Source organism: Arthrobacter sp. TmT3-37 (assembly GCF_054510835.1).
The window spans coordinates 284323-338474 of sequence record NZ_JBTNDU010000001.1; the positions used below are offsets into that span (position 1 = coordinate 284323).

At 67.8% G+C, this 54152-nt stretch carries 64 protein-coding genes (2 of these 64 only partly in view); 21 read left to right on the top strand and 43 right to left on the bottom strand.

Annotated features, from left to right (window positions below; all coding sequences use genetic code 11):
• The 5 genes from treY to glmS all read right to left on the bottom strand — a co-directional run.
• Nucleotides 1–1128: the 5' end (the start) of a malto-oligosyltrehalose synthase gene (gene treY, locus ACX80U_RS01255; RefSeq protein ID WP_208739002.1), read on the bottom strand. The gene continues 1188 nt to the left of window position 1, outside the view; 1128 of the gene's 2316 nt are visible here — the first part of the coding sequence; it begins with the start codon at nucleotides 1126–1128; its stop codon lies beyond the left edge, outside the window.
• Nucleotides 1129–1175: 47 nt separating this feature from the next.
• Nucleotides 1176–3362 (bottom strand): glycogen debranching protein GlgX, encoded by a 2187-nt coding sequence (gene glgX / locus ACX80U_RS01260; RefSeq protein ID WP_133082449.1) that lies wholly within the window; start codon nucleotides 3360–3362, stop codon nucleotides 1176–1178.
• A 137-nt stretch (nucleotides 3363–3499) separates the two neighbouring features.
• Entirely contained in the window at nucleotides 3500–5053 is a 1554-nt protein-coding gene (locus ACX80U_RS01265) for a bifunctional ADP-dependent NAD(P)H-hydrate dehydratase/NAD(P)H-hydrate epimerase (protein WP_459267150.1), read from the bottom strand.
• Between the two features lie 44 nt (nucleotides 5054–5097).
• Nucleotides 5098–5469, bottom strand: a complete 372-nt coding sequence (locus ACX80U_RS01270; RefSeq protein ID WP_133082447.1) for a holo-ACP synthase — start codon at nucleotides 5467–5469, stop codon at nucleotides 5098–5100.
• A gap of 54 nt (nucleotides 5470–5523) precedes the next feature.
• Nucleotides 5524–7464: a glutamine--fructose-6-phosphate transaminase (isomerizing) gene (gene glmS / locus ACX80U_RS01275; RefSeq protein WP_133082446.1), complete on the bottom strand. Its 1941-nt coding sequence runs from the start codon at nucleotides 7462–7464 to the stop codon at nucleotides 5524–5526.
• 61 nt (nucleotides 7465–7525) lie between these two features.
• Between glmS and coaA the strand changes: the two genes are divergently transcribed.
• Both coaA and ACX80U_RS01285 read left to right on the top strand, forming a co-directional pair.
• Entirely contained in the window at nucleotides 7526–8503 is a 978-nt protein-coding gene (gene coaA / locus ACX80U_RS01280) for a type I pantothenate kinase (RefSeq protein ID WP_459267151.1), read from the top strand.
• A 2-nt stretch (nucleotides 8504–8505) separates the two neighbouring features.
• The gene (locus tag ACX80U_RS01285) at nucleotides 8506–9348 is read left to right on the top strand and encodes a M15 family metallopeptidase (RefSeq protein ID WP_459267152.1); all 843 of its coding nucleotides are present in this window, start codon (nucleotides 8506–8508) and stop codon (nucleotides 9346–9348) included.
• Between the two features lie 31 nt (nucleotides 9349–9379).
• On the opposite strand, the gene ACX80U_RS01290 is transcribed toward ACX80U_RS01285, so the two are convergent.
• Nucleotides 9380–10111, bottom strand: a complete 732-nt coding sequence (locus tag ACX80U_RS01290) for an SDR family NAD(P)-dependent oxidoreductase (RefSeq protein ID WP_459267153.1) — start codon at nucleotides 10109–10111, stop codon at nucleotides 9380–9382.
• A gap of 179 nt (nucleotides 10112–10290) precedes the next feature.
• Here ACX80U_RS01290 and ACX80U_RS01295 point away from each other — a divergent pair, with 179 nt between their 5' ends.
• From ACX80U_RS01295 to ACX80U_RS01315, 5 genes are all read left to right on the top strand, one after another.
• Nucleotides 10291–10551, top strand: coding sequence for a hypothetical protein (locus ACX80U_RS01295; protein WP_459267154.1), 261 nt, complete (start codon nucleotides 10291–10293; stop codon nucleotides 10549–10551).
• 30 nt (nucleotides 10552–10581) lie between these two features.
• Nucleotides 10582–10920, top strand: coding sequence for a hypothetical protein (locus ACX80U_RS01300; RefSeq protein ID WP_459267155.1), 339 nt, complete (start codon nucleotides 10582–10584; stop codon nucleotides 10918–10920).
• Nucleotides 10921–11019: 99 nt separating this feature from the next.
• Nucleotides 11020–12420, top strand: coding sequence for an MFS transporter (locus tag ACX80U_RS01305; protein ID WP_459267341.1), 1401 nt, complete (start codon nucleotides 11020–11022; stop codon nucleotides 12418–12420).
• A gap of 3 nt (nucleotides 12421–12423) precedes the next feature.
• Entirely contained in the window at nucleotides 12424–14586 is a 2163-nt protein-coding gene (locus ACX80U_RS01310; RefSeq protein WP_459267156.1) for a molybdopterin oxidoreductase family protein, read from the top strand.
• Complete coding sequence (locus ACX80U_RS01315; RefSeq protein ID WP_459267157.1) at nucleotides 14583–16127, top strand: FAD-dependent oxidoreductase; 1545 nt, start codon at nucleotides 14583–14585, stop codon at nucleotides 16125–16127. Before ACX80U_RS01310 ends, ACX80U_RS01315 begins: the two co-directional genes overlap by 4 nt.
• Nucleotides 16128–16189: 62 nt before the next feature.
• On the opposite strand, the gene ACX80U_RS01320 is transcribed toward ACX80U_RS01315, so the two are convergent.
• Genes ACX80U_RS01320 through nirB form a run of 3 tightly spaced genes read right to left on the bottom strand, consistent with a single transcriptional unit; the run spans nucleotide 16190 to nucleotide 21009 of the window.
• On the bottom strand, nucleotides 16190–17311 hold the full coding sequence (locus ACX80U_RS01320) for a uroporphyrinogen-III synthase (protein WP_459267158.1): 1122 nt from the start codon (nucleotides 17309–17311) through the stop codon (nucleotides 16190–16192).
• Complete coding sequence (gene cobA / locus ACX80U_RS01325; RefSeq protein ID WP_459267159.1) at nucleotides 17308–18342, bottom strand: uroporphyrinogen-III C-methyltransferase; 1035 nt, start codon at nucleotides 18340–18342, stop codon at nucleotides 17308–17310. The genes ACX80U_RS01320 and cobA overlap by 4 nt, the downstream gene beginning before the upstream one ends.
• Nucleotides 18343–18345: 3 nt before the next feature.
• Nucleotides 18346–21009, bottom strand: coding sequence for a nitrite reductase large subunit NirB (gene nirB / locus ACX80U_RS01330; protein WP_459267160.1), 2664 nt, complete (start codon nucleotides 21007–21009; stop codon nucleotides 18346–18348).
• 224 nt (nucleotides 21010–21233) lie between these two features.
• Here nirB and nirD point away from each other — a divergent pair, with 224 nt between their 5' ends.
• Both nirD and ACX80U_RS01340 read left to right on the top strand, forming a co-directional pair.
• Complete coding sequence (gene nirD / locus ACX80U_RS01335) at nucleotides 21234–21596, top strand: nitrite reductase small subunit NirD (RefSeq protein WP_133082435.1); 363 nt, start codon at nucleotides 21234–21236, stop codon at nucleotides 21594–21596.
• 27 nt (nucleotides 21597–21623) lie between these two features.
• Nucleotides 21624–22424 (top strand): sirohydrochlorin chelatase, encoded by an 801-nt coding sequence (locus tag ACX80U_RS01340; RefSeq protein WP_459267161.1) that lies wholly within the window; start codon nucleotides 21624–21626, stop codon nucleotides 22422–22424.
• Between the two features lie 10 nt (nucleotides 22425–22434).
• On the opposite strand, the gene glmM is transcribed toward ACX80U_RS01340, so the two are convergent.
• From glmM to rplM, 3 genes are all read right to left on the bottom strand, one after another.
• Nucleotides 22435–23793 (bottom strand): phosphoglucosamine mutase, encoded by a 1359-nt coding sequence (gene glmM / locus ACX80U_RS01345; protein WP_133082433.1) that lies wholly within the window; start codon nucleotides 23791–23793, stop codon nucleotides 22435–22437.
• Between the two features lie 110 nt (nucleotides 23794–23903).
• Entirely contained in the window at nucleotides 23904–24401 is a 498-nt protein-coding gene (gene rpsI, locus ACX80U_RS01350) for a 30S ribosomal protein S9 (RefSeq protein WP_133082432.1), read from the bottom strand.
• A gap of 40 nt (nucleotides 24402–24441) precedes the next feature.
• Nucleotides 24442–24885: a 50S ribosomal protein L13 gene (rplM, locus tag ACX80U_RS01355; protein WP_133082581.1), complete on the bottom strand. Its 444-nt coding sequence runs from the start codon at nucleotides 24883–24885 to the stop codon at nucleotides 24442–24444.
• A gap of 520 nt (nucleotides 24886–25405) precedes the next feature.
• Between rplM and ACX80U_RS01360 the strand changes: the two genes are divergently transcribed.
• The 10 genes from ACX80U_RS01360 to ACX80U_RS01405 all read left to right on the top strand — a co-directional run bounded on the left by ACX80U_RS01360 (nucleotide 25406) and on the right by ACX80U_RS01405 (nucleotide 33383).
• A complete protein-coding gene (locus ACX80U_RS01360; protein ID WP_459267162.1) occupies nucleotides 25406–25600 on the top strand; it encodes a Flp family type IVb pilin in 195 nt (64 codons plus the stop codon).
• A 167-nt stretch (nucleotides 25601–25767) separates the two neighbouring features.
• Nucleotides 25768–25965 carry a Flp family type IVb pilin gene (locus ACX80U_RS01365; RefSeq protein ID WP_459267163.1) on the top strand — a complete coding sequence of 66 codons (198 nt, stop codon included), beginning with the start codon at nucleotides 25768–25770 and terminating at the stop codon, nucleotides 25963–25965.
• Nucleotides 25966–26041: 76 nt separating this feature from the next.
• Complete coding sequence (locus ACX80U_RS01370; protein WP_459267164.1) at nucleotides 26042–26431, top strand: TadE/TadG family type IV pilus assembly protein; 390 nt, start codon at nucleotides 26042–26044, stop codon at nucleotides 26429–26431.
• The gene (locus ACX80U_RS01375; protein ID WP_459267165.1) at nucleotides 26428–27447 is read left to right on the top strand and encodes a pilus assembly protein TadG-related protein; all 1020 of its coding nucleotides are present in this window, start codon (nucleotides 26428–26430) and stop codon (nucleotides 27445–27447) included. The genes ACX80U_RS01370 and ACX80U_RS01375 overlap by 4 nt, the downstream gene beginning before the upstream one ends.
• A gap of 54 nt (nucleotides 27448–27501) precedes the next feature.
• Nucleotides 27502–28272, top strand: a complete 771-nt coding sequence (cpaB, locus tag ACX80U_RS01380; RefSeq protein ID WP_459267166.1) for a Flp pilus assembly protein CpaB — start codon at nucleotides 27502–27504, stop codon at nucleotides 28270–28272.
• Entirely contained in the window at nucleotides 28269–29468 is a 1200-nt protein-coding gene (locus tag ACX80U_RS01385; RefSeq protein ID WP_459267167.1) for an AAA family ATPase, read from the top strand. Before cpaB ends, ACX80U_RS01385 begins: the two co-directional genes overlap by 4 nt.
• Nucleotides 29465–31000, top strand: a complete 1536-nt coding sequence (locus ACX80U_RS01390) for a CpaF family protein (protein WP_459267168.1) — start codon at nucleotides 29465–29467, stop codon at nucleotides 30998–31000. The genes ACX80U_RS01385 and ACX80U_RS01390 overlap by 4 nt, the downstream gene beginning before the upstream one ends.
• Before the next feature lie 11 nt (nucleotides 31001–31011).
• The gene (locus ACX80U_RS01395) at nucleotides 31012–31941 is read left to right on the top strand and encodes a type II secretion system F family protein (RefSeq protein WP_459267169.1); all 930 of its coding nucleotides are present in this window, start codon (nucleotides 31012–31014) and stop codon (nucleotides 31939–31941) included.
• Between the two features lie 10 nt (nucleotides 31942–31951).
• On the top strand, nucleotides 31952–32836 hold the full coding sequence (locus ACX80U_RS01400; RefSeq protein WP_459267170.1) for a type II secretion system F family protein: 885 nt from the start codon (nucleotides 31952–31954) through the stop codon (nucleotides 32834–32836).
• Between the two features lie 169 nt (nucleotides 32837–33005).
• Nucleotides 33006–33383 (top strand): Hpt domain-containing protein, encoded by a 378-nt coding sequence (locus ACX80U_RS01405; protein ID WP_459267171.1) that lies wholly within the window; start codon nucleotides 33006–33008, stop codon nucleotides 33381–33383.
• Nucleotides 33384–33444: 61 nt separating this feature from the next.
• Here the strand turns inward: ACX80U_RS01405 and ACX80U_RS01410 are convergent, their stop codons facing one another.
• The gene (locus tag ACX80U_RS01410) at nucleotides 33445–34245 is read right to left on the bottom strand and encodes a response regulator transcription factor (RefSeq protein ID WP_208739013.1); all 801 of its coding nucleotides are present in this window, start codon (nucleotides 34243–34245) and stop codon (nucleotides 33445–33447) included.
• Nucleotides 34246–34441: 196 nt separating this feature from the next.
• Between ACX80U_RS01410 and ACX80U_RS01415 the strand changes: the two genes are divergently transcribed.
• Both ACX80U_RS01415 and ACX80U_RS01420 read left to right on the top strand, forming a co-directional pair.
• A complete protein-coding gene (locus tag ACX80U_RS01415; RefSeq protein WP_459267172.1) occupies nucleotides 34442–36133 on the top strand; it encodes a sensor histidine kinase in 1692 nt (563 codons plus the stop codon).
• Nucleotide 36134: 1 nt separating this feature from the next.
• Nucleotides 36135–36767: a prepilin peptidase gene (locus ACX80U_RS01420; RefSeq protein WP_459267173.1), complete on the top strand. Its 633-nt coding sequence runs from the start codon at nucleotides 36135–36137 to the stop codon at nucleotides 36765–36767.
• Nucleotides 36768–36833: 66 nt separating this feature from the next.
• Here ACX80U_RS01420 and ACX80U_RS01425 read toward each other — a convergent pair whose 3' ends face one another.
• The 30 genes from ACX80U_RS01425 to rpsJ all read right to left on the bottom strand — a co-directional run.
• Nucleotides 36834–37796 (bottom strand): tRNA pseudouridine(38-40) synthase TruA, encoded by a 963-nt coding sequence (locus ACX80U_RS01425; RefSeq protein WP_133082421.1) that lies wholly within the window; start codon nucleotides 37794–37796, stop codon nucleotides 36834–36836.
• A 22-nt stretch (nucleotides 37797–37818) separates the two neighbouring features.
• The gene (gene rplQ / locus ACX80U_RS01430; RefSeq protein WP_133082420.1) at nucleotides 37819–38421 is read right to left on the bottom strand and encodes a 50S ribosomal protein L17; all 603 of its coding nucleotides are present in this window, start codon (nucleotides 38419–38421) and stop codon (nucleotides 37819–37821) included.
• A gap of 64 nt (nucleotides 38422–38485) precedes the next feature.
• Nucleotides 38486–39496, bottom strand: a complete 1011-nt coding sequence (locus tag ACX80U_RS01435) for a DNA-directed RNA polymerase subunit alpha (RefSeq protein ID WP_055769255.1) — start codon at nucleotides 39494–39496, stop codon at nucleotides 38486–38488.
• 151 nt (nucleotides 39497–39647) lie between these two features.
• On the bottom strand, nucleotides 39648–40049 hold the full coding sequence (gene rpsK, locus ACX80U_RS01440) for a 30S ribosomal protein S11 (protein WP_026531448.1): 402 nt from the start codon (nucleotides 40047–40049) through the stop codon (nucleotides 39648–39650).
• A 137-nt stretch (nucleotides 40050–40186) separates the two neighbouring features.
• On the bottom strand, nucleotides 40187–40564 hold the full coding sequence (gene rpsM / locus ACX80U_RS01445; protein ID WP_049829161.1) for a 30S ribosomal protein S13: 378 nt from the start codon (nucleotides 40562–40564) through the stop codon (nucleotides 40187–40189).
• Nucleotides 40565–40727: 163 nt separating this feature from the next.
• Nucleotides 40728–40841 carry a 50S ribosomal protein L36 gene (gene rpmJ, locus ACX80U_RS01450; RefSeq protein ID WP_043440658.1) on the bottom strand — a complete coding sequence of 38 codons (114 nt, stop codon included), beginning with the start codon at nucleotides 40839–40841 and terminating at the stop codon, nucleotides 40728–40730.
• 21 nt (nucleotides 40842–40862) lie between these two features.
• The gene (gene infA, locus ACX80U_RS01455) at nucleotides 40863–41084 is read right to left on the bottom strand and encodes a translation initiation factor IF-1 (protein ID WP_019481515.1); all 222 of its coding nucleotides are present in this window, start codon (nucleotides 41082–41084) and stop codon (nucleotides 40863–40865) included.
• Nucleotides 41085–41363: 279 nt separating this feature from the next.
• Nucleotides 41364–42191 carry a type I methionyl aminopeptidase gene (gene map, locus ACX80U_RS01460; protein ID WP_459267174.1) on the bottom strand — a complete coding sequence of 276 codons (828 nt, stop codon included), beginning with the start codon at nucleotides 42189–42191 and terminating at the stop codon, nucleotides 41364–41366.
• Nucleotides 42192–42197: 6 nt separating this feature from the next.
• A complete protein-coding gene (locus ACX80U_RS01465; RefSeq protein WP_133082578.1) occupies nucleotides 42198–42761 on the bottom strand; it encodes an adenylate kinase in 564 nt (187 codons plus the stop codon).
• Nucleotides 42762–42766: 5 nt separating this feature from the next.
• On the bottom strand, nucleotides 42767–44077 hold the full coding sequence (gene secY / locus ACX80U_RS01470) for a preprotein translocase subunit SecY (RefSeq protein WP_133082418.1): 1311 nt from the start codon (nucleotides 44075–44077) through the stop codon (nucleotides 42767–42769).
• A gap of 224 nt (nucleotides 44078–44301) precedes the next feature.
• Nucleotides 44302–44799 carry a 50S ribosomal protein L15 gene (gene rplO, locus ACX80U_RS01475; RefSeq protein ID WP_133082417.1) on the bottom strand — a complete coding sequence of 166 codons (498 nt, stop codon included), beginning with the start codon at nucleotides 44797–44799 and terminating at the stop codon, nucleotides 44302–44304.
• Nucleotides 44799–45017: a 50S ribosomal protein L30 gene (rpmD, locus tag ACX80U_RS01480; RefSeq protein ID WP_133082577.1), complete on the bottom strand. Its 219-nt coding sequence runs from the start codon at nucleotides 45015–45017 to the stop codon at nucleotides 44799–44801. Before rpmD ends, rplO begins: the two co-directional genes overlap by 1 nt.
• The gene (rpsE, locus tag ACX80U_RS01485; protein ID WP_459267175.1) at nucleotides 45017–45724 is read right to left on the bottom strand and encodes a 30S ribosomal protein S5; all 708 of its coding nucleotides are present in this window, start codon (nucleotides 45722–45724) and stop codon (nucleotides 45017–45019) included. Before rpsE ends, rpmD begins: the two co-directional genes overlap by 1 nt.
• A gap of 29 nt (nucleotides 45725–45753) precedes the next feature.
• Complete coding sequence (gene rplR, locus ACX80U_RS01490) at nucleotides 45754–46137, bottom strand: 50S ribosomal protein L18 (RefSeq protein ID WP_087076881.1); 384 nt, start codon at nucleotides 46135–46137, stop codon at nucleotides 45754–45756.
• Nucleotides 46138–46139: 2 nt separating this feature from the next.
• Nucleotides 46140–46676: a 50S ribosomal protein L6 gene (gene rplF / locus ACX80U_RS01495; protein WP_133082415.1), complete on the bottom strand. Its 537-nt coding sequence runs from the start codon at nucleotides 46674–46676 to the stop codon at nucleotides 46140–46142.
• 18 nt (nucleotides 46677–46694) lie between these two features.
• Entirely contained in the window at nucleotides 46695–47093 is a 399-nt protein-coding gene (rpsH, locus tag ACX80U_RS01500) for a 30S ribosomal protein S8 (RefSeq protein WP_043440638.1), read from the bottom strand.
• 87 nt (nucleotides 47094–47180) lie between these two features.
• A complete protein-coding gene (gene rplE / locus ACX80U_RS01505) occupies nucleotides 47181–47756 on the bottom strand; it encodes a 50S ribosomal protein L5 (RefSeq protein ID WP_133082414.1) in 576 nt (191 codons plus the stop codon).
• Nucleotides 47756–48130, bottom strand: a complete 375-nt coding sequence (rplX, locus tag ACX80U_RS01510) for a 50S ribosomal protein L24 (RefSeq protein WP_133082413.1) — start codon at nucleotides 48128–48130, stop codon at nucleotides 47756–47758. The genes rplE and rplX overlap by 1 nt, the downstream gene beginning before the upstream one ends.
• 3 nt (nucleotides 48131–48133) lie before the next feature.
• Nucleotides 48134–48502, bottom strand: coding sequence for a 50S ribosomal protein L14 (rplN, locus tag ACX80U_RS01515; protein WP_049829173.1), 369 nt, complete (start codon nucleotides 48500–48502; stop codon nucleotides 48134–48136).
• Between the two features lie 374 nt (nucleotides 48503–48876).
• Nucleotides 48877–49188: a 30S ribosomal protein S17 gene (gene rpsQ / locus ACX80U_RS01520; protein WP_133082412.1), complete on the bottom strand. Its 312-nt coding sequence runs from the start codon at nucleotides 49186–49188 to the stop codon at nucleotides 48877–48879.
• Nucleotides 49185–49529 carry a 50S ribosomal protein L29 gene (gene rpmC / locus ACX80U_RS01525; RefSeq protein ID WP_133082411.1) on the bottom strand — a complete coding sequence of 115 codons (345 nt, stop codon included), beginning with the start codon at nucleotides 49527–49529 and terminating at the stop codon, nucleotides 49185–49187. Before rpmC ends, rpsQ begins: the two co-directional genes overlap by 4 nt.
• 2 nt (nucleotides 49530–49531) lie before the next feature.
• Nucleotides 49532–49948, bottom strand: coding sequence for a 50S ribosomal protein L16 (gene rplP, locus ACX80U_RS01530; protein WP_049829176.1), 417 nt, complete (start codon nucleotides 49946–49948; stop codon nucleotides 49532–49534).
• The gene (rpsC, locus tag ACX80U_RS01535; RefSeq protein WP_133082410.1) at nucleotides 49949–50794 is read right to left on the bottom strand and encodes a 30S ribosomal protein S3; all 846 of its coding nucleotides are present in this window, start codon (nucleotides 50792–50794) and stop codon (nucleotides 49949–49951) included.
• Nucleotides 50795–51160 (bottom strand): 50S ribosomal protein L22, encoded by a 366-nt coding sequence (gene rplV, locus ACX80U_RS01540; protein ID WP_055768073.1) that lies wholly within the window; start codon nucleotides 51158–51160, stop codon nucleotides 50795–50797.
• A gap of 37 nt (nucleotides 51161–51197) precedes the next feature.
• On the bottom strand, nucleotides 51198–51479 hold the full coding sequence (gene rpsS / locus ACX80U_RS01545) for a 30S ribosomal protein S19 (RefSeq protein ID WP_026549122.1): 282 nt from the start codon (nucleotides 51477–51479) through the stop codon (nucleotides 51198–51200).
• Nucleotides 51480–51491: 12 nt separating this feature from the next.
• On the bottom strand, nucleotides 51492–52331 hold the full coding sequence (rplB, locus tag ACX80U_RS01550) for a 50S ribosomal protein L2 (RefSeq protein ID WP_104050959.1): 840 nt from the start codon (nucleotides 52329–52331) through the stop codon (nucleotides 51492–51494).
• A gap of 31 nt (nucleotides 52332–52362) precedes the next feature.
• Nucleotides 52363–52668, bottom strand: coding sequence for a 50S ribosomal protein L23 (gene rplW, locus ACX80U_RS01555; protein WP_026531955.1), 306 nt, complete (start codon nucleotides 52666–52668; stop codon nucleotides 52363–52365).
• The gene (gene rplD / locus ACX80U_RS01560) at nucleotides 52665–53288 is read right to left on the bottom strand and encodes a 50S ribosomal protein L4 (protein ID WP_133082409.1); all 624 of its coding nucleotides are present in this window, start codon (nucleotides 53286–53288) and stop codon (nucleotides 52665–52667) included. Before rplD ends, rplW begins: the two co-directional genes overlap by 4 nt.
• A 4-nt stretch (nucleotides 53289–53292) precedes the next feature.
• Nucleotides 53293–53949, bottom strand: a complete 657-nt coding sequence (gene rplC / locus ACX80U_RS01565) for a 50S ribosomal protein L3 (protein ID WP_133082408.1) — start codon at nucleotides 53947–53949, stop codon at nucleotides 53293–53295.
• Nucleotides 53950–53965: 16 nt separating this feature from the next.
• Nucleotides 53966–54152 carry the 3' portion of a 30S ribosomal protein S10 gene (gene rpsJ, locus ACX80U_RS01570; RefSeq protein ID WP_026531952.1) on the bottom strand. It continues 122 nt past the right edge of the window, so 187 of the gene's 309 nt are visible here — the last part of the coding sequence; its start codon lies off the right edge, out of view; the stop codon is at nucleotides 53966–53968.

Here is a 54152-nt window from a genome sequence, read left to right on the forward strand (position 1 = left end):
GTACTCCGAGCCACCCGGGAGGTAGCTGCGGTAGACCGGGAAGCAGGTCAGCAGTTCGGCGATCGCGTCCGCCGCGGCCTCCGGATCGAGGCCCGCGTCCGCCGGGACGAGCCGCGTGAGCCGCAGCACCTCGGAGCGGAGGATGCCGTCGGCGATGCCGCGCTTGGTGCCGTGGATCATCTCGTGGAACGGATCCACGGGCACGGACGCCGTGAGGGCGTGCTCGCCCGCCGGGTCCGTGAAGAGCCGGTCGATGTCGGCGAGGGCGTCGTAGCCGGTGGTTCCCTCCGTGGCCCAGTCCTCCGGCATCTTCTCCCCGGGCTCGAGGATCTTCTCCACGAGCACGTACGCGCCGCCGGTCAGGGTACGGAGATCGTCCAGGTAGCCCTTGGGATCCGCGAGTCCGTCCGGGTGGTCGATGCGCAGGCCGTCCACGAGGCCCTCGTCGAACCACCGCTTCACCTCGCTGTGGCTCTCCTCGAACACCCACGGCACCTCGACGCGCAGGCCCGCGAGCGTGTTCACGCCGAAGAAGCGCCGGTAGTTCAGCTCGCTGTCGGCGCGGCGCCAGTTCACGAGCTCGTAGTGCTGGCGCTCGTGGACCTCGGCTCCGGTGTCACCCGGATGCGCTGTCCCTTCGGCGATCGGGTACCGGTTGTCGTAGTAGTGCAGTTCGCCGTCGACGACGGTGAGCTGGTCCAGCTCGCCGTCGCCGTCGCCGAGCACCGGTACCCGGATCCGTCCGTGGTTGGCGTCCCAGTCGACGTCGAACGCCTCCGCCATGCGGGAGGAGGGTCCCTCCTTCAGCAGCTGCCACCACCAGGCGTTGTCGGCGGGCGTCTCGATGCCCATGTGGTTGGGGACGATGTCGACGAGCACGCCCATCCCCGCGGCCCGGGCGGCCTCGCTGAGTGCCGCAAGGCCGCCGGGACCGCCCCGGTCGGGGTCGACGGCGGTGGGATCGGTCACGTCGTAGCCGTGGCCCGATCCCTTCTCCGCCGTGAGGATCGGCGACAGGTACACCCAGTCCACCCCGAGGTCGTGCAGGTACGGCACCAGGGCCGCGGCCCGATGCAGGTCGAACCCGCTCCGGATCTGCAGCCGGTAGGTCGATTTCGGTGTCAACACGTGGAAGTCCTCCTGGGACGGGGGTGGGTGTACCTGTCGGGGTGGTGCTAGGGGGTGCCGGTCTTGGCGGTGACCTCGTTGGCGAGGATCGCCAGGGACGCCGCGACGGAATGGTCAGCGTCCTCGACCTCCGTGTGCGCCCGCAGGACCACCATGGACTTCGCCTCGATCGAGATCGTGGCGCCGGCCGGGATGGCCTCGCTGTCCGCGTACTTGCCGGCGGTGTCGATCACTTCGTCCCAGGAGGTCCCGTACTCGTCGGAGGGGATCGTGAAGTCCACGGCCTCGTCATGGGCGTTGAAGTACAGCAGGAAGTTGGCGTCGACGATCCGCTGTCCGCGCGCGTCACGGCCCTGGATGCCCTGGCCGTTGAGGAAGACCCCGATCGAGCGGCCGAAGCCGCTGTTCCAGTCCTCGGGCGCCATCAGCTCGCCGGACGTGTCGAGCCACACGATGTCCGGCAGCGCCTCGCCCTCGCCGCGGCGCACGGGGCGCCCGTCGAAGAACCGGCGACGGCGGAACGTGGGGTGCTCGGACCGCAGGCGGTTGACGGCCGCGGTGAATTCGAGCAACGGCTGGTCCATCTTGTCCCAGTGCACCCAGCTCAGTTCGGAGTCCTGGCAGTAGGTGTTGTTGTTGCCCTCCTGCGTCCGGCCCAGTTCGTCGCCGTGGAGCAGCATCGGGACGCCCTGCGAGAGCAGGAGGGTCGCGATGAAGTTGCGCTGCTGCCGCACGCGGATGGCGAGCACCTCGGGATCGTCCGTCGGTCCCTCGACGCCGCCGTTCCAGGAACGGTTGTGCGACTCGCCGTCGTTGTTGTCCTCGCCGTTGGCCTCGTTGTGCTTCTCGTTGTAGGACACGAGGTCGCGCAGCGTGAAGCCGTCATGGGCCGTGACGAAGTTGATGGACGCGACGGGGCGGCGCATCGAGTGCTCGTAGAGATCCGCCGAACCGGTGAGGCGCGAGGCGAACTCGCCGATGCTCGAGGGCTCTCCGCGCCAGAAGTCGCGGACCGTGTCGCGGTACTTGCCGTTCCACTCCGTCCACTGCGGCGGGAAGTTGCCCACCTGGTAGCCGCCGGGACCGACGTCCCAGGGCTCGGCGATGAGCTTGACCTGCGAGACGATCGGATCCTGCTGCACGAGTTCGAAGAAGGCCGAGAGGCGGTCCACCTCGTAGAACTCGCGGGCGAGGGCCGAGGCGAGGTCGAAGCGGAAGCCGTCGACGTGCATCTCCGTGACCCAGTAGCGCAGCGAGTCCATGAGCAGCTGCAGGGAGTGCGGGTTGCCGACATTGAGTGAGTTGCCCGTGCCGGTGGTGTCCATGTAGTACTGCTTGTCGTCCTCGACCAGGCGGTAGTAGGACGCGTTGTCGATGCCGCGCATCGAGATCGTGGGACCCATATGGTTGCCCTCGGCCGTGTGGTTGTAGACCACGTCGAGGATGACCTCGATACCGGCGAGGTGGAGTTCGCGCACCATGGCCTTGAACTCCTGGACCTGCTCGCCCTGGTCACCGGTGGAGGTGTACTTGTTGTGCGGGGCGAAGAAGCCGATGGTGTTGTAGCCCCAGTAGTTCGAGAGGCCCTTCTCCTGCAGCGTGCTGTCGTTGACGAACTGGTGCACGGGCATCAGCTCGATCGCCGTGACCCCGAGCTTCTGCAGGTGCGCGATCACGGAGGGGTGCGCGATGCCCGCGTAGGTGCCGCGCTGCTCCTCCGGGACATCCGGGTGCAGCTGCGTGAGTCCCTTGACGTGGGCCTCGTAGATGACGGACTGGTGGTACGGCGTGCGCGGCATGCGGTCGCCGTCCCAGTTGAAGAACGGGTTCACGACGACGCCGAGCATCATGTGCGCCGCGGAGTCCTCGTCGTTGACGGAGTGCTCGTCACCGAAGTTGTAGCCGAACAGGGCCTGGTCCCAGTCGAGGTCGCCGGCGATCGCCTTGGCGTAGGGGTCCAGGAGGAGTTTGTTCGGGTTGCAGCGGTGACCCTCGGCCGGGTTGTTGGGGCCGTGGACCCGGTAGCCGTACTTCTGTCCGGGAGTCACCTGGGGGAGGTAGCCGTGCCAGACGTAGCCGTCCACCTCCTTGAGCTCGATGCGGGTTTCCGTGCCGTCGTCGTCGAAGAGACAGAGGACCACCAGGTCCGCCACCTCGCTGTACAGCGCGAAGTTCGTTCCCGTGCCGTCATAGGTCGCGCCGAGGGGATACGCGTCGCCGGGCCATAGTTCCATGAGTTCTCCTTGATGTCTTCTGCCGTGGGCGCCTCGGGGGCGGCCACGGCGATACTCGCGGTCGTCGGGGTCCTCGGACCCCGATCTCCTGCTTCATGCATAGCGCATTCGTCTGTCGTACTGGTTAACCGTGTCGCTCACATCGCTAGGCGACGCTCCTCGAGGAGGTCCGCGACGACCGCTCCGATGTCGCCGGGAAGATCCGAGACCACCACCGGCCCACGGCGTGCCGCCCGACGGCCGGCGCGGCCGTGGATCAGCGCGCCGGCTGCGGCGACGGCGGCCCACAGGTCCACCGGGTCCACGCCGATGCGTTCCGCCGCGCCGTCGTCCTCCGCGAGCGTCGCGGCGAGTGCCCCGACGATCCCGGAGAGCGTGTCCCCGGAACCCGCCGTGGCGAGCCAGGGGGTGGCGTCCGCCTGCACGAACAGCGCACCGGAGGGGGCCGCGACGATCGTCGTGAACCCCTTGAGCAGGACGGTGGCGCCCGTGGCCTCGGCGGCCCTCAGCGCGAAGTGTGCGGGTTCGGCCTCGATCGCGGGTCGTTCCGCCTCGACGCCGCGCGCGGCGAGCACCTCGCGCAGCTCTCCCGCGTGGGGCGTCAGGATGACCTGGGGTCCCACGCGCTCCGGTACCTCGGTGAGCGCACCGGCGTCGACGACGACCGGCAGTCCCGAGGTGATCGCGTCGCGGGCGCGTGTGCGCTGGTCGTCGTCGTCGACGGCTCCGGGACCCACCAGCCAGGCCTGGGAGCGGGCCTCCGCGACGGAGCCGGTGGAGGACACCGCCTCAGGGTTCCGCTGGTGGATCAGAGCCGCGACGGCGGGCGGTCCGAGGTAGCGCACCATGCCGACGCCGGTGGCGAGGGCCGCGCCCACCGCGAGTGCGGCTGCCCCCGGGTAGCGGATGGACCCGGCGGCGACACCGAGGACGCCGCGCGAGTACTTGTGGTCCCGGACACCCGGGAGGCGGAGCAGCGCGGCGGCGTCGGCGTCGAGCAGGGTGCATGCCGCAGGCGGGAACGGGGCGAGGTCGAGGCCGATGTCGACGACGTGCAGTTGACCGGCCGCCACGGCGCCGTCGCCGATGAGGAGCCCGGGCTTCGCGGCCCCGAAGGTGACGGTCGCGTCGGCGGGGAGGACCGGACCCTGGACGAGTCCCGTGTCGACCCCGATCCCGCTGGGCAGGTCGCAGGCGACGACGAGCGCGGAGCGGGCCGCGCGGGGCCCGGCCGCCGCGTCGATCGCCCGGACGAGGTCCGCGGCCGTGCCCCGGAGCCCTCCGCTCGCACCGGTGCCGAGGATGCCGTCGATGACGACGTCGGCCGCTGCGGCGTGCGCTGCGAGGTCGGAGACGTCGGCGCCGTCGAGGCGGACGGTGGTACCGCCGGCCCGGACGAAGGCGTCGAGGGCGTCGGCGTGCACGCGCTCGGAGGTGAGGACCGCGGTCGCACCGACCCCCCGGCGCAGGAGCCGCTCCCCCGCGTACAGGGCGTCCGCTCCGTTGTTGCCACTGCCGGCGAGCACGACGGCTGTGGCTCCGTAGATGCCGCGGCCGGCGTCGCGCAGCAGCCCCAGCACCACGCCGAACAGGCCGTGGGCAGCCCGCTGCATGAGGGTGTCCCCCTGGCCGGCGTCGATGAGGGGTGCCTCCGCAGCGCGGACGTCACCCCCGGAAAAGGCGTTGAGCATATGATCGAGCTTAGCGGTAAGCCGACAGATAATCAGTACGGTTACTATTCGCCGGCCGAGGTGGCGCGGCCCTCCGCCACCACCATGGCCGTCGCGAGGCCGCCGTCGTGGCTGATCGACAGGTGCCATGTCTCGACGCCCCGGGCACGCGCCGCGGCCGCGACCGTCGCCTCGACGACGACGGAGGGGGCACCGGCGTCATCGACCGCGATGGTGCAGTGCTGCCAGTTCATGCCCACGGGTGCACCGAGAGCCTTGGCGATGGCCTCCTTGGCGGCGAAGCGCGCCGCGAGCGAACGGGTGTTGAGCCCGCGCTCGGCCGGGACGAAGAGCCGCTCCACCAGGGCGGGGGTCCGCTCGAGCTGCTGACGGAAGCGTTCGATGTCGACGACGTCGACCCCGATGCCGACGATCACGCCGCACGCCCGACGGGTGCCGCCACGGGAGTCAGCGGCGGCACCGGGAGGGCACTACTCAACCGTGACCGACTTCGCCAGGTTGCGCGGCTGGTCGACGTCGTAGCCCTTGGCGCTGGCGAGGGCGAGCGCGAAGATCTGCAGCGGGACCGTGGTGAGCAGCGGTGCGAGGAGCGTCGGCGACGCGGGCACGTAGAAGACGTGCTCCGAGTAGGCCTCCACGGAGGTGTCACCCTCCTCGGCGATGACGATCGTCACGGCACCGCGCGCTCGGATCTCCTGGACGTTGGAGACCACCTTGGCATGCAGCGAGTCGCGGGCGGTCGACGACGGCATGACCACGACGACGGGCTGGCCCTCCTCGATCAGCGCGATCGGTCCGTGCTTGAGCTCGCCGGCGGCGAACCCCTCGGCGTGGATGTACGCGAGCTCCTTGAGCTTGAGCGCGCCCTCCATGGCCACGGGGAAGCCCACGTGGCGGCCCAGGAACAGCACGGACTTCGCGTTGGACATGTCCGCGCCGAGCTGCTTGATCTTGTCGGCATCGTCGAGGATGGACTGGATCTTGGCGGGGATGGTCGAGAGGTCCGCGAGGACGTCGGCGATCTCGTCGCGGTACTTGTTGCCGCGCAGCTGCGCGAGGTAGAGGCCGAGCAGGTACGCCGCGGTGATCTGGGCGAGGAACGCCTTGGTGGAGGCGACGGCGATCTCCGGGCCGGCGTGCGTGTACAGCACGGCGTCCGATTCGCGCGGGATCGTGGAGCCGTTGGTGTTGCAGATCGCCACGACCTTGGCGCCCTGCTCCCGGGCGTATCGCACGGCCATGAGGGTGTCCATGGTCTCGCCGGACTGCGAGATGGCGACCACGAGGGTCTTCTCGTTCACGATCGGGTCGCGGTAGCGGAATTCGTGGGAGAGCTCGACCTCGGTCGGGATCCGGCACCAGTGCTCGATCGCGTACTTGGCGACCTGACCGGCATAGGCCGAGGTACCGCACGCCAGCACCACGATCTTGTCGACGGAGCGCAGGATGGACTCGTCGATGCGCAGCTCGTCGAGCACGAGGTTGCCGGAGACGTCCGACCGGCCGAGGAGCGTCTGTCCGACGGCGTCGGGCTGGTCGTGGATCTCCTTCTCCATGAAGGACTCGAAGCCGCCCTTCTCCGCCGCCGCGGCGTCCCAGCTGACGTGGAACTCGGTGCCCTCGGCGGGCGCGCCGAAGAAGTCGGTGATCGCGACGTCGTCGGGCGTGATGGTGACGATCTGGTCCTGGCCGAGCTCGACGGCGCGGCGCGTGAAGTCGATGAAGCCCGAGACGTCGGAGCCGAGGAAGTTCTCGCCGTCGCCCAGTCCGACGACGAGCGGGGAGTTGCGGCGGCCGGCGACGACGGTGCCGGGCTGGTCCTGGTGGATGGCGAGCAGGGTGAAGGCACCCTCGAGGCGCTGGCAGGCCTGCTGCAGGGCCAGGGTGAGGAGGTCGCCCTGGGCGCCGCTGTCGACGAGCCTGCGGTACAGGAGGCCCACGAGCCCTGCCGCGACCTCGGTGTCCGTGTCGGAGAGGAAGGTGAGGCCCTCACCGGTCAGTTCCGCCTTCAGCTCGGCGTAGTTCTCGATGATGCCGTTGTGGATCAGGGCCAGCCGGCCGCCGTCGGCCAGGTGCGGGTGCGCGTTCTGGTCGGTGGGTCCGCCGTGGGTCGCCCACCGCGTGTGGCCGATGCCGGTCAGCGAGCGCGGCAGCGGGTCGGCGGCCAGTTCGTCGATGAGGTTGGTGAGCTTGCCGGCCTTCTTGCGCGACTCGATGCCGGCCGGGGTGATCACGGCGACGCCCGCGGAGTCGTACCCGCGGTACTCGAGCCGCCGCAGCCCCTCCATGACGACGTCGAGCGCGCCGTGCTGCGCTTCGGATGATTCCTGCCCGAACGCCGGGGCGACTGAGTCAAGCGCCGACGATCCCTGGCCGTGGTCCCGGCCTACATACCCCACAATTCCACACATGCCTCCAATCGTACCGGTGGCAGGATTGGTTAATGCGCAGGCCACCGGGCAGAATCGTCGGGTGAGTGACAGAAGCACGGGTACGCAGCAGGCCACCAGTGCCGAATCCTTCACACCGTTCGTCGAGCTGGACCGGCCCATGTGGTCACGTCTGTCCCATGAGATCGAGAGTCCGCTCAACATGGAGGACGTGCAGCGCCTGCGCGGACTCGGGGACGCACTGAACCTCGACGAGGTGCGCGAGGTCTACCTCCCGCTCTCCCGCCTGCTCAACCTCTACATCGCCGCGGCGGGTCAACTGCACGCGGCCACGAACACGTTCCTCGGCGAGACGACCACCAGGACCCCGTTCGTGATCGGCGTCGCCGGTTCCGTGGCGGTGGGCAAGTCGACGACGGCGAGGGTGCTCCGCGAGCTCCTGCGGCGCTGGCCGGACACCCCCGACGTGGAGCTCATCACCACGGACGGTTTCCTCTACCCCAACGCCGAACTCGAACGGCGCGGCCTGATGCAGCGCAAGGGCTTCCCCGAGTCCTACGACCGCCGCCGGCTGCTCCGCTTCGTCAGCGAGGTCAAGAGCGGCGCGGCCGAGGTGACCGCACCCTGGTACTCCCACCTCACCTACGACATCGTCCCGGGCCGGGAAGTGGTGGTGCGGCGGCCGGACGTCCTGATCGTGGAGGGACTCAACGTCCTCGCCCCGGCACGGCCGCGACCCGACGGCATCACGGGCCTGGCGCTCAGCGACTTCTTCGACTTCTCGATCTACGTGGATGCGAAGACCGCCCATATCGAGCAGTGGTACATCGACCGCTTCCAGTCGCTGCGGTCCGGGGCGTTCGCCGACCCCGAGTCCTACTTCCACCGGTACGCGAACCTGACGGACGAGGAGGCGCGGCAGACCGCCAAGGGCATCTGGGAGCGGATCAACGAGCCCAACCTGCTGGCCAACGTGCTGCCGACACGCGGACGGGCGCAACTCGTCCTCACGAAGGACGCCGACCACTCGATCCGCCGCATGCTCCTGCGGAAGACCTGACCGTGCGCCTCGTGCCGGGCGCGGCGACGGTGCTCCTGCTGGCACTCTCCGCATGCTCGGCCCCCGCTCCGGAGCCGGCGGCGGCGATCCCCACGTCGATCGCCACGCCGATCCCCAGGTCGATCACGGCGCCGCCGCCACCGAACGCTGCCGCCGAGATCCCCTCCCCCGGCGACCTACCGGCCCCGGCCCAGCGTGAGCCAGCACCCGCTGCATCGGATGCGGCGCCGGGCCCGACCCCGGCGGCTGCTGCCCGGCACGCCGATCCCGGCGCCGTCGACCTGGTGGTGAACAAGCGGCGTCCCCTGGTGCCGCTGGACTACGTCCCCGCCGACCTGCGCCTGCCCGAGGTGGCGACCGCCACCGACAGGGCGCTCCTGCGTCCCGACACGGCCACGGCGGTGGAGGGGATGTTCGCGGCAGCCGCGGCCGAGGGCGTCGGGCTGGTCCTGGTCAGCGGCTACCGCTCGTTCGCCGACCAGGAATCGACGTACACGTACTGGGTGGGTGAGTACGGTGATCCTGCAGCGGCGGACACGGTGTCGGCCCGCCCCGGTTATTCGGAGCACCAGACGGGTCTCGCGTTCGACATCGGCCAGGCGGACGGGGCGTGCACGCTCGTGCTGTGCTTCCGCGACACGCCGGCCGCGCAGTGGGCTGCGGAGCATGCCGCGGACTTCGGGCTGATCCTCCGCTATCCGCTGGGGTTCCACGAGATCACCGGCTTCTCGGCGGAGTCCTGGCACTTCCGCTACGTCGGCAGGGACGTGGCCCTGGCGATGAAGGCCGCCGGGACGCAGACCCTCGAGGAGCACTACGGGCTGCCGGCGGCGCCGTCCTACTGACGTCCCTCCGATCGGCAGGACGGCATCCCGCTCAGGGCATGGCCGGTAGCCGCACGCCGGTCTCCGCTGCCAGCGCCGCCATCAGACGGTCCTGGAAGGCCGTGTCGTGGACAGCCTCGTGCGGCCGCCGCTGCTGCCGGTGGAACCAGTAGCCGCCGCTCGTGAGTGCGTCGGGGTGGTCGCTCGTCGCGAGCCACACCTGCGTCCGGTGGCCGAGCTCGAGATCGTCCGGCGCATCGGGGCCGCCCATGCGGGTGGGGACCCATCCCGGGTCGACCGCGTGGGCGACCAGGTCGGGCCGCAGCCGGGCCAGCGCGGCGACGAACGTCGTGAGGAAGAGCTTGCTGTCCCCGTACGAGCCCGGCGTGTGTCCCCGCCAGTCCACCCCGGCGAGGGAGGCACGACCACTGTAGTGCGAGCCGCTGCTGAGGTAGACGTGGCGCTGCGGACCCTCGAGCAGTGCGGTGAGGAGGTACGGGGCTATCACGTTGACGGGCATCACGGCGTGCCCGCTCCAGACACCCGCATTGTGGATCACGGCGTCCAGCGGCACCGCCGGCCGTAGTTCGTCGGCGATGCGCACCACGGCGTCGCGGTCCTCGAGGTCCCCGACGACGACCTGCGCCCCGCGATCGCGCCGCACGAGACCGGCCGCGCGTTCGGGGGTGCGGGCGTGGGCGACGACGTCGTGCCCGTCCGCCAGCAATGCCTCCGCGGCGGCGAGGCCGAGCCCGTCCGTGGAACCGGTGACGAGGATCCTCATGCCATTGCCTTTCCGGGAACCGCGACGACCCCACCGACCCACACTCCCCCGTTCCGGTGGATCCCGCAATGCCCGCGCACGGCGCCTCGGGTCGTGCAAGGCGGAAGTGCCGGCTTACATCCTCCGGCAGGTTTCCTAGGCTGGGAGGAAGCGCCGCGGGAACCGCCGGAGGAGGCACATTGACGGACAGGACTCCCGAGGAGGACCAGCCCGCGCTCGCCCTCGATGCCATCCGGAGGGCGGGCCTGTCGATCGGCGAGGTCTGGGTCCACTACCTGAGCATGGGTGGCTGGGTGGACGAGTACGAGGTCACCGCCTATCTCCACGGTCTGATGCAGCTCGACGACCTCGACCGAAACATGATCGCCCAGTCCGTCAACGAGCTGTACGACGACGTCTGCCGGTCGCCGCGGGCGCCCTTCGCCGCCGACCTCCGCTGACCGTCCGCGTGTAGCGCGCGCTGGGCGACAATGCAGGGCGCCTTCGCGGGGAGGCCCGACGCGTGGATCATCACCGAGGGGGTCGAGCGGATCGAGGAACTCGACGTCCCCGCCGCGCTCGGGGTCCCCCTCGTCCAGGGCTACCTCCTGGGCCGGCCGGGCCGGCTCTGGGTCGAGCTCGATCCGGGGATCGCCCACCGACTCGCCCGGCGGGTGCCGGACGACGCGGGCTGCTTCATGGGCCTCGTCCGCGTGGAGAGGCTTATCACGGCACTCACCGGCGCGGCGGGTGAGGTGCCGGCCGTCGCCGTCGACGAGGGATCCTGCCGGGGCACGGTCTCACATCCCCGCCGGGGCGTGGATAGGTGAACGTCACGGAGCGTTTACGCGGCACGCCAGGACCGGAAACGCGCGCTCACTAGCGTCGGGGGAAAGCAGGAACACCAGCCCCTGGAGGACCCCGTGAGCATCGACGACGCACCAACGCCCACCCTGACCGCAGCCCTCCCCGCGAGCGCGGCGCAGCTGCACCACCGCCCCGGCCGCTGGATCGACAACTGGGACGCCGAGGACACGGCCCAGTGGAACGGTGTCGGCAAGTCCATCGCCCGGCGCAACCTGCAGTGGTCCATCGCCTGCGAGTTCCTCGGCTTCGTGGTCTGGCAGCTGTGGTCCATCGTCGTCGTCTATCTCCCCGCCGCGGGCTTCACGTTCACGACGTCGCAGATCTTCTGGCTGATCTCCATGCCGTCCCTCGTCGGTGCGACGCTCCGCATCCCCTACACCTTCATGGTGCCGAGGTTCGGTGGGAGGAACTGGACGATCATCTCGGCCCTCCTCCTGCTGATCCCGAGCATCGGACTGGCACTCTGCGTCTCGAACCCGGAGACCCCGTTCGGGGTGATGCTCGCCGTCGCGGCGCTCGCCGGCTTCGGCGGTGGCAACTTCGCCAGCTCGATGGCGAACATCACCTTCTTCTATCCGGCGCGCGAGAAGGGCTGGGCGCTCGGCCTGAATGCCGCGGGCGGCAACCTCGGTGCCGCCGTCGCGCAGCTCGTGGTGCCCATCGCCGTCGTGCTCGGTGCCGCCGCGACCCTGAACCTGCCGCTCGCGGGCTGGATCTGGGTGCCACTGATCCTGGTCGCCGCCTTCGGCGCCTGGAAGTACATGGACAACCTGTCGAGCGCCAAGAGCGACTTCGCGGGGTCCCTGGCAGCGGTCCGCGAACCGCACCTGTGGACCATGGCCCTGCTGTACATCGGCACCTTCGGCTCCTTCATCGGCTTCGCCGGTGTCTTCCCGAAGCTGATCGCCGATACCTTCCCCGCCTTCTCGCAGATCTCCATGGGCCCGGTCACGCTGGGCCTGGCCTTCCTCGGCCCCCTGGTCGGCTCCCTCGCCCGGCCCTTCGGCGGACGCCTGGCCGACCGGTTCGGCGGGGCCCTCATCACGGTGTGCGCCTTCGCCGTCCTGGCCACGATCGCCCTGACCGTCGTCTGGACCCTGCCCCTGGCCAACTTCTGGCTCTTCCTCGGACTGTTCCTCGTCCTGTTCGCCGCTGCCGGGGCCGGGAACGGCGCCACCTACCGCATGATCCCCGTGATCTTCGCCCGGCGGGGAGCCGCAGCCGGATCGGGGGAGTTGCGGGAATCGGTCAGCACGGCCCGCAAGTCGGCAGCGGCGCTCGGACTCATCTCGGCCGTCGGCGCCTACGGCGGTTTCCTCATCCCCCAGGTGCTCAACGCCTCGAAGGGCGCCTCCGGCAGCTATGACGGCGCGTTCTACGGTTTCGTCGGTGGGTACGTCCTGATGCTCGCGGTCACCTGGTTCTGCTACCTCCGCCGCTCCTCGCCGCTCGGCACGGTCTGACCGATGCTGCAGCAGGCCGGCGCCGGGCACGCCACGCACTGCCCCTACTGCGCCCTCCAGTGCGCCATGACCGTGACGCCGGCAGCCGGGGGCGACGGCGTGACAGTCACCGGACGCGTCTTCCCCACCAACCGCGGCGGCCTGTGCCGGAAGGGCTGGTCCGCCGCCGAACTGCTCCGGCACCCGGACCGCCTCACCGCGCCCCTGGTCCGGAACGGGGACGGCGACCTGCAGGAAGCGGCGTGGGACGACGTCCTGCAGCTGATCAGCGATCGGGTCCACCGCATCCAGGCGCAGCACGGCCGGGACGCCGTGGCGGTGTTCGGGGGCGGCGGGCTCACCAACGAGAAGGCCTACACGCTCGGCAAGTTCGCCCGGCTCGCGCTGCGCACCTCCCGCATCGACTACAACGGCCGCTTCTGCATGTCCTCTGCGGCAGCGGCCGGGAACCGGGCCTTCGGCGTCGACCGCGGCCTGCCCTTCCCGCTCGCGGACCTCGACGACGCCTCCGTGGTCCTGCTCCTCGGCTCGAACGCGGCCGACACCATGCCCCCGTTCGTCCAGCACCTGCGGGGTGCGCAGTCCGCGGGCGGGCTGGTCGTCGTCGACCCCCGCCGTTCGGCGACGGCGCGGCTCACGGACCAGGGCAGGGGCATCCATCTGCAGCCCACACCGGGCACTGACCTCGTGCTCCTGCTCGGTCTCGCGCATGTCGTGGTCGCGGAGGGCCTCGAGGACGTCCGCTACCTCGCGGCCCGCACGAGCGGGCACGACGACGTCGCACGCGGCCTCGCACGCTGGTGGCCGGAGCGCGTCTCGGGCATCACGGGAGTCCCCGCGGCCGCCATCCGGGCGACGGCGAGACTCCTGGCGCAGGGAGCCCGCAGCGGAGCGGCCGGGGGCCCCGGCGCCTACATCCTCACCGGGCGCGGCATCGAGCAGCACGCGGACGGCACCGACACCACCACCGCCGCCATCAACCTCGCCCTCCTCCTCGGCCTGCCCGGGACCGCGCACAGCGGGTACGGGACGCTCACCGGCCAGGGCAACGGGCAGGGCGGGCGGGAGCACGGGCAGAAGGCGGACCAGCTGCCCAGCTACCGGAAGATCACCGATCCCGTGGCGCGCGCACACGTCGCCGCCGTGTGGGGGGTGCCCGAGGCGGCGATCCCCGGCCCCGGGCTCCCCGCCGTCGAACTCCTCGCCTCCCTCGGTGCCCCGGGCGGTACCCGGTGCCTGTTCGTCCATGGTGCCAACATCGCGGTATCGGCCCCGGACGCGTCGACGGTGATCGCCGGGCTCCGCTCGCTCGACCTCCTGGTCGTCTCGGACTTCTTCCTGTCGGAGACCGCGGCCATGGCCGACATCGTGCTGCCGGTGCTGCAGTGGGCCGAGGAGGAGGGCACCGTCACCAACCTGGAGGGCCGGGTGCTGCGCCGGCGCGCCGCCGTCCCGCCGCCCCCCGGGGCCCGGAGCGAACTGTGGATCCTGCAGGAGCTCGCCCGGCTGCTGGCGGCTCCGTCCCTGTTCAGCGAGGACCCGGAGACCATGTTCGACGAGCTCGCCCGCGCGAGCGCCGGCGGGATCGCGGACTACTCCGGCCTCGACTACACCGTGCTCGACGGCGAGGAGCCGGCCTACTGGCCCTACCCCGCCGGCAGCACCGGGACCCCCCGCCTGTTCCTCGACGCCTTCGCCCACCCGGCCGGACGCGCCCTGCTGGTCCCCGTCGCGCCACGCCCCGATACGGCCGGTGCGGGCGCTCCGGCCCCCTTGCTCCTGGCCACGGGCCGCCTCCTCGAGCACTACCAGTCGGGAACACAGACCCGGCGCGTCGCCGAACTCCTCGCGGCGCAGCCGGCGGCGCGCCTCCAGCTCCACCCCGCCACGGCGAGGGACCTCGGCGTCGCCCAGGGCGACCCCGTCGTCGTCACGAGCGCCTCCGGCGAGGCCCGTGCGCTGGCGGACCTCACACCGGACATCCGCCAGGACACCGTCTTCCTCGCCTTCCACTACGCGGAGGCGGGCAGCGCGAACCTGCTCACGGGCAGCACCACGGATCCGGTCTCGGGGATGCCCGAGTTCAAGACGACGCCCGTGCGGGTCTCGCCCCTGTCCCCGTCCTTCCGTCCCGCAGGCACCGACCGGCTGGAGGCCATCGCATGAGCACCGACGCGAGCACGGACGCGACCACGGACGCGAGCACACCGGAGCGGATCGTCGTGGTGGGTTTCGGGCCCGTTGCGGCTCGTCTCCTCGAGCACCTCGAACCACTCGTCGCCGCCGGCCGCGTGGCCCTGACCGTCGTCGGGCAGGAGGACGACGCCGCCTACAACCGGGTGCTCGTCGCGGACGTGGGCGTCGGCCGCGTCCGGGAAGCCGCGATCCGGCTCGCCGACGCGGAGAAGCTGTCGGCCGGAGGCGTCGACGTACGGCTCGGAACGCGCGTGGTCCGGGTGGACAGGCCCTACCGGCGGGTCCTGCTCGCCGACGGACAGGCCCTCGGGTACGACCGCCTCGTGCTCGCCACCGGCTCCCGCCCCGTCCTCCCGCGGCTCGACGGCCTCGACGACGCCGATAGGCTCCCGCCGGGCGTCGGCTTCCTCCGCGACCTCGGCGACGCCCGCGCGGTCACCGCCGCCCTGGCCGCCCAGCAGCGCATCGTGGTGCTCGGCGGCGGCATCCTCGGCATCGAGGCGGCCCTCGCCGCGGCGGAGGAGGGCGGCCGGGTCACGCTCGTGCACTCCGGACGCTCCCCCATGGAACGGCTCCTCGGGGAGGGCGCCCGGGTCCTGGCGGCGGCACTGACCAGGGCGGGCATCACCGTGGTCGCCGGGACGTCGACAGGCATCCGCCTCACCGACGGTCGCTTCTCCGCGCTCGCCCTCGAGGGCGGGGCCCGGGTGGAGGGAGGTGCCCTCGTGCTCGCCTGCGGAGTGCGGCCGCGCACCGAGCTCGCCGACGGGTGCGACCTGGCGACCGCGGACGGCATCCTCGTGGACCACGACCTGCGGGCCCTCGGCACCGGCGGCGTCTGGGCGATCGGCGACTGCGCCGAGGTCTGCTGCGGGGTCAGCACCTGCGCGGCCTGCACCGGGGCCACCGCTCCCCCGGGCCTCATCGGTCCCGGCTGGCAGCAGGCGGACCAGCTCGGGCTCGCTTTCGCAGCGGAGCTCGCGGGCTTCCCCGTCGCCGCCGCCGGACCTCCCGAGCGGCGCGACGCCGTGCTGGTCCTCAAGGCACGCGGCGTGGACGCCGTCACCGCCGGGGAGACCGACGCCGATCCGTGGACCGTCGCGCCCGGTCTCGCCGTCGCGGTCTGGGCGGACCCCGGGCACGGCCGCTACGCGAAGATGGTCACGCGCGACGGCGTCCTGACGGGCCTCGTCTGCGTGGGCATGCCGCGGACCGGCGCCGAACTGGTCCTGCTCTTCGAGCGCCGGAGCGAACTACCCGCCGACCGGTCGAGCCTGCTCAGCCTGGACAGTGCCGAAGGGGTGCTCGCGGCACTGCCTCCCGGACCGGACGCGACCCTCTGCCGGTGCGCGGGCGTCACCCGCGGCACCGTGCAGGAGTCCGTCGCCGGCGGCTGCTCCTCCGTCCCGGAGGTGTCCGCGGGCACGCGGGCCGGGACGGGCTGCGGCGGCTGCCACGACGACATCCGCTCCGTGATCGAGCACCACTTCGCCGTCGCGGTGGCGTCCTGAACCGCGGCGGGAGGGCGCGGACCCCGCCCGGATCCGGATCCGGGTCCGGGTCCGGAAGGGTCCTACACGTGCAGGCGGTACCCCCGCTTCACCACGGTCTCCACCAGGCCCGGGTCGGGCAGGGACTTGCGCAGCCTGTTCACGTTCATGTCGAGCGCATGACCGGCGCCGGTATGGGCCAGCAGCCCGGTCAGTGCGTCACGGCTGAGGACGGCACCGCGAGCGGACAGCAGCGCCTTGAACAGCACGAGCTGAGCGGGTGCTAGATCCACCTGGACCTCGTCCACCCGGACCGACCGGCCCCGCACCTCGACGTAGCCGGACCGCGTCCTGAGCTGCTCCACGTGGTGTTCGGCGAGATGGTCGCAGACCAGCCGGATCAGCGCGCCCATCCGGAAACGCTCGGGCACGATCGGCTCGATGCCGGCGTCGATCAGGGGCTGCGCTGTCACCGGTCCCACGGCCGCGGCCAGGACGCTGCGCCGGAACCGCTGGATCAGTTCCTCCTCGAGGCCCTGCTCGGCGGCGGTGCTGAACAGCGCGTCGACGGCGGGCGCACTCGTGAAGGTGACGCAGTCCAGCTGCCCGGCGCAGACGGCGTCGATGAGCCGGGGCAGCCGCTCGGACCCCTCCGGCTTGATCCACCGGTAGGGCGTGACGGTGAGGAGCGTCGCGCCGGATGCCCGGAGCCGTTCCAGCTGATGGGCGTCGGCGTAGGCGTGCAGCTGGACACCGATGGTCAGCCCTGACAGGTCCTGCTGCAGCAGCTCGTCCACGAGCGTGGCCGTGGTCTCGTCCGAACTGATCCCGACGTCGTCGAGTCCCGCCGCCCGCACAGCGCCCCTGGCCTTCGGGCCCCGGACGTAGATCCGGCCTGCCCCGAGCACCTCGAGGAGGTCGTCGCCCAGCCCTGCGGCGTCCGCGGCCTCGAACCACCGGCGCATCCCGTACGCGGTGGTAATGAGGAACAGGTCAGGGCGTGCGGACACCATGGCCGCCGTGTCCGCGAGCAGTTCCACGTCCTCGGCGATGGGCGCGATCTTCAGCGCCGGCGCGTGGAACACCGAGGCGCCGCGCCGCTCGAGCGCGTCGATCAGGTCACCGGAGCGGCGGTCCGAGGTCACGCCGATCCGGAAGCCCGCGAGCTGTCCGCCGGAGCCGTCCAGCCGGATGGCCTCGGTCATGATGCCAGCGATTCGGTCAGCCGGGCGAGGTGTGCCGCGCCGCCCTGCAGGTCCAGACCCACCCGCACCACCTCGCCGATCACGAGCACCGCGGGCGACTGGCACCGTGCGGCGCCGGCCGCCGTGACGATCGTCGAGAGGGTTCCCGCCGTCGTCCGCTGGGACGCGCTGTAGCCGCGCTCGACGACGGCGACCGGCATGTCGGGCCGCATCCCTGCCCTGCCGAGACCGGAGACGAGCTGCGGCAGCGTCGAGACGCCCATCAGGACCACGAGGGTCCCCCCGAGCCCTGCCAGGTGCAGGTGCTCCTCGTCGGTCAGCGGTGCATGGCCGGAGACGACGGTGAACAGATGGCTGACGCCGCGGTGCGTGACGGGGATGCCGGCGGCAGCCGGTACGGAGATCGCCGAGCTGACGCCGGGGATCACGCGGCACGGTACCCGCGCCTGGAGGCACGCGGCGAGTTCCTCGCTGCCGCGGCCGAACACGAACGGATCGCCGCCCTTGAGCCGGACCACGGAGCGACCCGCGAGCGCATGACGCACCAGGAGTTCGTTGATGCCGGACTGCGGGACCCGGTGGTGGCCGGGGAGCTTGCCGACGTCCACCAGCTCCGCTGCGGGGGCCAGCTCCGCGAGCGAGTCCGTCGGGGCGAGCCGGTCGTAGAGCACCACGTCGGCCCCCCGGAGTGCTGCGGCCGCGTCGAGGGTCAGGAGCCCCAGCGCGCCGGGACCGCCGCCCACCAGGGTCACCGATCCGGAGTCCTCGGCCGCCGGTTCGGTGCCGAGGAGCGTGCCCGTGCGACGGCACGCCGCCCGGACGGCGTCGGCCAGGGGCTCGGAGAGCCCGTCCACGACGACGGCGAGCGCGGTGCCGTGCAGCACGGCGTCGTCGAATCCGGCCGGTGCGGATCCGGTGCAGGGGACCACGTCGGCTCCTGCCGCCCGGTACCGTGCCACCGCCCTGCGGGCGGCCCGCTCGCCGCCGACGACCACCACGCGCCGGCCTGCCAGATCGAGGTCCAGGTGCACGCTTCAGCCCTCCAGGGTTCCGGTTGCGGTGCGGACGGGGATCGCCGTACCGAGTCCCACGCGGCCGGCGCCGGCCTCGATCTCCGCGGGGGTGGCGGGGCGCTGCTGCCCGCGTTCCTCCACGAGGACGATCGACTGGTCCGCGGCGTCGGGGGCGTTGACGAAGGAACGGAAGCGGCGGAGCCGGACGGGGTCCTTCAGCGTCGCCGCCCATTCGTCCTCGTAGTGTTCGACGTGCCGGGCCATCGCGGCTTCGAGGTCCTCGGCGATCCCGAGGGAGTCGTTCACGACGACGTCCCGCACGTGGTCGAGGCCGCCCTCGAGGTCGTCCATCCAGCGGGCCGTCCGCTGCATGCGGTCCGCGGTGCGGATGTAGTACATGAGGTACCGGTCGATGTAGCGGATGAGGGTTGCACCGTCGAGGTCCTGCGCGAGCAGCTGTGCGTGGGCGGGCTGGAAGCCGCCGTTGCCGCCGACGTACAGGTTCCAGCCCTGGTCGGTGGCGATCACGCCGACGTCCTTGCTCCGTGCCTCGGCGCACTCCCGGGCACAGCCCGAGACGCCCATCTTGAACTTGTGGGGTGCGCGGAGCCCGCGGTAGCGCAGCTCCAGGTCGATCGCCATGGCGACCGAGTCCTGCACGCCGAACCGGCACCAGGTGGACCCGACGCAGGACTTCACGTTCCGCAGGGCCTTGCCGTAGGCCTGCCCGGACTCGAACCCGGCCTCCACGAGGATCTTCCAGATCTCCGGCAGCTGCTCCAGCCGGGCCCCGAAGAGGTCGATCCTCAGCGCACCGGTCAGCTTGACGTACAGGCCGAACTGCTCGGCGACCTGCGCGATCACGGCGAGCTTCTGGGGCGTGATCTCCCCGCCGGGGATGCGCGGCACCACCGAGTAGGTGCCGTTGCGCTGCATGTTCGCGAGGGCGCGGTCGTTGGTGTCCTGCAGCGTGCCGCGGCCGCCGTCGAGCACGTACTCCCCGCGCTGCGTGGCGAGGATCGAGCCGATGGCCGGCTTGCAGATGTCGCAGCCGTGGCCGGCCCTGGCCTCGTCCGTCGCGCCGAAGCGGCCGAGGATGTCCTGGAAGGAGCCGAGGTCGAGCGCCTGGATGGCCTCGAACAGCTCCGGACGCGACATCGCGAAGTGCTCGCAGATGCCCTTCGGGACGGTCCGGCCGGCCTTGGTGAGCTCGCTGTCGAGCAGCTTCTTGAGCATCGGCACGCAGGAGCCGCACTGGGCCCCGGCCCGCGAGCAGGCCTTGAGGGCCGGCAGGTCCAGCGCCGGTTCCGCGGCGCCGCCGTCCTCCCCCACCCCGTGGACCGCCGAGCGGCAGGCGCCCGCGGTGACGTTGTTGCACGAGCAGAGGATGACGTCGTCGGGCAGTTCCGACGGCGGCGCCTCGCCGCCACCGGCCGAGGACAGGTACGCACCCGGCTCCGCCGGAAGCTCCCGGCCCAGCAGGGGCCGGAGGGCGGAGTAGGGCGCGGCGTCGCCGACGAAGATGCCGCCGAGCAGCGTCTTCGCGTCGTCGGTGACCACGAGCTTCTGGTAGAGCCCGCGCGCCGGGTCCGCGTAGACGATCTCCAGGCTGCCCTCGGTGTCCGCGAGCGCGTCCCCGAAGCTCGCGACCTCCACGCCGGAGAGCTTGAGCTTGGTGGCCGTGTCGAAGCCGGGGAACGTGGACACACCGCCGAGGATCCCGTCGGCGCAGACCTCGGCCATCGCGTTCGCGGGTGCTACGAGGCCCATGCTGACGCCCTCGTAGCTGGCCACCTCGCCGATCGCCCAGACTCCGGGCATCGCGGTCTCGCACGCCGCGCTGATGACGACGCCGCCGCGGGGCGCCACCTCGAGCCCTGCGTCGCGCGCGAGTTCGTCGCGCGGCCGGATGCCCACCGCGAACACCACGAGGTCGGCCGGCAGCACCGTTCCGTCGCTCAGCGCCACACCCGTGACCCGGCCGTCGTCGTCCGTGTCGATGGACGTCGGCGACCCGCCGCAGTGGATGCCCAGCCCCTTGGCCGCGATGAGGCGGCCCAGCGCCTGCCCGCCGCCCTGGTCGAGCTGGGCGTTCATGAGCCAGCCTGCCCGGTTCACCACGGTCGACGCGGCGCCGAGCTGCTGCAGTCCGCCGGCGGCCTCGAGGCCGAGGAGTCCGCCGCCGATGACGACGGCGTGTGGAGTCCTGCCGAGCTCGGCGGCGAGGCGTGCGGTCTCCGAGCGGAGCCACTGGACGTCCTCGAGCGTCCTGTACACCGCGGCGTGCTCCCCGCCCGGCAGGGGCAGCCGCACGGCGTCGGATCCGGTGGCGAGTACGACGTCGTCGTAGGCGTACTTCTCGCCCGACGCGCCGATGACGCACCGTGCGGCGAGGTCCAACCGGACGGCGCGCTCCCCCGTGACGAGCCGGATGGCCGGTTCGCGCCACATGAGCGGCTCGCCGAGGCCGAGGTCGACGTCGTGGAGCAGGGCGCTGCTCAGCGCGACGCGGTCGTAGGGTGCGTGCGGCTCCTCGGTGAGCACGGTGACGGAGAGGCCGTCGGTGCCGCGCCGCCACAGGGCCTCGACGAGCCGGTGGGCTGCCGGCCCGCCCCCGACGACGACGATGCGCCGGTCGGATGCCGGGACGGCGTCGGCGGGCCGGGCTGCTCGGTTCTCGCTCATGGTGTGCCTTCCGTCCGGGGCCGGGGCGGTCCCGCGTCCGGTTCCACCGTACGAAGGGGCAATTACTCCTGTGTGTCGCGGATGTATCGCAAAGTTAACTTCGGGCTCACGGATGGTCGGAGGGCCGGTGAGGCGCAAGTTACCCGGCCGCAACAGCGCCGGGACGCAGGCGACACGTCCGCTGCCTAGCGTTGGTCCCACCGCACACCACCGAGGGGAATGCCATGACCGAACTCGTACTGCAGCGTCCTGCCGCATCCAGCGCCGGCTGGGTCGCGGTCTGCCACCTCGACGACCTCGAGGAATGCTGGGGAGAGGCGGCCCTCGTCGGCCAGGAACAGGTCGCGCTGTTCCGGTTGCCGGGGAACCTGCTCCACGCCGTGGGCAACATCGACCCCCGGACGCGGGCCGCCGTCATGGCGCGGGGCATCGTGGGATCGCGCGGCACGACGGCGACGATCGCCTCTCCCCTGCACAAGGAGGTCTACGACCTGGCGACCGGGGCGTGCCTCTCCGGAGGGCCGGGTCTGCGTGCGTATCCCGTCCGGTGCGTGGACGGGGTCGTCGAGGTCGGCGTTGCCGCCTGAGGCGCCGCGGGTGCTTCAATGGCTGCCATGACCGCTTCCCCGTCCGGCTTCATAGCGCCCGTCCTGATCGCCTGCTCGCACGGCACCGACAACGCCCAGGGGCGCCTCGAGATCGACGCCGTGCGCTCCGGCATCGAGGCCCTGCGTCCGGGGCTCGAGGTCCTCGAGGCATACGTCGATGTGCAGGAGCCCGATCTCGTGGAGGTCGTCGCGGCACTGCCGCCCGGGCGCACGGCGGTCATCGTCCCCCTGCTGCTCTCCGTCGGCTACCACGTGAAGGTGGACATCGCGCGCGCTGCTGCGGGCAGGCCGGGCACGGTGGCGGCCCTGCCGCTGGGGCCGGATCCGCGCCTGGCCTCCGTGCTGCAGCAGCGGCTGCTCGAAGCGGGCGTACCGGACGACGACCCCGTGGTCCTGGCCGCCGCCGGGTCCTCCGATGCCTGCGCCGCGGAGGATGTCGCCGAGGTGCTGGCCGTCCTCGCCGAGGGCCGCACGAGTCCCGTGCGTGCGGGGTTCGGATCGAAGGCCTCGCCGTCCGTGCCCGACGCCGTCGCGTCCTACCGCTCGGTCGGGTCGGGGCCTGTGGCCCTGGCCTCCTACCTGCTCGCTCCCGGGTATTTCCACGACCAGTTGGCGAAGGCGGGCGCCGACGTCGTCAGCGCCCCGCTGCTGCCAAATCCTGCGATCGCGGAGATCGCCCTCGACCGGTACGACGACGCCGTGGCGCGCCTGCTCGCGGGTGGTCCGCAGCCGGGGTCCGTGTGCCGGCGTCCGTGCCGGGCCCTGGTCCCGACCTGCGTGCGGAGTGCGGCGACCCAGCCGGTCTGACGCGGCGCTGCTACGCGACGGGCTCGAGGGAGAGGCGTTCCTGTACCGTGGCGGCCAGGTCCTCGGCGATGCGCTGCGCCGTGCCGGTGTCGCCCGCCTCGACCATGACACGCACCACGGGCTCCGTGCCGGACGGGCGCAGCAGCACGCGTCCGGTCTCGCCCAGGATCGCCTCGGCCTCGCGGACGGCCTCCTGCACGCCCTCGTCCGACGTGGCCGCCGTGCGGTCCACCCCCTTGACGTTGATGAGCACCTGCGGGAGTTTCGTCATCACGGCCGCGAGTTCCTTGAGGCTCTTGCCCGTCGCGGCCATGCGTGCCGCGAGCTGGAGGCCGGTGAGGACGCCGTCACCGGTGGTGGCGTACTCCGCGAAGATGACGTGGCCGGACTGCTCGCCGCCGAGGCTGTAGTCGCCGTCGCGCATGCCCTCGAGGACGTAGCGGTCACCGACGCCGGTCTCCTTGATGGTGATGCCCGCCTCGCGCAGCGCGATCTTCAGTCCGAGGTTGCTCATGACGGTGGCCACGAGCGTGTCCTCCCGGAGCTTCCCGGCATCCCTCATGGCCAGTGCCATGACAGCCATGATCTGGTCGCCGTCGACCACCGTGCCCTCGTGGTCCACCGCGAGGCACCGGTCGGCGTCGCCGTCGTGGGCTATGCCCAGGTCGGCGCCGTGCTCGAGGACGGCGGCCTGGAGCTTCTCGAGGTGGGTGGAGCCGTAGCCGTCGTTGATGTTGACGCCGTCCGGGTCGGCACCGATCACCACGATGTCCGCGCCGGCGTGCCGGAACACCTCCGGGGAACAACCGCTCGCCGCGCCGTGCGCACAGTCGAGGACCACCTTGAGTCCCTCGAGGCGGTGCGGGAGGGTCTGCAGCAGGTGGACCACGTAGCGGTCCTCGGCGTCCGCGAAGCGCTGGATCCTGCCCACGTCGCCGGCCACCGGGCGGTGCCGGGGATTCGCCATCTCGTCCTCGATGGCGTCCTCGAGCGCGTCGCTGAGCTTCTTGCCGCCACGGGCGAGGAACTTGATGCCGTTGTCCGGGGCCGGGTTGTGCGAGGCGGAGATCATCACGCCGAAGTCCGCGTCGAGGTCAGCCACCAGGAACGCCGCGGCGGGCGTGGGGAGGACCCCCGCGTCGTAGACGTCGACACCGGAACTCGCGAGGCCCGCCTCCACGGCTGCGGCGATGAACTCGCCGCTGATGCGCGGATCACGGGCGATCACCGCGGTGGGCCGGCGGTCACCGGCGACGGCGTTGTGCCCGAGCACGACGGCGGCCGCCTGGGCCAGCTGAAGGGAGAGTTCCGCCGTGATCAGGCCGTTGGCCAGACCGCGCACGCCGTCGGTGCCGAATAACTTGCTCATCGTTGATCATCCTAGGTGAAGAACATGACACCACTGAGGTGGGTCCCAACAAGGTTAAAGCACGATGCCCGCCCGGAAGTCCGGACGGGCATCTGCGCGTGTCCCCAGGCTTAGCGCTTGGAGTACTGAGGCGCCTTGCGGGCCTTCTTGAGACCAGCCTTCTTGCGCTCGATGACGCGGGCGTCACGAGTCAGGAAGCCTGCCTTCTTGAGGGCCGGGCGGTTGTTCTCGCGGTCGATCTCGTTGAGCGTCCGTGCGACACCGAGACGGAGGGCGCCGGCCTGGCCGGAGGGTCCACCACCGTGGATGCGTGCGATGACGTCGTAGGCGCCGTCGAGCTCGAGGAGCTTGAACGGGTCGTTGACTTCCTGCTGATGCAGCTTGTTCGGGAAGTAGTCGGCGAGCTCGCGCCCGTTGACGATCCACTTGCCGGTGCCGGGGACGAGGCGCACGCGGGCGACTGCTTCCTTGCGGCGTCCGACCGCTCCGCCGCCGACGGTCAGCGCAGGGCGCTCCTTCGTGGTGGCCTCGCTGGCATCGGTGGACTCTGAGGTGTAGCTCGTGAGCTCCTCAGTGGGTTCATTCAGCTCTTCAGTGTTCTGAGCCACGGTTCTCCTTGAAGTGATTTCTTAGTGTTGGTGGCCAGGACTACTGGGCGACCTGGGTGATTTCGAACGTCTTGGGCTGCTGTGCGGCGTGGGGGTGCTCGGCGCCGCGGTAGACCTTCAGCTTGCCGATCTGCTGTGCTGCCAGCGAGTTCTTGGGGAGCATGCCACGGATGGCCTTCTCGACGGCGCGCTCCGGGTTCTTGTCCAGGAGTTCGACGTAGCTGGTCGACTTCAGGCCGCCCGGGTAACCGGAGTGGCGGTAGGCGCGCTTCTGCTCCAGCTTGGAGCCGGTGAGCGCTACCTTCTCTGCGTTGATGATGATGACGAAATCGCCCATGTCGATATGGGGGGCAAAGGTCGGCTTGTGCTTTCCGCGCAGCAGTGTTGCGGTCTGGCTGGCAAGACGGCCTAGGACTACGTCAGTGGCGTCGATGACGTGCCACTGGCGGGAGATATCGCCTGGCTTCGGGGTGTACGTACGCACGGTGTTGGCCTTCGTTTCTATTTCGGTGTCGCCCGCATCCACGGAGATCTCCGTGCCCGCGGGCTCAGCTTATTCATGCGCTACCGGAACTTCAGGTGAGGGCTGAAATACGACCAGTTATCCCGTAAATCTCGGCTCCGCCCCCGGGCCAGGTGGTTCTGCAACTGAACCGCTCCGTGGGGCGCAGACGTATCGAGCTGGGATACGCACAACGACTACCAAGGTTATCCTGCGCCGTGCCCCAGGTCAAAATGGCCTGCTCCTTCGCCCGTCCGTCGGTTCGCCGGCCGGCGATGCGATTCTTCTCTGTCGTCGGCTGCTGCACTCAAGAAGTCACACCCGTGCTTGGGTTAGCGCAGGTTTCCCGCAGTACGAAGGTCAAAGGGTAAAGCTTCGCTCATGTTCGCCTACGTTTCGGCGATTTCGGCAATTTCGCGGTCTACCTTCTGAGCAGAGCTGGTCCGGGGCCAGCCCCCGGACCTGCCGTCCGTGATTCGTCCACCCTCATGAAGGAGCCACCATGATCGCACTGTATGCAACCCTCTCCACCGTCCTGTACACGGCAAAGGCACGCCTCACGACCGAGGAGAAGGGCGCAACGATGGTCGAGTACGGCCTGATGGTCGCGCTCATCGCCGTCGTCGTCGTCGCCGCTCTCGTCACGCTCGGTCCGAAGATCGCTGGGCTCTTCACCACGGTCTCCGGCAAGCTCTAGGCATCATCGGTCGGTTCCGGCGGCATCGCTGCCGGAACCGACCCGCAACTCCGTTTCGCTGCAGAATCCGCTATGTCCCAACAGCCGCCCGGGACAGCCAGAGCCCACGCCGGATCCCGTCGGCCACTACACCATCCATCGTTCGTTCATCAGCTTCAAAGGAGCACATGATGCTTGCACTGTACGTAACACTCCAGACGGTCGTGCACACGGCAAAAGGTCGCCTGACCAACGAGGAGAAGGGCGCAACGATGGTCGAGTACGGACTGATGGTGGCTCTCATCGCCGTCGTCGTCGTAGCTGCCCTCGTCACCCTCGGCCCCAAGATCGCCGGGCTGTTCACGACGGTCTCAGGAAGCCTCTAGCCCCACGAAAGCCTCTCGATGTGGGGTCTTCGAAAACTGCTTTCGCACCCACACGCTACGAAGGAAGGACAGGACCATGAGCAGACTCCAGAGTGAACGTGGAGCAGTAGCCCTTGAAATGGCCTTGGTCCTGCCCATCCTTCTTCTCATCCTTGTCGGCATCCTCGAATTCGGCCGAGTGATGAACGTTCAGATCTCCCTGACCCATGCCGCTCGCGAGGGTGCGCGACACGCAGCCATCCACTACGACGACGGAACTATGAACGTGACCGGCACAGCACTCGCTGCCGCCCCCTCCCTCAGTGGCTTGCCCGTCACCGTCACCAGTAACGCCACGGCGTGCGCTCCGAACCGCAATGTCACCGTGACAACACGGGTGCTGCTGCCCTCGATGTCCGGGTTCCTGAACGCGGGGCTGTTTCCCATGGACCTCGAGGGTATAGGGGTCATGCGGTGCGGCGGATGAAGCGGGCCCATTCGCGTGGCCTCAAGGACGAGCAGGGAGCTGTCGCCGTCTTCGTCGCGCTCACGATGGTGGTTATTCTGGCGATGGCGGCGCTCGCTATCGATGTCGGAGCCATGTACGTGGAGAAGGCTCAACTGCAGAACGGGGCTGACGCCTCTGCCCTCGCCATCGCCAATGATTGTTCGAAAGGCAATTGCGGTGCCGTGAACAGCACTGGCCAGGATTTCGCCAACCGCAACGCCGGCGACGCGACGAGTGGGATCACCTCCATCACCTTCCCGACCGCAACCAGCGTGCGCGTTCAGACCAATGCGCGGGAGGCGGGAACGGGTGCCAACCACTTCTCTCTCGCTTTCGCGCGGGTCCTCGGCATCGACAACACGAAGATCACAGCTACCGCCACCGCAAGCTGGGGCGCGCCAGCTCGTGGAGCCACCCTTCCCTGGACGATCAGTCAGTGCGTGTTCCGGCAGTCGATGAGCGCTTCGCAACGAACGCAGCTCGATTCGACGGGGAACTTCGCCGGAGACCCCATCCCCACGCACATCCTCCTCCGCTACGACGAGAACACTCCGTCATACCCGGGTTGCGCAGCGCAGAACGGCTATGCCGCGGGTGGCTTCGGCTGGCTGGATCTGGACAACGGGAAGTGCGCGGCCGACGTGAACATCTCCTCAGGAGATGTGGGCAGCAATCCCGGGAACAACTTCCCGAGCGTCTGCGGTGCCACCCTGACCACTCTCACTTCCGACCCCGTCCTGATTCCGCTGTTCAGCTCGTCGTCCGGCACCGGCTCCCGCGCCACTTACGCCCTCACGGGCTTCGCGGCCTTCCGGGTCACGGGCTACAAGTTCGGTGGCTCTCTCGAGCTGAACGACTCGTCAGCGCCTGCCTGTGTCGGCAACTGCCGAGGGATCCAGGGCTACTTCACCCGATTCGTCTCGCTGAACGACGCCTTGATTACGTCGCCCACCGCCCCCAACTTCGGCGCCTCCGTCGTCGGACTCTCGGACTAGGACCACCGTGACACCACTCATCATTCCAGGCCACGATTGCAGGAGCTGCCGGTTGTGAAGACACGACTCATCGGAGGTCTCGCAGCACTCGTTCTGGCAGTCATGGGAACGGCCCTTCTCGTCCTGTATGTGGGGGCAGCCGATAGCCGCGCCCAGGAGGGGCTCTCCCCCACCGAGGTACTGGTGGTGCAGGAGCGCGTCCCCGCCGGCACCCCGGTCGACGAACTGAGCACCATGGTGACCTCGGAATCGCTGGTCAAGTCGGCGGTTGTGCCGCTCGCCCTGACAACTCTCGAAGGGCAGGAAACCAGAATTACGGCAGTCGACCTCCTTCCGGGCGAGCAGCTGCTCGCGGAACGCCTCGTCAAGCCCGAAGACTTCGCACCGGGTACCGTGCCTGTTCCCGACGGCCTGGAAGAGGTGACTGTACTCCTCGCTCCCGAACGCATGCTGGGCGCGAGGATCAGTGCAGGGGATCGGGTCGGCGTCTATATCTCCGGCGAATTGGAAGAGGAAGCGCCGGACTTTGAGCGTCTGCCCGATGAGATGATCGGCTTCAAGCAGTACACAAATCTCAACTTCCAGAACGTCCTGGTCACCGCCGTGCAGCAGGCTGCGCCGGAGGCGGAGGATTCCGCCGGCGCCGGGGCAGACGCTGTCGCCATGCCCACCGGTTCTGCTTTTGTCACTCTCGCGGTGAACGACCTTGACGCTGGTCGAATCATCTTCGGGGCAGAATTCGGCAGTATCTGGTTCACGAAAGAATCCGACGCCTCTCAAGAAGCGGATACGCCGGTTATCACCATCCCCGAGGTCGTCAAATGAGCAGGTTCGTGATCATCACCGCTGTGCGGGACTTCGAGAGTCGGGTCCGCCAAGCCATCGCCGGCGTCCTGCCGGGAGACCTACAGACGCTCCCGCCGGAGGCCGTCCTCCTCGTCCCGGACGCGCTCCTGCAGCAGGTCACGGGCGGTCAGCCGGACGTCCTGATCTTCGGCCCCGGAGTGAGACCGGAAGATGCGCTGGCCCTTGCCGCCATCTTCGATATCCAGTACCCCGACATCAGCCTGGTCCTTGCCGCACCCGCGACCCCTGATGTCATGCTGGGCGCGATGCGGTCGGGTATCCGCGACGTCATCAGTGCCGAGATCGACCTGAATGAGCTACAGGCACTCCTGCAGCGGGCCTGCGCCGCCTCCGAACGGCGTCGGCGCAACAGTGGTCAGCAGACCGAGAATGACCACGCGCGTGGACGCGTCATCGCAGTGATGTCGCCGAAGGGCGGAGTCGGCAAGACGACCGTAGCCACCAACCTTGCTATCGGGCTGGGGAAGATCGATCCGATGAGCGTGGTCCTCCTTGATCTGGACCTCCAGTTCGGGGACGTGGCTACCGGCTTGATGCTCGAGCCCGAGCACAGCATCACCGAAGCAGTGCATGGTGCTGCCGCCCAGGACTCGATGGTTCTGAAGGCATTCCTGACCGTTCATCCCGCAGGAATCTATGCCCTGTGCGCACCGCGTTCGCCGGCCGACTCCGACTACATCACTGCAGAACATGTCACACACCTCATCAACCAGCTCGCCACCGAGTTCCGCTATGTCGTTGTCGACACGGCTCCAGGGCTTGGTGAGCATTGCCTCGCGACTCTCGAACTGGCGACCGATGGCGTCTGGATCTGTGGCATGGACGTACCGAGCGTCCGAGGTCTCCATAAGTGCTTCAGCGTCCTCAGCGATCTTCAGCTCCTTCCACAGAACCGTCACACCGTGCTCAACTTCGCTGACCGTAAGAGCGGATTAAGCGTTCGTGACGTCGAAGCCACGCTGGGCGTTCCCGTCGACGTAGTCGTTCCCCGGTCGAGAAGCTTGCCGTTCTCGACGAATCGCGGCATACCCGTTCTGCAGGCAGGGGGGAAGGACGCCGCCTACCGGGGACTTCAGAAGCTCGTTGATCGCTTCGATCCGGCCCTGGCGGCCGTTGCTCAGCGCAAAGCGCATCGCCGCGCGGTGGTCGCATGAAGCTCTCAGAGCGCCTGAGCAAGGTTTCGGGACCGCCGCCCGGCCCTCCCTCCGAGAGCGCGCGGGAGAGCGAATCCGAGCCTCCTCTGGCAGTTACCCCAACGTCCCCGGCATCGGCCACCGGTCTCCCAATCCCATCCGACATCACCCCGGCGACAGCTGCGCCCTCAACCCTCTCAGCCCGCGTCGCCGGCCCGGCTGCAAGCCACTCCGGTCACCGAGCGCAGGGAGCCGCTCCTGTCGTCGACGCACTCGGTGGACTCAAGCAGCGGGCTGCCGCGGCGCTCTTCGAACGCATGGGCAGCCGCTTCAGTGATGCATCGGTCTCCGAGGAGGAGCTACGGAAGATTGCGAAGGAGGAATTGTCTGCAGTCATCGACGAGGAACAAGTGCCCCTATCACCGGAAGAGCGCCGACGCCTCATTCGCGAGATCGCCGATGAGGTCATGGGATACGGCCCGCTGCAACGACTCCTGGAAGACCCGTCGATCACGGAGATCATGGTCAATAGTTCAGAGCAGATCTACGTCGAGCGAAAGGGACGGCTCACCCTGACCGACCTGCGCTTCACCTCCGATGATCACCTCCGACAGGTCATCGAACGGATCGTGTCAAAGGTGGGACGCCGCATCGATGAATCGTCGCCCCTTGTCGATGCGCGGCTGGAGGACGGTTCACGCGTGAATGCGATCATCCCACCCCTTGCCGTGAACGGGCCCTCGCTCACCATCCGGAAATTCGCGCAGGTGCCCATTACTGTCAACGATCTCCTGGCATGGGGCTCTCTGACCCCGGAGATGGCCGAACTCCTCGACGCGTGCGTCAAGGCCCGGCTCAACATCATCGTTTCGGGTGGAACCGGCACCGGAAAGACCACGATGCTCAATGTCGTCTCCGGCTTCATCCCCGATGACGATCGCATTGTCACCATCGAGGATGCTGTCGAACTGCAGTTGCAGCAGGCCCACGTCGTTCGGCTCGAGAGCCGTCCGGCCAACATCGAGGGCAAGGGTGCTGTCGGCATACGTGAACTGCTCAAGAACTCACTCCGAATGCGCCCAGACCGGATCATCGTGGGCGAGTGCCGCGGTGGTGAAGCCCTTGACATGCTGCAGGCGATGAACACGGGACACGACGGCTCCCTCTCTACCGTCCATGCCAACTCCCCGCGTGATGCCATCGCACGCCTCGAGACTCTCGTCCTGATGGCGGGAATGGATCTACCCCTTCGGGCCATTCGTGAACAGATTGCCTCCGCCGTCGACCTCATCATCCAACTGACGCGCATGCGCGACGGAAGCCGGCGCGTCACCCACGTAACGGAAGTGCAAGGCATGGAGGGGGAGATCGTGACCCTGCAGGACGCCTTCCTCTTCGACTATTCGGCAGGTATGGATGCGCAGGGACGTTTCCTCGGCCGTCCCATGGCCACCGGTATCCGTCCTCGCTTTCTCGACCGGTTCGAAGAACTCGGGATTCATGTTTCTCCGGGTGTTTTCGCTACAGCCCACCGGGGAGTGGCAAAGCGGTGATGGAATCACCCATGATCCTGGGGTTCGGGATGCTCCTGTGTTTCTTCTCGTTGCTGCTGGTCTTCGTCGTGGTCATCAAGCCGCGCGCTGGTGGTGTTCCTTTGAGTCGCAGGCGTCCCGGCGTTCCAGCCGAGCTGTCCGTCTTCAGTCGGGTCAGCTCGACGACTGTAGGAGCAGTCGATGACGCCTTGGGCGGTTCGAGCGGGCTGTATGGGAAGGACTTGCTGTATGACGCGGGCGTGAAGATGAAACCGGCAGACTTCACCGTCTTCGTGCTGTCGGTAGCTGTCGTCGCGGGACTTCTCGTCGGCGTCCTTTCTCACGTTTTGCTCGGACTGTTGATCGCATTGATCGTGCCGCTGGCTGCCAGGATGGCGCTCTCCGTCAAGCGTGAAAAACGAAGGGCCACTTTCGACCTTCAACTTCCCGACACCATCCAGACCCTGATCGGCGGCCTACGGGCAGGACACAGCGTGATGCGGGCGATCGATGCAGTAGCCGCAGAGGCCGAGGCCCCCTCGTCGGAAGAACTTGCCCGCATCGTCAATGAAACAAGGATCGGCAAGGATTCGCACCTCGCAATCGAGGAGGCTGCTCTCCGCATGAACAGCGAAGATTTCCGGTGGATCGCGCAGGCCATCCAGATCCATAGGGAGGTCGGAGGTGACCTCGCCGAGGTCCTCGAGCATGTCCTCGAAACCATCAGGGAACGGAGCCAGATCAAGGGCCAGGTTCGGGCACTCAGTGCCGAGGGAAAGATGTCCGCCTACATCCTGATGGCTCTGCCCGTCGGAATCGCACTGTTGTTCGCCGTCATCAATCCGCCCTACATCCTCGCTCTTGTCGAGAACCTTCTAGGCATTCTCATGATCATCGCCGCGGTGGTCATGTACGCCATCGGCGGCTTCTGGTTGAGCCGCATCATCAAGATCAAGTTCTAGGGGCCACCCGATGTCACTCCTTGTCTGGTGCGCCGCCGCGAGCGTCGTCCTTCCCGTCGCATGGCTGGGCTGGTCCCTCTCCACATCCGATCGCAAGGCAGTAGCGGCCATCCATGCGAACCTGAATCGGGGCATAGGAGAACGCAACGATCAAGCTCGAGGTGTCTCTTCGGCTCTGACGGACATCGCCCGCAGGCTGACTCCGAGGGCCTATATCGTGAAGATCGATGCGTGGCTCGCGCTCGCGGGCAGGCCGGCCGCGATGCCGCTCGAGAAGATCATTGTCGCCAAACCGCTCCTCGCGATTGTCGGCATCATGTTCGGGCTCCTCTTGTTCAGCAGCGCCCCCACACTCGGGGTCGTCATGTTGGGCCTCTTCGTCACGATCCTCTTCTATTTCGTCCCGGATCTGCTCGTCTACAACACAGGCATCAAGCGCCAGGAAGCCATCCAGACCGAACTGCCGGACACACTCGACCAAATGCTCATTTCGGTCGAAGCCGGACTCGGATTCGAGGCAGCGATGGCCCGTGCAGCAACCAACGGCAAAGGCCCGATGGCCCAGGAACTCACACGGACCCTGCAGGACCTTCAGGTAGGCCGCCCGCGCCGTGAGGCGTATCAGGCGCTGGCGCAACGCTCGTCGGTGCCGGACCTGAAGAGCTTCGTCGGTGCAATCGTGCAAGCCGACAAGTACGGCATCGGGATCGCGAAGGTGCTCCGTGCGCAAGCCAAACAATCGCGGGTCAAGCGTCGACAACGTGCGGAGGAGAAAGCGATGAAGCTTCCCGTCAAGGTGCTGTTCCCTTTGATGCTCTTCATTTTCCCAGTGATGTTCATCGTGATTCTTGGCCCCGCCGTCATCAATCTGATGCATTCGTTCGGCGGAATGTGAAAGGCGTAGGACATGGGAACCGGTCACATCTGTCGGTCCGCTGCCGGTTTCCCTCAAGAGCGCTGGGCCTCCGCACCGAATCAGGAGAACAGGAAAGCAATTGCGCAGTTATCCCTCAGCATCAGCCGATTCCCGTTATCTCATCGGCTTCCGGCCGTAGCCTGACATGGTGCTTCCGAACGCTACCCCGAAGGTCCTGCCACTGGTGGACCTCACCGTGCTGTCCCAGCTCGAGCGACAGCTGAACGACCCCCAACCCGCTCGGGCCTTCGCTCGCGACTACATCACGGGCTTCGAGGATCGCTACCTCCGCCTCTCCAGCTCCGTGGGGAACCGGGACCTGCCCGCCGCCATCGATGCCGCCCTCAGCCTGCGCAACTCGTCGACGATGGTCGGCGCAGCGCGGCTCTCCGCGATGGCTGCGAGCTTCGAGACCGCTGTCACCTCGGCGGACCTGGATACGGCCCGGAGGGCACTTCCAGCGATCGAGCGCTGCGGCATGGACACCATCGACGAGCTCGAGTCCCGCTACCTCGCATCGGCCTGAGACGTCGTCTGGGACATCGCTTCGAAGAGTTCCGCCTGCAGGCCGCCGGGGGGTAGGGCGATCAGGGACGGGCAGGCGTGAGCCGGTAGCCCACGCCGCGGACGGTCTGCAGCCACCGGGGGTTCTTCGGGTCCTCGTCCAGCTTCCGGCGGAGGTTCCCGATGTGCACCTCGATGGCCCGCTCGTCGGAATCGCTGATGTAGGTGTCCTCGCCGTAGTAGTCCCCACGGACCACCCTCACCAGGTCTGCCTTGGTCCTCACGGCCCCGCTGCTCCGCAGCATCTCGGCCAGCAGGTCGAACTCGCTGCGCGTCAGCGGCAGGTCCCGCCCGTCCACGACGACGGTGCGGGCGGCGGTGTTCAGCGCCAGTCCGTTGTGTTCGAGGACCGGGGACGGCTCAGGTGCCGGCGCGGGAGCAGCCGGAGCAGCAGCCGCAGCAGGCGCGGGAACCGACACGGCCGCCGGGGAGACCGCTACCGGTTCGGGGACCGCACGGGGACGTCGGAGCATGGCCGCGATCCGCGCGCGGAGCTCCCGCGGGCGGAAAGGCTTGGTCAGGTAGTCGTCGGCCCCGGACTGCAGGGCGGTGAGCGTGTCCAGCTCGTCCCCGCGGGAGGTCAGCATCACCACGTAGCAGTTGCTGGAACTCCGGATGCGCCGCAGGACCTCGTACCCGTCGATGTCCGGCAGACCCACGTCGACCGTCACCACCGTCGCGTCGTGCGTGCGGACCAGGTCCACACCGGTCCGTCCGTTGGGTGCCAGGTGCACGGTGAAGCCCGACTGCTTCAGGACCGCAGCCACGAGGTTCCGCACGTCGGCGTCGTCCTCGATGACCACTGCAACTCCCGGGTCGCTCATTCGACTCCCGCCCCCATGTGGCCTGCTCTGAAGCCCGTTCGATCCGTCATGAATCCCATTGTGCCTGTCTCCGCAGCCGATTTGCGCCGGGTTCCGGTCAAAACGCGGATTGGGCTACATAATGGTAGGCAGTACGTAGGTCTCAGCGTCGGGAAGTTGTTCAGCATGCGGGGTTTCACCTTTCCTTGGATAGTGCGTGCCTAGGGATGTCAGTGCAGCGTGGCTGCGCGCTACGGCATCGAGGATCACCATCAGTCGTTCATTCGTGCTGTGCCAGATCCCCCTCACACTGATCGTCGTGGTCATCGGTGTCACGGCGCCCCTCCTCCGGCCCGGACTGATGTCCAACCGAACGTTCGAGCTCGGCTTCTCGATGATCCTGGTGCTGCTGGCCATCTGCCTCGTCGTCCCCTGGCGTGAGCTGCCGGCCGGCAGCCTGCTCATCGTCCCCGTGCTCGATTTCATCGCGATCGCCCTGATCCGGACCGGCGCATCGGAGACCCAGCCGGCTCTCGGCGTCCTCGCCATCTTCCCCGTCCTCTGGCTCATGCGCTCCTCGCTGCCCATATGGGCGTCCCTGACACTCACCGTGCTCGGTTCCCTGCTCATCACGGCGTGGCCGTTGTGGGGCACCTTCGACCCGGCGCTCATCCGCTCGTACCTGGGGATCCTGCTGCTGCCGATCGTCATGCTCTGCATCGGCGTCACGATCCGCGTGATGAGCCTCAACGCGCAGACACGCGAGGTCGAGATCGAACGCAAGGACCGGGAACTCAACGACCTCCTGCGGGCCGCCATAGACCGCGAACGCGTCCTGACCGCGATCCTCAACACGGTCGACGTCGGGCTCACCGCCGTGGATGCCCACGGCAACACCACGCTCACCAACCGGCAGCAGGAGCTCTTCAACAGGCTGGCCGCCGGCCACGACGACGACGAGGAGCACGGCAGCCTGCTCTTCGGGCCGGACCGGACCACCCCCCTGACCGTGGACCGGCGACCGATCTACCGTGCGCTGACGGGTGAGACCTTCGCGGACCAGCTGATCTGGGTGGGCGACGGTGACGCGCAGCGCGCACTCTCGACCGCCGCACGGCCCATCAAGAACGCCGACGGGCGCATCACCGGCGCCCTCGTCGCCTGCAGCGACGTGACCGAACTGGTGGAGGCGGTCTCCGCGAAGGACGCCTTCATCTCCAACATCTCCCACGAGTTCCATGCCCCGCTCACCTCCGTGCTCGGCTACCTGGAGCTGGTCATGGAGGACGAGCATCCCCTGCCCTCCCACCTCAAGGGCTACGTCGACGTGGCGGGACGCAATGCCGAGCGGGTGCTGCACCTCGTCGCCGACCTCCTCTCCACCGCGGGAGACCGCGTGAGGGTGCATCCGCGTCCCGTGGACCTGGCAGCCCTGATCGAGATGAGCGTCAGGTCGAACCGGCTGCGCGCGCAGAAGAACAACGTCAAACTCAAGTCCGACGTGCAGAGCCCCCTCTGGACCCTGATCGATCCCCTCCGGATCTCCCAGGTGCTGGACAACCTGCTCTCCAACGCCATCAAGTACTCCCCCGACGGCGGCGTGGTGAATGTCCGCGCGGAGGAGACGGAGTCGACGATCGACCTCCACGTCGAGGACCACGGCATGGGCATGACGGAGCAGGAGGCCCGGCAGGTGTTCTCACGCTTCTACCGGACACCGGCCGCCCGCCGGGCCGACATCGACGGAGCCGGGCTCGGGCTGGCCATCACGAAATCGATCGTGGAGAGCCACGGCGGCTCGATCGACTGCGTCAGCGCACCGGGCAAGGGCAGCCGCTTCACGGTGACGCTGCCGGCCAACGGCGAAGTGAGCCGCATGCACCAGGATTCCCTCGAGGAGTCCGTCTAAGGTGGTCCCCGCCCTGACGGCCGTAGCCGCTGCCGTCGTCGCCGCGGCACTGGCCTACGCGCTGTTCCCCCTCGCCGGCAGGGATGCCCGCATCGACCTGCCCGGTTCCCTCCGCCTGCCCCTGGCGCTTCTGGCGGCAGTGCTGGCGGGAGGAGGCGCCGCGCTCGTCGGGCCGTCCTGGAACCTCCCGCTCGTAGCGGTCCTCGCGGCGTTCGGCGTGCTGCTCGGGGCGATCGACGCGCGCTCGAAACTCCTGCCCAACGCGGTCCTGCTGCGGTTCACGGCCGCTACCGCCCCCCTGGTGGTCCTTGCCGCGGTCGGCAGCGGCCGTTGGAGCGGCCTGCTGGGCGCCGTGATGGGTGGTGCCGGACTCTTCACGGTCTATCTCGTCCTCGCGCTCATCTCCCCGGCCGGCATGGGCATGGGCGACGTCAAGCTCGCCGCCGTCCTCGGCGTCTACGGCGGTTGGGCGGGCGCTGCCGCCTGGATGGGCACCCTCCTCGGCGGGTTCCTCCTGGGCGGACTGGCGGGTATCGCCGTGCTGCTGCTGCGGCGCGGATCACGCGGCTCCACCTTCCCTTTCGGGCCGGGGATGCTGCTCGCTTGCTTCGGGAGTTTCGTGCTGCTCGGGTGAGTGACAGCGGCCGACCGAGGGTTCTCCTCCGGTGGGGGTCCTCCCCGGATCATCGGGCAGGAGCTCTCAGTCGTCGGCGGTCGGATCCTGCGACGCCGGGAGGTGCGCGGCCGTGCGTCGGGACCGGGTCAGGGCTGCGCGTTCGCCCACCTGGTCGTCGCCGGGATAGGCGATCTCCTCGAGCACGAGCGGATGCGGAGCGGCCAGGATCGATCGGGCGTCCTTGACCCGCGCCGCGAGCCGCTCGGCCAGCCACGTCGGCGGCATCTCCCCCGACCCCACGCGCAGCGTCGACCCGACGAGCGCGCGGACCATGTTGTGGCAGAACGCGTCCGCCTGCACCGTCGCCGTGATCACGCCGTCGTGCCCCCGGACGAACTCGTAGCGCTGCAGCTCCCGGATGGTGGTGGCGCCCTCGCGGGGCTTGCAGAACGCAGCGAAGTCCTGCATCCCGAGCAGGTGCCCGGCTCCCTCATTGAGCAGCCGCACGTCCAGCGGCGCCGGATACCAGAGCGTCGTGTGCCGGCGGAGGGGATCCTGCCCCGACGTGGTGTCCGCGATCGCGTAGCTGTAGCGGCGCCAGAGCGCGGAGAAGCGTGCGTCGAACCCTGCCGGTGCAGGCGTGGCGGATCGCACGACGACGGCGGGGACGGAGTTCCGCACGGATCGGCCACGGCCGGTCGTGCCGTCGGTCAGCACCCGGTTGATCGTGCCTGTCAGGCGGCGCAGGAAGGCATCCGCCGGGTCGACCGCACGGCCACGCGCCATCCCCTCCCATTCGGTCAGCGTGAGGTCCACATGGGCCACCTGGCCGCGGGCGTGGACACCGGCGTCGGTCCGTCCGCCCACCGTGAGCCGGGCAGGGCGGCGCAGGAGCGTGAAGAGGGCGTCCTCGAGGATGCCCTGCACCGTGGTGAACCCGGGCTGGAGGGCCCATCCCGAGAACGGCCCGCCGTCGTAGGAGATATCGAGGCGGACACGCAGAAGCCCGCCGCCCCCTGGGGGGACGGCGGGCTCAGGCGTGGTCATGGTGTGCGTCAGGAGTGAAGAATTACTTCTTCTCGTCCTCGACGGAACCTTCGACGACGACGACCTCGTCGGTGGAGCCTGCTTCGGCGTCGACCGTGGTCTCCTCGGCGGCGACCTCTTCGGCGGAAGCCGCCGACTCGGCCGACTCGGCCGAATCTACGGAGTCTGCCGACTCGGGCGAGTCCACGGACTCGGCGACGGGCGCGGCTGCAGCGGCGGGAGCCTTGGCCTGCTCGGCCTCGGCGACGACGGACTGCTTCGCGGACATGGGCTCCAGCACCAGTTCGATGACGGCCATGGGGGCGTTGTCGCCCTTGCGGTTGCCGATCTTGGTGATGCGGGTGTAGCCACCCTCGCGGTTGGCGACAGCCGGTGCGATGTCCGTGAACAGCTCGTGGACGATGCTCTTGCTGCTGATGACGCCGAGGACGCGGCGACGCGACGCGAGGTCACCCTTCTTCGCGAACGTGATGAGACGCTCGGCGTAGGGGCGGAGGCGCTTCGCCTTCGTCACCGTGGTGGTGATGCGCTTGTGCTCGAACAGTGAGGCGGCCAGGTTGGCGAGCATCAGGCGTTCGTGCGCCGGACCGCCTCCGAGACGTGGGCCCTTGGTGGGTGTGGGCATGGTTATTTCTCCTCATTAGGTGTCCGTCCCGCCGCTTCCCAGCGGCGGGCGGACAGATAGCGTTTTAGAGCTCTTCGTCGCCGTAGGCGGCGTCGTCCTCTTCGATGGCAGCAGCGCGGGCGGCAAGGTCGAACCCTGGAGGGGAATCCTTCAGGGAGAGACCGAGCTCGACGAGCTTCGCCTTGACCTCGTCGATGGACTTCGCACCGAAGTTGCGGATGTCCATGAGGTCCGCCTCGGAGCGCGCAACGAGTTCACCCACGGAGTGGATGCCCTCACGCTTGAGGCAGTTGTACGAGCGGACCGTCAGTTCGAGGTCCTCGATCGGCAGTGCCATGTCGGCAGCGAGCGCTGCGTCCGTCGGCGACGGGCCGATCTCGATGCCCTCGGCGGCGGTGTTCAGCTCGCGGGCGAGGCCGAACAGTTCGACCAGGGTGGTGCCGGCGGACGCGACGGCGTCGCGCGGGGCGATGGCGTCCTTCGTCTCGACATCGACGATCAGCTTGTCGAAGTCGGTGCGCTGCTCGACACGGGTCGCTTCCACGCGGAAGGTCACCTTCAGGACCGGCGAGTAGATCGAGTCGACCGGGATACGGCCGATCTCGGAGTCGCCGGACTTGTTCTGCGAGGCGGACACGTAGCCGCGGCCGCGCTCGATGGTCAGTTCGAGCTCGAACTTGCCCTTCGAGTTCAGGGTCGCGATGTGGAGGTCCGGGTTGTGGAACTCGACACCGGCGGGGGGCGCGATGTCCGCGGCGGTGACGACGCCGGGGCCCTGCTTGCGCAGGTAGGCGACGACGGGCTCGTCGTGCTCCGAGGAGACGGCGAGGTTCTTGATGTTCAGGATGATCTCGGTGACATCCTCCTTCACCCCGGGGACCGTGGTGAATTCGTGCAGCACGCCGTCGATGCGGATGCTGGTAACGGCGGCACCGGGGATCGAGGAGAGCAGCGTGCGGCGGAGCGAGTTGCCGAGGGTGTAGCCGAAGCCGGGCTCGAGGGGTTCGATGACGAACCGTGAGCGGTTGTCGGCGACTACTTCTTCAGTCAGGGTGGGGCGCTGTGCAATGAGCACTTACATTTCCTTTCAGGAAGCATCCGCTATATGACGCTTCTGTATGGGCGGGACTGCTGGTGAGCCGGCTCAAAAGCTGCTCGGAACGGCACCGAACCGCCCTGCCGGAACCGGTGGTTCCTGCAAGGCGGTGCGGCGGCCGAAGAGCGGACTAGACGCGGCGGCGCTTGGGCGGACGGCAGCCGTTGTGCGCGCTCGGGGTGACGTCGGAGATGGAGCCGACCTCGAGGCCGGTGGCCTGCAGCGAGCGGATGGCGGTCTCGCGTCCCGATCCCGGACCCTTGACGAAGACGTCGACCTTCTTGACGCCGTGCTCCTGGGCGCGCTTGGCAGCAGCTTCTGCAGCCATCTGCGCAGCGAACGGAGTCGACTTGCGTGAGCCCTTGAAGCCGACCTCACCGGCGGAGGCCCAGGAGATGACCGCTCCGCTGGGGTCCGTGATGGACACGATGGTGTTGTTGAAGGTGCTCTTGATGTGCGCCTGACCGAGCGCGATGTTCTTCTTGTCCTTGCGACGCGGCTTACGAACCGCTCCACGAGTCTTGGGGGGCATTACTTCTCCTACGAAGGTATTGGGTAAAGCATGATTCGGCTGGTCGGAGGTGATCCGAGCCAGGGACTTGGGCCCCTGGCCGCCGGGTCCCCTGGCGTGAGGAGCGCTAGCGACTCACGTGAGGGAGCGGCTAGGGACTAGCGTCCGACCTTCTTCTTGCCTGCGACCGTACGCTTCGGACCCTTGCGGGTACGTGCGTTTGTCTTCGTACGCTGTCCACGTACGGGAAGGCCGCGGCGGTGCCGAATGCCTTCGTAGCTGCCGATCTCCACCTTGCGGCGGATGTCGGCTGCGACCTCACGGCGGAGGTCACCCTCGACCTTGAAGTTGCCTTCGATGTAGTCGCGGAGCTGGACCAGCTCGGCGTCGGTGAGGTCCTTGACGCGCGTGTTCGGGGAGATCCCCGTGTCGACGATCGTCTTCTCTGCACGGGTCTTGCCCACGCCGTAGATATAGGTAAGCGCGATGACTACCCGCTTTTCGCGGGGGATGTCTACGCCAGCGAGACGTGCCATGGTGGCGGTGCTCCTTTGGTGATACCGGAGGTCTGAAGCAGGACGTCCCCGGAACAGGTGTTCCGGTCCCCGGCCTCCGAGCCGGGGGTGTACATCCCCTCAGGGATGCTGTCCTGCCGTTGAATGTACTTCTACGCGCGGGAAGAGCCTCTAGGAGAGGTTCTCAGCCCTGGCGCTGCTTGTGGCGCGGGTTCTCGCAGATGACGAGAACGTTGCCTTTGCGGCGAACCACCTGGCACTTCTCGCAGATCCGCTTCACGCTCGGGTTGACCTTCATGGTTTTCCTTCGAGTTGATTCTTATTTGTAGCGGTAGACAATACGGCCCCGGGTGAGGTCGTACGGGCTGAGTTCCACTACGACCCGGTCCTCAGGAAGGATTCGAATGTAGTGCTGGCGCATCTTTCCCGAGATGTGGGCGAGGACAATGTGACCGTTGGCCAACTCAACGCGGAACATCGCGTTGGGCAGCGCCTCGTTCACAGTGCCTTCAATCTCAATGACACCGTCTTTCTTGGCCATATCCTCCGCTAACGTCTATGCCCGCCACTTGCGTGGCGGACGGGTTTGGGGTTTTGATTGTCAGGCCCGCGGACGGCCGGAGCTCCTCGCGCGGGGACGTCTCCAGAGCCCAATTGGGCACGAAAAGCAGAGACAACCAACAGACAACTCTACGCTACTGTCCCCTGATAGTTAAATCGGGGCGGAAGCCGGCCCCGCAGTCCTGCAAGGCACCGACGAGGAAGGGCCCGCACATCCGTGCGGGACCTTCCTCGTCGGTGGCGCTGGGAGCTCCTGCCGTCAGGCTGCCAGGGGAACCGGGGTCACACCGAGGAGTTCCAGCCGCGAGGCTCCCCCGTCGGGTGCGGACAGGACCCAGATGCCACCGTCGTGCACCGCGACACTGTGTTCCCACTGGGAGGCACGCCGCCCGTCGGTGGTGACGACCGTCCAGTCGTCGTCGAGCACGGCTGTCTCCAGCTCCCCCTGCACGAGCATCGGCTCGATGGCGAGGCACAATCCCGGCCGAACCTTCGGGCCGCGGTTCGAACTGCGGTAGTTGAGGACGTCGGGCGCCTGGTGCATCTGCGTCCCGATGCCGTGGCCCACGTAGTCCTCGAGGATCCCGAGTGCGGGGCCGGGCACCGACGAGACGTAGTCGTCGATCGCCGCTCCGATGTCACCCACGAACCGGGCCGATGCGAGCGCCGCGATGCCGCGCCACATGGCTTCCTCGGTGACGTCCGACAGGCGCACATCCTCCGGCCGCGCCGATCCGACGATCACCGTGCGCGCCGAATCGGAGTGCCATCCACGGACCACTGCACCGCCGTCGATCGAGATGATGTCGCCGTCCTGCAGGGTGTACCCACCCGGGATGCCGTGCACCACCTCATGGTTCACCGACGTGCAGATGCTCGCCGGGAACCCGTGGTAGCCGAGGAAGTTCGACGTCGCACCCTTCTCCCGCAGGACGCCCTCGAACACCTCGTTGAGCTGCGCGGTGGTGACACCGATCGCTGCGGCTGCGACCGTCCGGTCCAGCGCCTCGGAGAGCACGAGACCGGCCTCGCGCATCACGAGCATCTGGCTGGTGGTCTTGTATTCGACCTTGGGCTGGCGGAACATGCGGGGTCAGCTCGCGACCTTGAGGGCGGCCATGACGCGCTCGGTGACGTCGTCGATGCTGCCGATGCCGTCGACCTTCGTGACGATGCCGCGCTCGTCGTACCGCGACACCACCACCTCGGTCTGGTCGTGGTAGAGGCCGAGGCGGTGGCGGATGACCAGTTCGTTGTCGTCCGAACGGCCGTCGAGCTTCGCACGGCCGAGGAGCCGCTTGACGAGCTCCTCGTCGTCCGCGGTCAGCTGAAGCACGACGTCGAGCTCGAGGTCGTTCTCGCGGAGGATGTCGTCGAGTTCCGCCACCTGCGAGGCCGTGCGCGGGTAACCGTCGAGGAGGAAGCCCTCCCGTACGTCGTCGGCAGCGAGGCGGTCCCGCACCATGCTGTTGGTGACGCTGTCGGGGACGAAGTCACCCGCGTCCATGAACTTCTTCGCCTCGACGCCGAGCGGGGTCTCCCGCTTCACGTTGTCGCGGAAGATGTCGCCGGTCGAGATCGCCACGACGCCGAGGCGCTCGGAGATCCGCGCGGCCTGGGTGCCCTTGCCCGATCCGGGGGGACCGATGATCAGCATTCTCGTCAACGCAACAACCCTTCGTAGTGACGCTGCTGGAGCTGTGCGTCGATCTGCTTTACGGTCTCGAGTCCCACGCCCACCATGATCAGGATCGAGGTGCCACCGAACGGGAAGTTCTGGTTCGCACCGATGGCCACCAGGGCGATCAGCGGGATCAGGGCGACGAGTCCCAGGTAGATGGCGCCGGGCAGCGTGATGCGCGACAGCACGTACTGGAGGTACTCGGCGGTGGGACGGCCCGCACGGATGCCGGGGATGAACCCGCCGTACTTCTTCATGTTCTCGGACACCTCGTCCGGATTGAACGTGATGGCTACGTAGAAGTAGGTGAAGAACACGATCAGGAGGAAGTACAGCGCCATGTACAGCGGGTGGTCGCCACTGGTCAGGTACGTGGTGATCCAATTGACCCACTCGGCGGGAGCGGTGCCGTCCTGGGGGGTGTTGAACTGTGCGATCAGGCTGGGCAGGTAGAGCATCGAGGACGCGAAGATCACGGGGATGACACCGGCCATGTTGACCTTGATCGGGATGTAGGTGCTGCTGCCGCCCAGCGTGCGGCGGCCGACCATGCGCTTGGCGTACTGCACCGGGATGCGTCGCTGCGACTGCTCCACGAAGATGACCAGCGCGACGACGACGACGCCCATGGCGAGGACGAAGGCGAACACCGTGGCGCCCTGGGTGCGCAGGATCTCACCGAGCGAGGTCGGGAAGCCGGCGGCGATGGCGGTGAAGATGAGCAGCGACATACCGTTGCCCACACCCTTCTCGGTGATGAGCTCGCCCATCCACATGATGAGGCCGGTACCGGCGGTCAGCGTAATGATCAGGAGGATGATCGTGATGATGGAGTCGTCCGGGATCAGGGGCACGGGGCAGTTGCCGAGCAGTGCGCCGGAGCGGGCGAGCGACACGAGGGTGGTCGCGTTGAGCAAGCCGAGCGCGATCGTCAGGTAGCGCGTGTACTGGGTGAGTCGGGACTGGCCCTGCGCGCCTTCCTGGTGCAGCTCCTGGAAACGGGGGATGACCACCCGGAGCAGCTGCGTGATGATGCTCGCCGTGATGTACGGCATGATGCCCAGCGCGAAGATGGAGACCTGCAGGAGGGCTCCGCCGCTGAAGAGGTTCACGAACTGGTAGAGGCCGCCCTCGGTGTTGCCGAGTTCGAGGCACTGCTGCACGTTGCCGTAGTCGACCCCGGGAGCGGGGATGAAGGCCCCGAGACGGAAGATGGTGATGATTCCCAGCGTGAACAACAGCTTGCGCCGCAAGTCTGGCGTCCGGAATGCCCGGCCAATAGCGCTAAGCAAGCGTCCTCCTGAAGGTCTGTGGTCCTGACGCGGACCGTACACAACAACCGAGTCTAACGGTTGGTCACCGGTGTGAGAGAACCGGCGTGGAGCAGGGGTGGCCTCAGCCGAAAAAAGACCCTCGGTGGGCAGGTCGAGCCTGCCCACCAAGAGTCTAGTTCCAAAGTGCCGTGGATCACAGCCGCCCCTCCCCCGGTCCCGCCGGGGAAGGGCCGACCAGGAACCTACAGCTCGGTGACGGTCCCGCCTGCGGCGACGATCTTCTCCGCAGCGGATGCGGAGAAGGCGTCGACCGAGACGTTCACGGCCACGGTCAGCTCGCCGGTGCCGAGCACCTTGACGGGCTGGTTCTTGCGGACGGCACCGTTCGCCACCAGGCTCTCCACCGTGACGTCGCCGCCGTCGGGGTAGAGCTCGGAGAGCTTGTCCAGGTTCACGACCTGGAACTCGACGCGGAACGGGTTCTTGAAGCCGCGCAGCTTGGGGAGGCGCATGTGCAGCGGCAGCTGGCCGCCGGCAAATCCTGCCTTCACCTGGTAGCGGGCTGCAGTTCCCTTGGTTCCACGGCCGGCGGTCTTACCCTTCGATCCCTCACCACGGCCGACACGGGTCTTCGCCGTCTTGGCTCCGGGTGCGGGACGCAGGTGGTGGACCTTCAGTGCGTGGACGCGCTCTGCTTTTTCCTCGGCTGCGGCGGGAGCCGCAGTGTTGTTCTCTGCCATTACTTGGCCTCCTCAACCTTCAAGAGGTGCGGAACCGTGTTGATCATGCCGACAGTCACGGCATCTGCTTCACGGACCACGGTGTGGCCGATCCGCTTGAGACCGAGCGACCGCAGCGTGTCGCGCTGGTTCTGCTTGCCGCCGATGGCGGACTTGATCTGTGTGATCTCGAGCTTCGCCGAGCTCACGAGCACGTTCTTCGGAGTGATCGCGGTCATCACGCACCTGCCTTCTGAGCTGCGATCGCGCGCAGCATCTGGTGGGATGCGACCTCGTCGAGGGACAGGCCGCGGCGGGCCGCGACTGCCTGGGGCTCTTCGAGGCGCTTCAGCGCGTCAACGGTCGCGTGAACGATGTTGATGGCGTTCGCGGAACCGAGCGACTTCGAGAGGACGTCGTGGATGCCGACGCACTCCAGTACCGCACGCACCGGACCGCCGGCGATGACGCCGGTACCCGGGGAGGCGGGACGGAGCAGGACGACGCCGGCTGCTGCCTCGCCCTGCACCAGGTGCGGGACGGTGCCACCGATGCGCGGGACGCGGAACATCGTCTTCTTGGCTTCCTCGACGGCCTTCTGGATGGCGGAAGGGACTTCCTTCGCCTTTCCGTAGCCGACGCCGACCATGCCGTTGCCGTCGCCGACCACCACGAGGGCGGTGAAGCTGAAGCGGCGGCCGCCCTTGACGACCTTTGCGACACGGTTGATGGTGACGACGCGTTCGATGAACTTGTCCTTGTCGTCGTTGCGGCCGCCGTCGCGCCCGTCACGGCCACCACGGCCGCCACGCTCGCCACCGCGGGAGTTGCCGCCACGCTCGCCACCGCGGGTGTTGCCGCGGCCACGGTTCGCGTCGGCCGACGCGTTCTCAGTTGCGCCTGCAGCCGGAGCTTCGGCTGCGGGCTGCTCTGTAGCCGTATTCAATGGGGCTTCCTTTGCCTTGTTCTCCTCGGTCACAGTGCCAGCCCACCTTCACGTGCGCCGTCTGCGATTGCTGCAACGCGACCGTGGTACTTGTTGCCGCCGCGGTCGAAGACGACTGCTTCGACGCCGACGGCCTTGGCACGCTCTGCAACGAGTTCGCCAACGCGCTTGGCCTTGGCGGTCTTGTCACCGTCGAATGCACGGAGGTCCGCTTCGAGGGTGGAGGCTGATGCTACGGTCACGCCCTTGGTGTCGTCGACGACCTGCACGAATACGTGGCGGGCCGAACGGTTGACGACCAGGCGCGGACGGACGGCCGTCCCGGAGACGCGCTTGCGTACCCGGAGGTGGCGGCGTCCACGCGAGGCGGACTTGCTCTTCGAGCTGCGCTTCTTGTTGATGCTCAGACCCATGGTTACTTACCAGCCTTTCCGACCTTGCGGCGGATGATCTCGCCTGCGTAGCGGATGCCCTTGCCCTTGTAGGGGTCAGGCCTGCGCAGCTTGCGGATGGTTGCAGCGACCTCGCCGACCTGCTGCTTGTTGATGCCGGCGACCGAGAGCTTGGTGGGGCTGTCGACGGTCAGCGTGATGCCCTCGGGAGCCTTGACGGCGACCGGGTGGCTGTAACCCAGGGCGAACTCGAGGTCGCTGCCCTTGGCCTGCACACGGTAACCCGTGCCCACGATCTCGAGGTTCTTCTTGTAGCCCTCGGTGACTCCGACGATCATGTTGGAGATCAGCGTGCGGGTGAGGCCGTGGAGCGACCGCGACTCGCGCTCGTCGTTCGGGCGGCTGACGGTGAGCGTGCCCTCGTTCAGGGAGATCTCGATGGGGCTGGGAACCGTGTGGCTCAGCTCGCCCTTCGAGCCCTTGACGGTGACCTCGCTGCCGTTGACATTGACCTCGACACCGGCGGGAACGGTGATGGGGAGACGTCCAATACGTGACATTTTTCTTTCCCTTTCCCGTTACCAGACGTAGGCGAGGACTTCCCCACCTACACCCTTCTTGGATGCCTGGCGGTCCGTGAGCAGACCGGAGGACGTGGACAGGATGGCGATGCCGAGGCCGCCGAGCACGTGGGGCAGGTTCGTGGACTTGGCGTACACGCGCAGGCCGGGCTTGGAGATGCGGCGGATGCCGGCGATGGAGCGCTGGCGGTCCGGTCCGAACTTGAGGTCGATGGTCAGCTTCTTGCCGACCTCCGCTTCCTCTTCCTTCCAGCCGGCGATGTAGCCTTCGGCCTTCAGGATGTCCGCGACGCGGGCCTTGAGCTTGCTGTACGGCATGGACACGGAGTCGTGGTAAGCCGAGTTTGCGTTGCGCAGACGCGTGAGCATGTCTGCGACAGGATCTGTCATTGTCATGTGGGCTCTTGCCCTTCCTCGAAACGGTTTCCGGATTCCGGTCGGCACTCAGGGTGCCGGCTGGAGCGGACCTGCAACGTAGTTAGATTAATCTTCGGATTTGAAGGGGAAGCCAAGCGCCTTGAGGAGCGCGCGGCCCTCGGCGTCGGTCTTGGCGGTGGTGACGACGGTGATGTCCATGCCACGTACGCGGTCGATCCGGTCCTGGTCGATCTCGTGGAACATCGACTGCTCGGTGAGACCGAACGTGTAGTTGCCGTTGCCGTCGAACTGCTTGCCGTTGAGGCCGCGGAAGTCGCGGATACGGGGCAGGGCGAGGGAGATCAGGCGGTCCGTGAATTCCCACATGCGGTCGCCACGGAGGGTGGCGTGTGCGCCGATGGGCATTCCTTCGCGGAGCTTGAACTGCGCGATGGACTTGCGTGCCTTGGTGACCTGTGGCTTCTGGCCGGTGATCGCGGTGAGGTCCTTGACGGCCCCGTCGATCAGCTTGGAGTCCTTGGCGGCGTCGCCGACACCCATGTTCACGACGACCTTCACCAGGCGCGGGACCTGGTTCACGTTGGCGTAGTTGAACTCTTCCTGCAGGGTGGCCTTGATCTCGGACGCGTAGCGTGCCTTGAGGCGGGGAAGAACCTTGGTCCCTGTGGTTTCGACAGTCATTACAGATCCTTCCCTGATGACTTGGCCACGCGGATGCGGACGACACGCTCGCGGCCGTCGCGCTCGACGGTCTCGGTGCGGTATCCGACGCGGGTCGGCTTCTTGGTCTCGGGGTCGACGACCGCGACGTTGCTGATGTGCACGGGCGCCTCGACGACCTCGATGCCACCGGTCTTGGTGCCGCGCTGCGACTGCCCGACCTTGGTGTGCTTCGTGATCCGGTTGATGCCTTCCACGAGGACGCGGTTGGTCTCGGGGAACACCTTCAGTACCTTGCCCTGCTTGCCGCGGTCTCCGCCGCGTTCCTGCTTGGCTCCGGTGATGACCTGCACGAGGTCACCCTTCTTGATCTTGAGCTTTGTCTTCTGTGCCATGGACTACAGCACCTCCGGCGCCAGCGAGATGATCTTCATGAAACGCTTGTCGCGGAGCTCGCGACCGACAGGGCCGAAGATACGGGTACCGCGGGGGTCGCCGTCGTTCTTCAGGATCACTGCTGCGTTCTCGTCGAACTTGATGTAGGAACCGTCCGCGCGGCGGCGTTCCTTCTTGGTGCGGACGATGACCGCCTTGACGACGTCGCCCTTCTTGACGTTTCCGCCGGGGATCGCGTCCTTCACGGTGGCGACGATGACGTCGCCGATGCCTGCGTAGCGGCGCCCGGATCCTCCGAGAACGCGGATGGTCAAGATTTCCTTGGCCCCCGTGTTGTCGGCGACCTTTAGCCGCGACTCCTGCTGAATCACTTATTACTCCTGTCGTCGCGCCGGTTCTCTTGTCGAGCCTTGCGGAACGGATATGGGTGGGCCCCGTAATACTGGTACTCAGCACGTGCACGCCTGGGCGCGCTGCTGCGCGTCGATCTTCTGCACAGTGGATTTCGTGATGAACAAGATTATCGGGCTTTTGCCTATTTGCCCGGTGTGAAGGAAACCCGTGAGGGATGCCCCGCAAGCCGAAGTCCTGGGCAGGAGATCCTGCGGAGATACCTCGTGAGGGCATGCGCCAGCCCACCAGACAGACAAGGTACTAATCGTATCGCGACAATGCCCCGGACGCGAAATCGCGTCCGGGGCATCGTCGGTGGAGCCGGCGGCCGGCTCCGGGTCGTGCTGTGCTGCTACTTGGCCTTCTCGATGACCTCGACCAGGCGCCACCGCTTGGTGGCGGACAGGGGCCGGGTCTCGCTGATCAGGACCATGTCACCGATACCGGCGACATTCTGCTCGTCGTGCGCCTTGACCTTGGAGCTGCGGCGAAGCACCTTGCCGTACAGGCCGTGCTTCACGCGGTCCTCGACCTCGACCACGATGGTCTTCTCCATCTTGTCGGAGACGACGTACCCACGGCGTACCTTGCGGTAGCCGCGCGAGTCGGCGCCGTGGACGGCCTTCTCGGTTCCTACGGTCGTCTCGCTCTGCTGCTCACTCATTTGGCGTCCTCCTCAGAAGCCTCGGTGTCCACGGAAGGTTCGTCCTTCGTCGAGGCCTTCTTGGCTTTCTTGGGCTTGTCCGCCTTCGCGGGCTTCGCTTCCTCGACGGGAGCGACGACCTCGGGGCGGATACCCAGTTCACGCTCACGCAGCACCGTGTAGATGCGTGCGATGTCGCGCTTGACCGAACGAAGGCGACCGTGGCTTTCGAGCTGGCCGGTGGCCGACTGGAAACGGAGGTTGAACAGCTCCTCCTTGGCCTTGCGCAGTTCTTCCACCAGGCGGTCCTTATCGAAGCCGTCCAGCTGGTCTGTTGCCAGTTCCTTTGAACCCAGAGCCATAACTATTCACCACCCTCACGACGCACGATGCGTGCCTTCAACGGCAGCTTGTGGATCGCGAGGCGCAGGGCTTCGCGGGCTACCTCTTCGGAAACACCGGACAGTTCGAACAGAACCCGTCCCGGCTTGACGTTGGCCACCCACCACTCGGGCGAACCCTTACCGGAACCCATGCGGGTCTCGGCAGGCTTCTTGGTCAACGGGCGGTCCGGATAGATGTTGATCCAGACCTTGCCGCCACGCTTGATGTGGCGGGTCATGGCGATACGAGCGGACTCGATCTGGCGGTTGGTGACGTATGCCGGGCTCAGAGCCTGGATACCCCACTCGCCAAAGCTGACCTCGGTACCGCCGGTAGCAGCGCCGGAACGACCCGGGTGGTGCTGCTTACGGAACTTGACTCGACGTGGGATAAGCATTTAAGCCTGTCCTCCTTCAGTCGCAGCGGGAGCTGCGGCGGTCTCGGCGGGTGCCGCAGCACCCTGGCCCTCGGAGCGCTCGGGGGCGCGGCGACGACGGTCGCCTCCGCGGTCTCCACCACGGTCGGCGCCGGCGGGGCCACGGCCCGGACGGTCTCCACCGCGGCCACGGGACGGAGCTGCTGCAGCCTGGGCTGCGAGTTCCTTCGCCGTGACGTCACCCTTGTAGATCCAGACCTTCACGCCGATGCGGCCGAAGGTGGTCTTCGCTTCGAAGAAGCCGTAGTCGATGTTGGCGCGGAGCGTGTGCAGGGGAACGCGTCCCTCGCGGTAGAACTCCGAGCGGCTCATTTCGGCGCCACCCAGGCGACCGGAGCACTGGACACGGATGCCCTTCGCGCCGGCACGCTGTGCGGACTGCATGGCCTTCTTCATCGCGCGACGGAACGCCACGCGGGAGGAAAGCTGCTCGGCGATGCCCTGTGCGACGAGCTGCGCCTCGATCTCGGGGTTCTTGACCTCGAGGATGTTCAGCTGCACCTGCTTGCCGGTGAGCTTCTCGAGCTCGCCGCGGATGCGGTCCGCCTCTGCTCCACGGCGGCCGATGACGATGCCCGGACGTGCCGTGTGGATGTCCACGCGGACGCGGTCGCGGGTGCGCTCGATCTCGACCTTGGCGATGCCGGCACGGTCCATGCCGGTCGACATGAGCTGGCGGATCTTGATGTCTTCGCGGACGAAGTCACGGTAGCGCTGGCCCGGCTTGTTGCTGTCGGCGAACCAGTGTGACCTGTGGTCGGTGGTGATGCCGAGTCGGAACCCGTGCGGGTTTACTTTCTGTCCCACTTAGCGGACCTCCACTTTCTCAGGGGTAGCGACGACAACCGTGATGTGGCTGGTCCGCTTGTTGATGCGGAACGCGCGGCCCTGGGCTCGCGGACGGAACCGCTTCATCGTGGGGCCTTCGTCAACGAATGCTTCGCTGATGATGAGGTTGTCCTCGTCGAAGGCGACGCCGTCACGGTCCGCGAGGACTCGTGCGTTGGCCATCGCCGACTGGACCACCTTGAAAACCGGCTCCGAAGCAACCTGTGGGGCAAACTTCAGAATAGCCAGAGCCTCATTCGCCTGCTTACCACGAACAAGGTTGACGACGCGCCGGGCCTTCATAGGCGTTACGCGGATATGACGCGCAATAGCCTTGGCTTCCATTGCTTTCCTTCTCTCGTCTTAGCCGTAAGAGCAGCGCCTAGCGGCGCTTGCCCTTGCGGTCGTCCTTAACATGGCCGCGGAAAGTCCGCGTGGGAGCGAATTCGCCGAGCTTGTGCCCGACCATCGACTCGGTGACGAACACCGGGATGTGCTTGCGTCCGTCGTGCACCGCGATCGTGTGCCCGAGCATGTCGGGGACGATCATGGAGCGGCGGGACCACGTCTTAATGACGTTCTTCGTGCCCGATTCGTTCTCGCGAGCGACCTTTACATAAAGGTGCTGATCGACGAAGGGGCCTTTCTTCAGGCTGCGTGGCATGTCTCCAGGCTCCTATCGCTTGTTCTTGCCGGAACGACGGCGACGCACGATGAGTGAATCGCTCTCTTTGTTGGGGCGACGGGTACGGCCTTCGGCCTTACCGTTCGGGTTGACCGGGTGGCGTCCACCGGAGGTCTTGCCCTCGCCACCACCGTGCGGGTGGTCGACCGGGTTCATGGCGACACCGCGGACGGTCGGGCGGATGCCCTTCCAGCGGTTACGGCCGGCCTTGCCCCAGTTGATGTTCGACTGCTCGGCGTTGCCGACCTCGCCGATCGTCGCGCGGCAGCGCACGTCGACGTTGCGGATCTCGCCGGAGGGCAGTCGCAGCTGGGCGAAGCGGCCTTCCTTGGCGACGAGCTGGACCGATGCACCGGCGGAACGCGCCATCTTCGCGCCGCCACCCGGGCGGAGCTCGACGGCGTGGATGACGGTACCCACGGGGATGTTGCGCAGCGGCAGGTTGTTGCCGGGCTTGATGTCGGCCCCGGCCCCGGCCTCGACGAAGTCGCCCTGCTTGAGCTTGTTCGGCGCGATGATGTAGCGCTTGGTGCCGTCGACGTAGTGCAGGAGGGCGATGCGCGCGGTGCGGTTGGGATCGTACTCGATCTCTGCGACGCGGGCGTCGACGCCGTCCTTGTCGTGGCGGCGGAAGTCGATCAGGCGGTACTGACGCTTGTGTCCACCGCCCTTGTGGCGGGTCGTGATCTTACCGGTGTTGTTACGTCCACCCTTCTTGGGAAGGGGACGTACCAGCGACTTCTCCGGCGTCGATCGGGTGATTTCAGCGAAGTCGGCAACGCTCGAGCCACGACGGCCCGGGGTTGTCGGCTTGTATTTACGGATTCCCATAACTCAATTCCTCGTTAAAGTGGTCTCCGCTCTAGGAGAGCGGACCGCCGAAGATGTCGATCGAGCCCTCTTTGAGGGACACGATGGCACGCTTGGTGCCCTTGCGCTGGCCCCAGCCGAACTTGGTGCGCTTGCGCTTGCCAACCCGGTTGATGGTGTTGATGGAGTCGACCTTCACGGAGAAGATCTTCTCGACCGCCAGTTTGATTTCTTCCTTGTTCGAGCGGGGGTCGACCAGGAAGGTGTACTTGCCTTCGTCGATCAGGCCGTAGCTCTTCTCCGAGACGACGGGTGCAATGACGACGTCGCGCGGATCCTTTGCGATGGTGCCGCTCACTTGGCATCCTCCTCGGTGATGACAGCAGGCGTACCGACGAACTGGTCGTAGGCGGCCTTGGTGAAGATCACGTCGTCGGACACCAGCACGTCGTACGTGTTGAGCTGGTCTACATAGAGGACGTGTACCTCGGGGACGTTGCGCACCGACAGTGCTGCGACGTCGTTGGCACGCTCGATCACGACGAGCAGGCGGGGCCGCTCGGAGATCGCACGCAGGGTCTCGATGGCACCCTTGGTCGACGGCTTGCCGCCGGGAACGAGGGACTCGAGGACGTGGATACGGCCGTTGCGTGCCCGGTCCGAGAGCGCTCCGCGCAGGGCGGCGGCGATCATCTTCTTGGGGGTGCGCTGGCTGTAGTCGCGGGGGGTGGGTCCGTGGACGACACCGCCGCCGGTCATGTGGGGGGCGCGGATCGAACCCTGGCGGGCACGACCGGTTCCCTTCTGCTTGAACGGCTTGCGGCCTGCGCCACTGACCTCGGCGCGGGTCTTCGTCTTGTGCGTACCCTGGCGGGCGGCGGCAAGCTGAGCCACGACGACCTGGTGCAGCAGCGGCACGTTGGTCTGTGCGTCGAAGATCTCCGCGGGGAGATCGACGTTTACGGTGTTGGCAGCCATTTGGCTATGCTCCCTTCACGGCGGTGCGTACGAGGACGACCTGGCCGCGGGCGCCGGGGACGGCACCCTTGATCAGCAGCAGCGACTTCTCGGCGTCGACGGCGTGGACCCGGAGGTTCAGCGTGGTCTGACGAACGGCGCCCATGCGGCCTGCCATTTTCATTCCACGGAAGACGCGGCTGGGGGTGGATGCTCCACCGATGGAACCGGGCTTGCGGTGGTTCTTGTGTGCACCGTGTGAGGCTCCAACACCGTGGAACCCGTGGCGCTTCATGACACCGGCGAAGCCCTTGCCCTTGGTGGTGCCGATGACGTCGACGGTCTGGCCGGCCTCGAACATCTCGACGGAGAGTTCCTGGCCGAGCGAGTAGGTGTCGGCGTCGGACGTCCGCAGTTCGACCACGTGACGGCGGGGCGTGACGCCTGCCTTGTCGAAGTGGCCGGCGAGCGGCTTGGTGACCTTGCGGGGATCGATCTGGCCGAAGCCGATCTGGACAGCGGTGTAGCCGTCCTTGTCCTCGCTGAGGAGCTGCGTGATGACGTTCGAGTCCGCCTGGACGACGGTCACGGGGATGAGGATGTTGTTCTCGTCCCAGACCTGGGTCATGCCGAGCTTGATGCCCAGCAGGCCCTTGACCTGGCGCGTAAGTGAAGTAGACATAGGTATCCGCTCTCCCTTACAGCTTGATTTCGATGTTCACGTCCGCAGGCAGGTCGAGACGCATCAGCGAATCGACGGCCTTGGGCGTGGGATCAATGATGTCGATCAGACGCTTGTGAGTACGCATTTCGAAGTGCTCACGGCTGTCCTTGTACTTGTGCGGGGACCGGATGACAACGAAAACGTTCTTCTCCGTGGGCAGG

What these genes read in the sequence shown, in the direction of transcription:
- glgX (WP_133082449.1), bottom strand. Translation starts at nt 3,362, where the DNA reads ATGGAACTATGGCCCGGCGACGCGTATCCCCTCGGCGCGACCTATGAC.
- ACX80U_RS01265 (WP_459267150.1), bottom strand. Translation starts at nt 5,053, where the DNA reads ATGCTCAACGCCTTTTCCGGGGGTGACGTCCGCGCTGCGGAGGCACCC.
- glmS (WP_133082446.1), bottom strand. Translation starts at nt 7,464, where the DNA reads ATGTGTGGAATTGTGGGGTATGTAGGCCGGGACCACGGCCAGGGATCG.
- ACX80U_RS01290 (WP_459267153.1), bottom strand. Translation starts at nt 10,111, where the DNA reads ATGAGGATCCTCGTCACCGGTTCCACGGACGGGCTCGGCCTCGCCGCC.
- ACX80U_RS01300 (WP_459267155.1), top strand. Translation starts at nt 10,582, where the DNA reads ATGCAGGGCGCCTTCGCGGGGAGGCCCGACGCGTGGATCATCACCGAG.
- ACX80U_RS01310 (WP_459267156.1), top strand. Translation starts at nt 12,424, where the DNA reads ATGCTGCAGCAGGCCGGCGCCGGGCACGCCACGCACTGCCCCTACTGC.
- ACX80U_RS01315 (WP_459267157.1), top strand. Translation starts at nt 14,583, where the DNA reads ATGAGCACCGACGCGAGCACGGACGCGACCACGGACGCGAGCACACCG.
- ACX80U_RS01320 (WP_459267158.1), bottom strand. Translation starts at nt 17,311, where the DNA reads ATGACCGAGGCCATCCGGCTGGACGGCTCCGGCGGACAGCTCGCGGGC.
- nirB (WP_459267160.1), bottom strand. Translation starts at nt 21,009, where the DNA reads ATGAGCGAGAACCGAGCAGCCCGGCCCGCCGACGCCGTCCCGGCATCC.
- nirD (WP_133082435.1), top strand. Translation starts at nt 21,234, where the DNA reads ATGACCGAACTCGTACTGCAGCGTCCTGCCGCATCCAGCGCCGGCTGG.
- ACX80U_RS01340 (WP_459267161.1), top strand. Translation starts at nt 21,624, where the DNA reads ATGACCGCTTCCCCGTCCGGCTTCATAGCGCCCGTCCTGATCGCCTGC.
- glmM (WP_133082433.1), bottom strand. Translation starts at nt 23,793, where the DNA reads ATGAGCAAGTTATTCGGCACCGACGGCGTGCGCGGTCTGGCCAACGGC.
- ACX80U_RS01360 (WP_459267162.1), top strand. Translation starts at nt 25,406, where the DNA reads ATGATCGCACTGTATGCAACCCTCTCCACCGTCCTGTACACGGCAAAG.
- ACX80U_RS01365 (WP_459267163.1), top strand. Translation starts at nt 25,768, where the DNA reads ATGATGCTTGCACTGTACGTAACACTCCAGACGGTCGTGCACACGGCA.
- ACX80U_RS01370 (WP_459267164.1), top strand. Translation starts at nt 26,042, where the DNA reads ATGAGCAGACTCCAGAGTGAACGTGGAGCAGTAGCCCTTGAAATGGCC.
- ACX80U_RS01375 (WP_459267165.1), top strand. Translation starts at nt 26,428, where the DNA reads ATGAAGCGGGCCCATTCGCGTGGCCTCAAGGACGAGCAGGGAGCTGTC.
- ACX80U_RS01385 (WP_459267167.1), top strand. Translation starts at nt 28,269, where the DNA reads ATGAGCAGGTTCGTGATCATCACCGCTGTGCGGGACTTCGAGAGTCGG.
- ACX80U_RS01390 (WP_459267168.1), top strand. Translation starts at nt 29,465, where the DNA reads ATGAAGCTCTCAGAGCGCCTGAGCAAGGTTTCGGGACCGCCGCCCGGC.
- ACX80U_RS01395 (WP_459267169.1), top strand. Translation starts at nt 31,012, where the DNA reads ATGATCCTGGGGTTCGGGATGCTCCTGTGTTTCTTCTCGTTGCTGCTG.
- ACX80U_RS01400 (WP_459267170.1), top strand. Translation starts at nt 31,952, where the DNA reads ATGTCACTCCTTGTCTGGTGCGCCGCCGCGAGCGTCGTCCTTCCCGTC.
- ACX80U_RS01410 (WP_208739013.1), bottom strand. Translation starts at nt 34,245, where the DNA reads ATGAGCGACCCGGGAGTTGCAGTGGTCATCGAGGACGACGCCGACGTG.
- ACX80U_RS01425 (WP_133082421.1), bottom strand. Translation starts at nt 37,796, where the DNA reads ATGACCACGCCTGAGCCCGCCGTCCCCCCAGGGGGCGGCGGGCTTCTG.
- rplQ (WP_133082420.1), bottom strand. Translation starts at nt 38,421, where the DNA reads ATGCCCACACCCACCAAGGGCCCACGTCTCGGAGGCGGTCCGGCGCAC.
- rpsK (WP_026531448.1), bottom strand. Translation starts at nt 40,049, where the DNA reads ATGCCCCCCAAGACTCGTGGAGCGGTTCGTAAGCCGCGTCGCAAGGAC.
- rpsM (WP_049829161.1), bottom strand. Translation starts at nt 40,564, where the DNA reads ATGGCACGTCTCGCTGGCGTAGACATCCCCCGCGAAAAGCGGGTAGTC.
- rpmJ (WP_043440658.1), bottom strand. Translation starts at nt 40,841, where the DNA reads ATGAAGGTCAACCCGAGCGTGAAGCGGATCTGCGAGAAGTGCCAGGTG.
- infA (WP_019481515.1), bottom strand. Translation starts at nt 41,084, where the DNA reads ATGGCCAAGAAAGACGGTGTCATTGAGATTGAAGGCACTGTGAACGAG.
- map (WP_459267174.1), bottom strand. Translation starts at nt 42,191, where the DNA reads ATGTTCCGCCAGCCCAAGGTCGAATACAAGACCACCAGCCAGATGCTC.
- ACX80U_RS01465 (WP_133082578.1), bottom strand. Translation starts at nt 42,761, where the DNA reads ATGCTGATCATCGGTCCCCCCGGATCGGGCAAGGGCACCCAGGCCGCG.
- rplO (WP_133082417.1), bottom strand. Translation starts at nt 44,799, where the DNA reads ATGGCAGAGAACAACACTGCGGCTCCCGCCGCAGCCGAGGAAAAAGCA.
- rpmD (WP_133082577.1), bottom strand. Translation starts at nt 45,017, where the DNA reads ATGACCGCGATCACTCCGAAGAACGTGCTCGTGAGCTCGGCGAAGCTC.
- rplR (WP_087076881.1), bottom strand. Translation starts at nt 46,137, where the DNA reads ATGGGTCTGAGCATCAACAAGAAGCGCAGCTCGAAGAGCAAGTCCGCC.
- rplF (WP_133082415.1), bottom strand. Translation starts at nt 46,676, where the DNA reads ATGTCACGTATTGGACGTCTCCCCATCACCGTTCCCGCCGGTGTCGAG.
- rpsH (WP_043440638.1), bottom strand. Translation starts at nt 47,093, where the DNA reads ATGACAATGACAGATCCTGTCGCAGACATGCTCACGCGTCTGCGCAAC.
- rplE (WP_133082414.1), bottom strand. Translation starts at nt 47,756, where the DNA reads ATGACTGTCGAAACCACAGGGACCAAGGTTCTTCCCCGCCTCAAGGCA.
- rplX (WP_133082413.1), bottom strand. Translation starts at nt 48,130, where the DNA reads ATGGCACAGAAGACAAAGCTCAAGATCAAGAAGGGTGACCTCGTGCAG.
- rpsQ (WP_133082412.1), bottom strand. Translation starts at nt 49,188, where the DNA reads ATGAGTGAGCAGCAGAGCGAGACGACCGTAGGAACCGAGAAGGCCGTC.
- rpmC (WP_133082411.1), bottom strand. Translation starts at nt 49,529, where the DNA reads ATGGCTCTGGGTTCAAAGGAACTGGCAACAGACCAGCTGGACGGCTTC.
- rplP (WP_049829176.1), bottom strand. Translation starts at nt 49,948, where the DNA reads ATGCTTATCCCACGTCGAGTCAAGTTCCGTAAGCAGCACCACCCGGGT.
- rplV (WP_055768073.1), bottom strand. Translation starts at nt 51,160, where the DNA reads ATGGAAGCCAAGGCTATTGCGCGTCATATCCGCGTAACGCCTATGAAG.
- rpsS (WP_026549122.1), bottom strand. Translation starts at nt 51,479, where the DNA reads ATGCCACGCAGCCTGAAGAAAGGCCCCTTCGTCGATCAGCACCTTTAT.
- rplB (WP_104050959.1), bottom strand. Translation starts at nt 52,331, where the DNA reads ATGGGAATCCGTAAATACAAGCCGACAACCCCGGGCCGTCGTGGCTCG.
- rplD (WP_133082409.1), bottom strand. Translation starts at nt 53,288, where the DNA reads ATGGCTGCCAACACCGTAAACGTCGATCTCCCCGCGGAGATCTTCGAC.
- rplC (WP_133082408.1), bottom strand. Translation starts at nt 53,949, where the DNA reads ATGTCTACTTCACTTACGCGCCAGGTCAAGGGCCTGCTGGGCATCAAG.